Source organism: Arthrobacter sp. Cza30, from assembly GCF_059090765.1.
In genome coordinates this window covers 1-56,155 of sequence record NZ_JBNHGA010000009.1, presented here as the reverse complement: position 1 = coordinate 56,155, position 56,155 = coordinate 1, and the positions used below count along the sequence as shown (strand labels likewise).

56 protein-coding genes (1 of these 56 cut by a window edge) are annotated in these 56,155 nt (G+C 71.2%); 47 read left to right on the top strand and 9 right to left on the bottom strand.

What is annotated here, in order from left to right:
* From AC5RVZ_RS26810 to AC5RVZ_RS26800, 3 genes are all read right to left on the bottom strand, one after another.
* A protein-coding gene (locus tag AC5RVZ_RS26810) for an OsmC family peroxiredoxin (RefSeq protein ID WP_494068664.1) crosses the window boundary here: on the bottom strand, positions 1 to 331 show its 5' portion. The gene continues 95 nt to the left of window position 1, outside the view; the window shows 331 of its 426 coding nt (coding positions 1-331); it begins with the start codon at positions 329 to 331; the stop codon falls past the left edge of the window.
* A 97-nt stretch (positions 332 to 428) separates the two neighbouring features.
* Positions 429 to 1,034, bottom strand: coding sequence for a DUF4395 domain-containing protein (locus AC5RVZ_RS26805; protein WP_494068663.1), 606 nt, complete (start codon positions 1,032 to 1,034; stop codon positions 429 to 431).
* A complete protein-coding gene (locus AC5RVZ_RS26800; protein WP_494068662.1) occupies positions 1,027 to 1,464 on the bottom strand; it encodes a TlpA family protein disulfide reductase in 438 nt (145 codons plus the stop codon). The genes AC5RVZ_RS26805 and AC5RVZ_RS26800 overlap by 8 nt, the downstream gene beginning before the upstream one ends.
* Before the next feature lie 108 nt (positions 1,465 to 1,572).
* Between AC5RVZ_RS26800 and AC5RVZ_RS26795 the strand changes: the two genes are divergently transcribed.
* The 16 genes from AC5RVZ_RS26795 to dapF all read left to right on the top strand — a co-directional run bounded on the left by AC5RVZ_RS26795 (position 1,573) and on the right by dapF (position 17,105).
* On the top strand, positions 1,573 to 2,382 hold the full coding sequence (locus AC5RVZ_RS26795) for a thymidylate synthase (RefSeq protein WP_494068661.1): 810 nt from the start codon (positions 1,573 to 1,575) through the stop codon (positions 2,380 to 2,382).
* Entirely contained in the window at positions 2,379 to 2,888 is a 510-nt protein-coding gene (locus AC5RVZ_RS26790; protein WP_494068660.1) for a dihydrofolate reductase, read from the top strand. The genes AC5RVZ_RS26795 and AC5RVZ_RS26790 overlap by 4 nt, the downstream gene beginning before the upstream one ends.
* Positions 2,889 to 2,898: 10 nt before the next feature.
* Entirely contained in the window at positions 2,899 to 3,660 is a 762-nt protein-coding gene (locus AC5RVZ_RS26785) for an SDR family NAD(P)-dependent oxidoreductase (protein WP_494068659.1), read from the top strand.
* A gap of 87 nt (positions 3,661 to 3,747) precedes the next feature.
* Positions 3,748 to 4,725 (top strand): 4-hydroxy-tetrahydrodipicolinate synthase, encoded by a 978-nt coding sequence (gene dapA / locus AC5RVZ_RS26780; protein WP_494068658.1) that lies wholly within the window; start codon positions 3,748 to 3,750, stop codon positions 4,723 to 4,725.
* A 78-nt stretch (positions 4,726 to 4,803) separates the two neighbouring features.
* A complete protein-coding gene (locus AC5RVZ_RS26775; RefSeq protein ID WP_494068657.1) occupies positions 4,804 to 6,480 on the top strand; it encodes a ribonuclease J in 1,677 nt (558 codons plus the stop codon).
* 106 nt (positions 6,481 to 6,586) lie between these two features.
* Positions 6,587 to 9,289 carry an FtsK/SpoIIIE family DNA translocase gene (locus AC5RVZ_RS26770; protein WP_494068656.1) on the top strand — a complete coding sequence of 901 codons (2,703 nt, stop codon included), beginning with the start codon at positions 6,587 to 6,589 and terminating at the stop codon, positions 9,287 to 9,289.
* Between the two features lie 32 nt (positions 9,290 to 9,321).
* Positions 9,322 to 9,894 (top strand): CDP-diacylglycerol--glycerol-3-phosphate 3-phosphatidyltransferase, encoded by a 573-nt coding sequence (gene pgsA, locus AC5RVZ_RS26765; RefSeq protein ID WP_494068655.1) that lies wholly within the window; start codon positions 9,322 to 9,324, stop codon positions 9,892 to 9,894.
* The gene (locus AC5RVZ_RS26760; RefSeq protein ID WP_494068654.1) at positions 9,891 to 10,385 is read left to right on the top strand and encodes a CinA family protein; all 495 of its coding nucleotides are present in this window, start codon (positions 9,891 to 9,893) and stop codon (positions 10,383 to 10,385) included. Before pgsA ends, AC5RVZ_RS26760 begins: the two co-directional genes overlap by 4 nt.
* A 154-nt stretch (positions 10,386 to 10,539) precedes the next feature.
* Entirely contained in the window at positions 10,540 to 10,848 is a 309-nt protein-coding gene (locus AC5RVZ_RS26755) for a helix-turn-helix domain-containing protein (protein WP_109211855.1), read from the top strand.
* 35 nt (positions 10,849 to 10,883) lie between these two features.
* Entirely contained in the window at positions 10,884 to 11,108 is a 225-nt protein-coding gene (locus AC5RVZ_RS26750; RefSeq protein ID WP_494068653.1) for a DUF3046 domain-containing protein, read from the top strand.
* A 318-nt stretch (positions 11,109 to 11,426) separates the two neighbouring features.
* Positions 11,427 to 12,482: a recombinase RecA gene (recA, locus tag AC5RVZ_RS26745; protein WP_494068652.1), complete on the top strand. Its 1,056-nt coding sequence runs from the start codon at positions 11,427 to 11,429 to the stop codon at positions 12,480 to 12,482.
* 10 nt (positions 12,483 to 12,492) lie between these two features.
* Positions 12,493 to 13,212, top strand: a complete 720-nt coding sequence (locus AC5RVZ_RS26740) for a regulatory protein RecX (RefSeq protein ID WP_494068651.1) — start codon at positions 12,493 to 12,495, stop codon at positions 13,210 to 13,212.
* A 52-nt stretch (positions 13,213 to 13,264) separates the two neighbouring features.
* Positions 13,265 to 14,815 (top strand): tRNA (N6-isopentenyl adenosine(37)-C2)-methylthiotransferase MiaB, encoded by a 1,551-nt coding sequence (gene miaB / locus AC5RVZ_RS26735; protein ID WP_494068650.1) that lies wholly within the window; start codon positions 13,265 to 13,267, stop codon positions 14,813 to 14,815.
* The gene (gene miaA, locus AC5RVZ_RS26730; protein WP_494068649.1) at positions 14,812 to 15,756 is read left to right on the top strand and encodes a tRNA (adenosine(37)-N6)-dimethylallyltransferase MiaA; all 945 of its coding nucleotides are present in this window, start codon (positions 14,812 to 14,814) and stop codon (positions 15,754 to 15,756) included. Before miaB ends, miaA begins: the two co-directional genes overlap by 4 nt.
* A gap of 1 nt (position 15,757) precedes the next feature.
* Positions 15,758 to 16,177, top strand: coding sequence for a GNAT family acetyltransferase (locus tag AC5RVZ_RS26725; RefSeq protein WP_494068648.1), 420 nt, complete (start codon positions 15,758 to 15,760; stop codon positions 16,175 to 16,177).
* Between the two features lie 55 nt (positions 16,178 to 16,232).
* The gene (gene dapF / locus AC5RVZ_RS26720; RefSeq protein ID WP_494068647.1) at positions 16,233 to 17,105 is read left to right on the top strand and encodes a diaminopimelate epimerase; all 873 of its coding nucleotides are present in this window, start codon (positions 16,233 to 16,235) and stop codon (positions 17,103 to 17,105) included.
* A 19-nt stretch (positions 17,106 to 17,124) separates the two neighbouring features.
* Here dapF and AC5RVZ_RS26715 read toward each other — a convergent pair whose 3' ends face one another.
* On the bottom strand, positions 17,125 to 17,772 hold the full coding sequence (locus AC5RVZ_RS26715) for a class I SAM-dependent methyltransferase (protein ID WP_494068646.1): 648 nt from the start codon (positions 17,770 to 17,772) through the stop codon (positions 17,125 to 17,127).
* A 104-nt stretch (positions 17,773 to 17,876) separates the two neighbouring features.
* On the opposite strand from AC5RVZ_RS26715, the gene hflX reads away from it, so the two are divergent.
* Complete coding sequence (gene hflX / locus AC5RVZ_RS26710) at positions 17,877 to 19,394, top strand: GTPase HflX (protein ID WP_494068645.1); 1,518 nt, start codon at positions 17,877 to 17,879, stop codon at positions 19,392 to 19,394.
* A 58-nt stretch (positions 19,395 to 19,452) separates the two neighbouring features.
* Here hflX and AC5RVZ_RS26705 read toward each other — a convergent pair whose 3' ends face one another.
* Positions 19,453 to 21,384 (bottom strand): S9 family peptidase, encoded by a 1,932-nt coding sequence (locus tag AC5RVZ_RS26705; protein WP_494068644.1) that lies wholly within the window; start codon positions 21,382 to 21,384, stop codon positions 19,453 to 19,455.
* 213 nt (positions 21,385 to 21,597) lie between these two features.
* Between AC5RVZ_RS26705 and AC5RVZ_RS26700 the strand changes: the two genes are divergently transcribed.
* Positions 21,598 to 22,557, top strand: coding sequence for a methylenetetrahydrofolate reductase (locus AC5RVZ_RS26700; protein WP_494068643.1), 960 nt, complete (start codon positions 21,598 to 21,600; stop codon positions 22,555 to 22,557).
* Complete coding sequence (gene metE / locus AC5RVZ_RS26695) at positions 22,554 to 24,890, top strand: 5-methyltetrahydropteroyltriglutamate--homocysteine S-methyltransferase (RefSeq protein ID WP_494068642.1); 2,337 nt, start codon at positions 22,554 to 22,556, stop codon at positions 24,888 to 24,890. Before AC5RVZ_RS26700 ends, metE begins: the two co-directional genes overlap by 4 nt.
* 3 nt (positions 24,891 to 24,893) lie before the next feature.
* Here metE and lexA read toward each other — a convergent pair whose 3' ends face one another.
* Positions 24,894 to 25,574 carry a transcriptional repressor LexA gene (gene lexA / locus AC5RVZ_RS26690; protein WP_494068641.1) on the bottom strand — a complete coding sequence of 227 codons (681 nt, stop codon included), beginning with the start codon at positions 25,572 to 25,574 and terminating at the stop codon, positions 24,894 to 24,896.
* 259 nt (positions 25,575 to 25,833) lie between these two features.
* On the opposite strand from lexA, the gene AC5RVZ_RS26685 reads away from it, so the two are divergent.
* The 7 genes from AC5RVZ_RS26685 (at position 25,834) to AC5RVZ_RS26655 (ending at position 31,702) form a co-directional block, all read left to right on the top strand.
* The gene (locus tag AC5RVZ_RS26685) at positions 25,834 to 26,205 is read left to right on the top strand and encodes a LysM peptidoglycan-binding domain-containing protein (RefSeq protein WP_494068640.1); all 372 of its coding nucleotides are present in this window, start codon (positions 25,834 to 25,836) and stop codon (positions 26,203 to 26,205) included.
* Positions 26,206 to 26,253: 48 nt separating this feature from the next.
* Positions 26,254 to 27,348 carry a histidinol-phosphate transaminase gene (locus tag AC5RVZ_RS26680; RefSeq protein WP_494068882.1) on the top strand — a complete coding sequence of 365 codons (1,095 nt, stop codon included), beginning with the start codon at positions 26,254 to 26,256 and terminating at the stop codon, positions 27,346 to 27,348.
* Entirely contained in the window at positions 27,345 to 27,953 is a 609-nt protein-coding gene (hisB, locus tag AC5RVZ_RS26675; protein ID WP_494068639.1) for an imidazoleglycerol-phosphate dehydratase HisB, read from the top strand. The genes AC5RVZ_RS26680 and hisB overlap by 4 nt, the downstream gene beginning before the upstream one ends.
* Positions 27,950 to 28,615 (top strand): imidazole glycerol phosphate synthase subunit HisH, encoded by a 666-nt coding sequence (gene hisH, locus AC5RVZ_RS26670; protein ID WP_494068638.1) that lies wholly within the window; start codon positions 27,950 to 27,952, stop codon positions 28,613 to 28,615. Before hisB ends, hisH begins: the two co-directional genes overlap by 4 nt.
* 54 nt (positions 28,616 to 28,669) lie before the next feature.
* A complete protein-coding gene (gene priA / locus AC5RVZ_RS26665) occupies positions 28,670 to 29,416 on the top strand; it encodes a bifunctional 1-(5-phosphoribosyl)-5-((5-phosphoribosylamino)methylideneamino)imidazole-4-carboxamide isomerase/phosphoribosylanthranilate isomerase PriA (RefSeq protein ID WP_494068637.1) in 747 nt (248 codons plus the stop codon).
* Positions 29,400 to 30,185, top strand: a complete 786-nt coding sequence (locus AC5RVZ_RS26660; protein ID WP_494068636.1) for an SseB family protein — start codon at positions 29,400 to 29,402, stop codon at positions 30,183 to 30,185. Before priA ends, AC5RVZ_RS26660 begins: the two co-directional genes overlap by 17 nt.
* Positions 30,186 to 30,274: 89 nt before the next feature.
* A complete protein-coding gene (locus AC5RVZ_RS26655; protein WP_494068635.1) occupies positions 30,275 to 31,702 on the top strand; it encodes a pyridoxal phosphate-dependent decarboxylase family protein in 1,428 nt (475 codons plus the stop codon).
* Here the strand turns inward: AC5RVZ_RS26655 and AC5RVZ_RS26650 are convergent.
* Entirely contained in the window at positions 31,695 to 32,111 is a 417-nt protein-coding gene (locus AC5RVZ_RS26650) for a DUF1844 domain-containing protein (protein WP_494068634.1), read from the bottom strand. The two genes, AC5RVZ_RS26655 and AC5RVZ_RS26650, sit on opposite strands and share 8 nt — an antisense overlap.
* A gap of 226 nt (positions 32,112 to 32,337) precedes the next feature.
* Between AC5RVZ_RS26650 and infC the strand changes: the two genes are divergently transcribed.
* The 18 genes from infC (at position 32,338) to argH (ending at position 51,451) form a co-directional block, all read left to right on the top strand.
* Positions 32,338 to 33,006: a translation initiation factor IF-3 gene (gene infC, locus AC5RVZ_RS26645; protein WP_494068633.1), complete on the top strand. Its 669-nt coding sequence runs from the start codon at positions 32,338 to 32,340 to the stop codon at positions 33,004 to 33,006.
* A 71-nt stretch (positions 33,007 to 33,077) separates the two neighbouring features.
* The gene (gene rpmI, locus AC5RVZ_RS26640) at positions 33,078 to 33,272 is read left to right on the top strand and encodes a 50S ribosomal protein L35 (RefSeq protein WP_494068632.1); all 195 of its coding nucleotides are present in this window, start codon (positions 33,078 to 33,080) and stop codon (positions 33,270 to 33,272) included.
* Between the two features lie 32 nt (positions 33,273 to 33,304).
* Positions 33,305 to 33,688 carry a 50S ribosomal protein L20 gene (gene rplT, locus AC5RVZ_RS26635; protein WP_494068631.1) on the top strand — a complete coding sequence of 128 codons (384 nt, stop codon included), beginning with the start codon at positions 33,305 to 33,307 and terminating at the stop codon, positions 33,686 to 33,688.
* 109 nt (positions 33,689 to 33,797) lie between these two features.
* On the top strand, positions 33,798 to 34,601 hold the full coding sequence (locus AC5RVZ_RS26630) for a TrmH family RNA methyltransferase (RefSeq protein ID WP_494068630.1): 804 nt from the start codon (positions 33,798 to 33,800) through the stop codon (positions 34,599 to 34,601).
* A 157-nt stretch (positions 34,602 to 34,758) separates the two neighbouring features.
* Positions 34,759 to 35,478, top strand: coding sequence for an amino acid ABC transporter ATP-binding protein (locus tag AC5RVZ_RS26625; protein WP_494068881.1), 720 nt, complete (start codon positions 34,759 to 34,761; stop codon positions 35,476 to 35,478).
* A 64-nt stretch (positions 35,479 to 35,542) separates the two neighbouring features.
* Positions 35,543 to 36,454 (top strand): glutamate ABC transporter substrate-binding protein, encoded by a 912-nt coding sequence (locus AC5RVZ_RS26620; protein WP_494068629.1) that lies wholly within the window; start codon positions 35,543 to 35,545, stop codon positions 36,452 to 36,454.
* A 78-nt stretch (positions 36,455 to 36,532) separates the two neighbouring features.
* The gene (locus tag AC5RVZ_RS26615) at positions 36,533 to 37,189 is read left to right on the top strand and encodes an amino acid ABC transporter permease (protein WP_494068628.1); all 657 of its coding nucleotides are present in this window, start codon (positions 36,533 to 36,535) and stop codon (positions 37,187 to 37,189) included.
* Complete coding sequence (locus AC5RVZ_RS26610; RefSeq protein WP_494068627.1) at positions 37,186 to 38,103, top strand: amino acid ABC transporter permease; 918 nt, start codon at positions 37,186 to 37,188, stop codon at positions 38,101 to 38,103. Before AC5RVZ_RS26615 ends, AC5RVZ_RS26610 begins: the two co-directional genes overlap by 4 nt.
* Positions 38,104 to 38,145: 42 nt before the next feature.
* Positions 38,146 to 39,195 (top strand): phenylalanine--tRNA ligase subunit alpha, encoded by a 1,050-nt coding sequence (gene pheS / locus AC5RVZ_RS26605; RefSeq protein ID WP_494068626.1) that lies wholly within the window; start codon positions 38,146 to 38,148, stop codon positions 39,193 to 39,195.
* Positions 39,195 to 41,726, top strand: a complete 2,532-nt coding sequence (gene pheT / locus AC5RVZ_RS26600) for a phenylalanine--tRNA ligase subunit beta (RefSeq protein WP_494068625.1) — start codon at positions 39,195 to 39,197, stop codon at positions 41,724 to 41,726. The genes pheS and pheT overlap by 1 nt, the downstream gene beginning before the upstream one ends.
* Before the next feature lie 302 nt (positions 41,727 to 42,028).
* On the top strand, positions 42,029 to 43,009 hold the full coding sequence (locus AC5RVZ_RS26595; RefSeq protein WP_494068624.1) for an NAD-dependent epimerase/dehydratase family protein: 981 nt from the start codon (positions 42,029 to 42,031) through the stop codon (positions 43,007 to 43,009).
* Positions 43,010 to 43,589: 580 nt separating this feature from the next.
* Positions 43,590 to 44,636, top strand: a complete 1,047-nt coding sequence (gene argC, locus AC5RVZ_RS26590) for an N-acetyl-gamma-glutamyl-phosphate reductase (protein WP_494068623.1) — start codon at positions 43,590 to 43,592, stop codon at positions 44,634 to 44,636.
* On the top strand, positions 44,633 to 45,790 hold the full coding sequence (gene argJ, locus AC5RVZ_RS26585) for a bifunctional glutamate N-acetyltransferase/amino-acid acetyltransferase ArgJ (protein WP_494068622.1): 1,158 nt from the start codon (positions 44,633 to 44,635) through the stop codon (positions 45,788 to 45,790). The genes argC and argJ overlap by 4 nt, the downstream gene beginning before the upstream one ends.
* Complete coding sequence (argB, locus tag AC5RVZ_RS26580) at positions 45,787 to 46,686, top strand: acetylglutamate kinase (protein WP_494068621.1); 900 nt, start codon at positions 45,787 to 45,789, stop codon at positions 46,684 to 46,686. The genes argJ and argB overlap by 4 nt, the downstream gene beginning before the upstream one ends.
* A complete protein-coding gene (locus AC5RVZ_RS26575; protein WP_494068620.1) occupies positions 46,683 to 47,927 on the top strand; it encodes an acetylornithine transaminase in 1,245 nt (414 codons plus the stop codon). Before argB ends, AC5RVZ_RS26575 begins: the two co-directional genes overlap by 4 nt.
* A complete protein-coding gene (gene argF / locus AC5RVZ_RS26570; protein ID WP_494068619.1) occupies positions 47,924 to 48,847 on the top strand; it encodes an ornithine carbamoyltransferase in 924 nt (307 codons plus the stop codon). The genes AC5RVZ_RS26575 and argF overlap by 4 nt, the downstream gene beginning before the upstream one ends.
* Before the next feature lie 12 nt (positions 48,848 to 48,859).
* The gene (locus tag AC5RVZ_RS26565; RefSeq protein ID WP_494068618.1) at positions 48,860 to 50,011 is read left to right on the top strand and encodes a heparan-alpha-glucosaminide N-acetyltransferase domain-containing protein; all 1,152 of its coding nucleotides are present in this window, start codon (positions 48,860 to 48,862) and stop codon (positions 50,009 to 50,011) included.
* A 9-nt stretch (positions 50,012 to 50,020) separates the two neighbouring features.
* A complete protein-coding gene (gene argH, locus AC5RVZ_RS26560) occupies positions 50,021 to 51,451 on the top strand; it encodes an argininosuccinate lyase (RefSeq protein ID WP_494068617.1) in 1,431 nt (476 codons plus the stop codon).
* A 20-nt stretch (positions 51,452 to 51,471) separates the two neighbouring features.
* Here the strand turns inward: argH and AC5RVZ_RS26555 are convergent, their stop codons facing one another.
* Positions 51,472 to 52,062, bottom strand: coding sequence for a hypothetical protein (locus AC5RVZ_RS26555; protein ID WP_494068616.1), 591 nt, complete (start codon positions 52,060 to 52,062; stop codon positions 51,472 to 51,474).
* A gap of 58 nt (positions 52,063 to 52,120) precedes the next feature.
* Positions 52,121 to 52,729, bottom strand: a complete 609-nt coding sequence (locus tag AC5RVZ_RS26550) for a helix-turn-helix domain-containing protein (protein ID WP_494068615.1) — start codon at positions 52,727 to 52,729, stop codon at positions 52,121 to 52,123.
* 210 nt (positions 52,730 to 52,939) lie between these two features.
* On the opposite strand from AC5RVZ_RS26550, the gene tyrS reads away from it, so the two are divergent.
* The 3 genes from tyrS to AC5RVZ_RS26535 all read left to right on the top strand — a co-directional run bounded on the left by tyrS (position 52,940) and on the right by AC5RVZ_RS26535 (position 55,782).
* Positions 52,940 to 54,241: a tyrosine--tRNA ligase gene (gene tyrS, locus AC5RVZ_RS26545; protein WP_494068614.1), complete on the top strand. Its 1,302-nt coding sequence runs from the start codon at positions 52,940 to 52,942 to the stop codon at positions 54,239 to 54,241.
* A gap of 25 nt (positions 54,242 to 54,266) precedes the next feature.
* A complete protein-coding gene (locus AC5RVZ_RS26540) occupies positions 54,267 to 55,079 on the top strand; it encodes a DUF4184 family protein (RefSeq protein ID WP_494068613.1) in 813 nt (270 codons plus the stop codon).
* A gap of 76 nt (positions 55,080 to 55,155) precedes the next feature.
* A complete protein-coding gene (locus AC5RVZ_RS26535; protein ID WP_494068612.1) occupies positions 55,156 to 55,782 on the top strand; it encodes a UdgX family uracil-DNA binding protein in 627 nt (208 codons plus the stop codon).
* Positions 55,783 to 56,155 lie beyond the last annotated feature (373 nt).

Below are 56,155 nucleotides of genomic sequence, written 5' to 3'. Positions count from 1 at the left end.
CCTCGGCCCCGAGCCCCGGGACGACCGCGTTGACGTTGAGGTGGCTGCCGGTGATGCCGGTCCCCGGCTTGAACGTCACCGACGCGGTCGTCTCGACCGACTCCGGAGGCGTGCCGTTCTTGGCGAGCGCCCCCGAGAGCGCCATGTTGAAGCACGAGGAGTGGGCGGCGGCGATGAGCTCCTCCGGGGTCGTCAGCGACGTGGAGCCCTCGCTGCGGGCCTTCCAGTTCACGTCAAAGGTCCCCAGACCCGACGACACGAACGTCACCTGGCCGGAGCCGTCCGTGAGTCCGCCCTTCCAGACGTTGGTCGCTTCGCTCGTGACGGTCATCGGGACCTCCCTCGTGACGCGCCCGCCTGCCGGGCGTCTCGCGGTCAGCCTAACCGGCGGTGCCGGGGCACGACAGGGATTGACAGCGGATGCCGCCTCACGCCGCCGGTCGCGCGCGGCCGGCCACACCCGCCCGCTGCAGCAGGAGGTACAGCCGGCAACCGAGGCACAGACCGAAGACCGCGTTGAGGAAGGCCGCCATGAACGCCGCGGCCGCGGCGATCGTCAGCGCCCACGGGACGCCTGCCAGGTGCAGCAGGAGTCCGAGCCCCGTGACGACGAGGCCGACCCCCTGGGCGAAGCGCGGCGGGCGCGGGTCCTCGAGCTCGCGCGGCGGGGCGAGCCGCGGAGCGATCGCGCGGCGGTAGACCGCACCCCACGGCGCCGTGCGGGGCGACAGCACGCCCCAGAGGAAGAGCAGCGCGATCACCGACAGCAGAAGGAACGCCGGATCCAGGAAGCGCTGGAGGGGGGACGCGAAGGCGATCAGCCACGGCGTGCCTCCCGAGACGAACGCGAAGTCGATCGACTGTCCGCCCAGAAGCCCGAGAGACCCGGCCGCGTCGAACAGTCGCGCCGACGACAGCCCCGTGAGCCCGAGCAGGACCGCGACGAGCAGCAGCGCGGAGGTGATCCCCGCCGCGAAGCGCGGACCCCGCGGGTCGATGCCGCGCGGAGCCCCGGCGTCCCGGCCTTCAGACACGGGTCTCCTGCCCGATCAGCCGGTTCAGCTCGAGCTCGAGCACGTCGCGGCTGGGTGCGCCGCCGAAACGCGTGCGGATGGCCCCATCGCTGTCGAGCACGAACGTGGTCGGGGTCTGCAGGACATGGAAGTGCTTGGCGATGTCGGGGCGGTGGGTCACGTCGATGTCGAGGTGCCGCACGCCTTCGTGGCGGTCGGCGATCTCCGCCAGCGTGCGGTGGACACCCGGGCAACGCGCGCACAGCTCCGTGCTGAACTGCAGAAGCGTCGCGCGCTCGCCGAGGCTGTCGGCGCCCAGCCGGCGCGGTTCGATCACCTCGTTCTCGGACACCGGGCGGGCGCGGCCCTGCTGCCAGGTCAGGACGACGCCCAGCGCAGCCGTCGCGGCCAGCAGGCCGGACAGGGCGATGAGCGCGGCGACGAGGTCCACAGCGACTCAGGCTAACGGTTTTCCTGCGCAGCGGCTGGGGAAGCGGAAAAATGACGGCGACGGGCGTAACACGGCCGCCGGCGATGCCGCCCCGGTATCGTGGCAGCCGTGACGACGCCGATCCCCACGCCCTACGAGGACCTGCTGCGCGACGTGCTCGAGCACGGAACGCACAAGGACGACCGCACCGGTACGGGGACCACGAGCCTGTTCGGGCGCCAGATCCGTTTCGATCTGGCGCAGGGCTTCCCGCTCATCACCACCAAGCGGGTGCACTTCAAGTCGATCGCGTACGAGCTGCTGTGGTTCCTGCGGGGCGAGTCCAACGTCCGCTGGCTTCAGGAGCACGGCGTGACCATCTGGGACGAATGGGCCGACGCCGAGGGCGAGCTCGGCCCGGTGTACGGCGTCCAGTGGCGCTCGTGGCCGACGCCGGACGGTGCGCACATCGATCAGATCTCCGACGTGCTCGAGCAGATCCGCCGCAACCCGGACTCGCGTCGGCTGATCGTGTCGGCGTGGAACCCCGCCGACATCCCCGACATGGCCCTCGCGCCCTGCCACGCGCTGTTCCAGTTCTACGTCGCCGACGGTCGGCTGTCGTGCCAGCTGTACCAGCGCAGCGCCGACATGTTCCTCGGCGTGCCGTTCAACATCGCCTCCTACGCGCTGCTGACGCTGATGATGGCGCAGCAGGCCGGTCTCGAGCCGGGCGAGTTCGTGTGGACCGGCGGAGACTGCCACATCTACGACAACCATCTCGAGCAGGTGCGCGAGCAGCTCACGCGCGAGCCGTACCCGTACCCGACGCTGCGCCTCACCCGCCGGCCGGAGTCGATCTTCGACTACGCGTTCGAGGACTTCGTGCTCGAGGACTACCGGCACCATCCCGCCATCCGCGGCGCCGTCGCCGTATGAGCGCGCGCATCGGGCTGATCTGGGCCGAGGCCGCCCGCGGCATCATCGGCGCCGACGGCGGCATGCCGTGGCACGTGCCCGAAGACCTCGCGCGCTTCAAGGCCATCACGCTGGGTGCGCCGGTGGTGATGGGACGTCGCACGTGGGAGTCGTTCCCCGACCGGTTCCGGCCTCTCCCGGGACGACGCAACATCGTCGTCACCCGCAACGCCGGCTGGGCCGCGGACGGCGCCGAACGCGCCGCGTCGCTCGAGGACGCCCTGGCGGCGGCATCCCGGACGGATCCGGAGTGGATCTGGATCATCGGAGGCGGCGCGCTGTTCGGCGAGAGCATCGACCGCGCCGACCGCCTCGAGGTGACCGAGCTCGACCTCGACGTCGCCGGAGACACCGTCGCGCCCGACCGCGCGCGGTGGCGCCCGGTCGCGGTCGACCCCGCGACGGGATGGCACACCTCGCGCAGCGGCATCCGGTACCGCTATGTGACGCTCGAGCCTCCTGCGTAGGCTGGCGCCCATGACGAGAACGGCCCTCATCACCGGAGCCAGCTCGGGGCTGGGCGCCGAGTACGCCCGCCAGCTCGCGGCTCGAGGCGCGGACCTCGTGCTCGTCGCGCGCGACCGCGCCGCGCTCGAGGAGCTCGCGGAGGAGCTCCGGGCGACGGGCGTGGCCGTGGAGGTGATCGCGGCCGACCTCGTGGTGCCCGAACAGCTCGCCGCTGTGGAGGCGCGCGTGGCGGATGTCGACCGCCCGATCGAGATCCTCGTCAACAACGCCGGGTTCGGCCTGCCGCTGGCGTTCGAGGAGAACGACGTCGAGGACGAGGTGCGTCACCTGCGGCTGCACGTCGAGGTGCCTCTGCGCCTCTCGCACGCCGCGATCCGCGCGATGCTCGACCGCGGGCACGGCCGGATCCTCAACATCGCCTCGGTCGCCGGGTTCATCCCTCGCGCGACCTACGGCGCCTGCAAGGGCTGGCTCATCAGCTTCAGCCGGTGGGCCGACGACCGCTACGCGCCGCGCGGTGTCACCGTGACCGCCGTCTGCCCGGGCTACACGCACACCGACTTCCACCACCGCATGGGGCTGCAGCGGGGCGAGGAAGGGGTGCCCGGCCCGCTGTGGCTGGATGCGCGTGACGTCGTCGCGGCGTCGCTGCGGGATGCCGCCCGCGGCGTCGCGGTGTCCATCCCGTCGCTGCGGTACAAGGTCCTCGCCGCGCTGGCCCGTGTCGTGCCGCCGAGGCTCTCGGCCCGCGTGGGGGAGCGTGGTCGCTGAAGGAGCGGCGTCGCCGCAGCCGCCCGTCGAGGCGGCGATGGGCTCTTCCCGGCGACGGAGCCCGCGGCATCCCGATAATCTGAAGGCATGACGCATACGGGCAACCCCTTCGGACAGGTGCTCGTCGCGCTCGTCACCCCCATGACGGCCGACGGCGAAGTCGACTGGCCCGCCGTCGAGAAGCACATCGACGACGTCATCACCGCCGGCGCCGACGGCATCGTCGTGACAGGCACCACGGGTGAGACGTCGACCCTCACCGACGCGGAGAAGATCCGCCTCGTCGAGATCGGCAAGGACGTCGCGGCCGGCCGGGCGAAGATCATCACCGGCGGCGGCTCCAACGAGACCGCGCACGCGATCGAGCTCTACAAGGCCAGCGAGAAGGCCGGCGCCGACGGCATCATGATCGTCACGCCGTATTACAACAAGCCGACGCAGGCAGGCATCCTCACCCACTTCCGTCTCGTCGCGGATGCCACCGACCTTCCCGTGATCCTCTATGACATCCCGGGCCGCACCGGCGTTCCGATCCGCTACGAGACCATCCTGCGCCTGGCCAAGCACCCGAACATCCTCGCCATCAAGGACGCCAAGGGCGACTTCAGCGAGGTCAGCCGGGTGCTGAACCAGACCGATCTGCTGTACTTCTCCGGCGACGACGCGAACGTGCTCCCGCACCTCGCGATCGGCGCCACCGGGCTGATCGGGGTGACGGCGAACATCGCCGCCCAGCCGTACCGGGTGATCGTCGACGCCGTGAACCGAGGCGACCTCAAGGCGGCGACCGCCGCGCACATGCAGCTCGAGCCGCTGGTGAGAGCCGTCATGACGCACGTTCCCGGCACGGTCTCGACGAAGTACATCCTGCACGGACTGGGCCGCATCTCCAGCCCCCGCGTCCGGCTGCCCCTGGTGGGGCCCGAGGAGTGGGAGGCGGCGAAGATCGAGGACGAGCTGGCCCTCGTGAAGGACGTGCCGGGCGCCGACTTCTCCAACTTCCGGCCCGACCGCAACGCCGCCGCCGGCGGCGCGCTGCCCAAGGTGTCGGGCACCACCCGATGACAACGTCCGCGCCGGACCCGCCACGGGTCGCGGCGCGGGAAGAGCGAACGGATGCCGCGGCATCCGAAGGAGGCTGACATGCCCACGAGTCCGTACGATCCGCTCGAGCTGGAAGCGGGGACCCTGCGGGTGGTCCCGCTCGGCGGACTCGGCGAGGTCGGCCGCAACATGACGGTGTTCGAGTACGGCGGCAAGCTGCTCGTCGTCGACTGCGGCGTGCTCTTTCCCGAGGAGCACCAGCCCGGCGTCGACCTCATCCTGCCCGACTTCGAGCCGATCCGAGGGCGCCTGGACGACATCGTCGGCGTGGTGCTGACCCACGGACACGAGGATCACATCGGCGCGGTGCCGTACCTGCTCCGGCTCAAGTCCGACATCCCGCTCATCGGCTCCGGGCTCACACTCGCCCTCACCGAGGCGAAGCTCAAGGAGCACCGCATCAAGCCGTACAGCCTCACGGTGACCGAGGGGCAGCGCGAGAACCTCGGGCCGTTCGAGCTGGAGTTCATCGCGGTGAACCACTCGATCCCGGATGCGCTGGCCGTCGCGATCCGCACGCCTGCCGGCACGGTGCTGGCCACCGGCGACTTCAAGATGGATCAGCTGCCCCTCGACGGACGGCTGACCGACCTCCGCTCGTTCGCGCGGCTGGGCGAGGAGGGGGTCGACCTCTTCCTCGTCGACTCGACCAACGCCGACGTGCCGGGGTTCACGCCGCTCGAGCGCTCGATCGGCCCGGTGCTGGACCAGGTCATCGGCAAGGCGCCGCGCCGCGTGATCGTCGCGAGCTTCTCCAGTCACGTCCACCGGGTGCAGCAGGTGCTCGACGCGGCGGCCGCGCACGGCCGACGGGTCGCGCTGCTGGGTCGCAGCATGGTGCGCAACATGACCATCGCCGAGGAGCTGGGCTACCTGCACGTGCCCGAGGGCGTGCTGATCGACTACAAGCAGGCCCGCGATCTGCCCGAGGACCGCATCGTGTACATGTCGACGGGATCGCAGGGCGAGCCGATGGCCGTGCTCAGCCGCATGGCGAACCTCGACCACGCCATCGAGCCGGGACCCGGCGACACCGTGATCCTCGCGTCCAGCCTCATCCCGGGCAACGAGAACGCGGTCTATCGCGTCATCGACGGCTTGACCAAGCTCGGCGCGAACGTCGTCCACAAGGGCAACGCCCAGGTGCACGTCTCCGGCCACGCCGCCGCCGGCGAGCTGCTGTACTGCTACAACATCCTCAAGCCCCGCAACGTCCTGCCCGTGCACGGCGAGTACCGCCACCTCATGGCGAACGCCCGGCTGGCGCAGGACACCGGCATCGCGCCCGAGCGCACGATCATCGCCGAGAACGGCACCGTCATCGACCTGAAGGACGGTGACGCGCGCGTCGTCGGCCAGCTCGACCTCGGCTTCGTGTACGTCGACGGGTCGACCGTGGGGGAGATCACGGATGCCGACCTGAAGGACCGCCGCATCCTCGGCGAGGAGGGCTTCATCTCGGTGATCGTGGTCGTCGACGCCTCGACCGGGCACGTGATCTCCGGACCGGAGATCCACGCCCGCGGCTTCGCGGAGGACGACGCGGTTTTCGCCGATGTCAAGCCCAAGATCGCCGCGGCGCTCGCCGAGGCCGCGACATCCGGGGTGCGCGACTCGCACGCCCTCTCGCAGGTCGTGCGTCGCACGATCGGCCGCTGGGTCAACCAGTCGCTGCGTCGCCGCCCCATGATCGTGCCGCTCGTCATCGAGGCCTGAGGCTCGCCGGCGCCCGTCGTGGCCGTCCCGTCGGCGACGACCGGGATCGCGGGACGGCGCCGCGTGGTGACCGGCGAAACGGCAGGCGGCGGCCTACCGTGGAGGAATGGCCAGGAGCACCACCCCGACCAAGGGAAGCCGCGCGTCCTCGAACGCGTCCGGCTCGCGCGCCCGCAAGCCGGAGCCCGCCCCCAAGCGCTACGTCGGAGACGACGACAAGCCGGCGGTGGCCGTCAGGGCATGGATGGGTCTCGCGCACGCCACCGGCGCGCTGTTCCGCGCTTTCGGTCCGGAGACGCTCGAGAAGGACCAGCGCCGCGACGGCTTCCCGTTCTTCCTGGTGCTGCTGGCGATCGCCGGTGCGGTGAACGAGTGGTTCTTCATCGGCAGCGACGTCGCCAAGCTCATCAGCGCCTATTCGGTCGGGGGACTCCTCGGCCGCGAGGCCTTCATCCTCCCGGTGCTCCTGCTGCTGCTCGCGGGCTGGATGTTCCGGCATCCGTCATCGGTCAACGACAACGGCCGGGTCGGCATCGGGTTCGGCCTGCTCGTGGTCACCATCGCCGGCTTCTGCCACGTGGCCGGCGGCCGCCCGCAGCCCAACGAGGGTCTGCCGGCGCTCAGCGAGGCCGGCGGACTGTTCGGCTGGATGGTCGCCGAACCGCTCGCCCTCCTCCTGACCGACGTCGGCGCGTACATCCTGCTCGCGCTGCTGACCGTGCTGAGCGTCCTCATCATCACCAAGACGCCGCCGAACCGCATCGGGAGCCGGCTGGGCGACCTGTACGCGTGGATGTTCGACGCCGAGCCGCGTGCAGCGAGGTCCGCCGCGGATGCCGCGCCCGCGGTCGCCGACGAGGGGGAGGGCGATCCGTCGCTGCCGTGGTGGCGACGCAACAGGACCGGCCGGGAGCAGGATCCGGACGACGGCCTCGGATCGCACGATCTCACCGCCCTCCTGCCCGCGGGGTCCTCCGAGGGTGGATTCGAGCAGGCCATCACCCCGCCGGTGCCTCCGGCGCCGGCCCCCGCCGTCCCGGTCGCCGACGCGCTGACCGAGGTCATCGATCCCGCGGTGCTGTCCGCGGCGAAGGCGGCCACGTCGTCGCGCACGTCGCTGCGCGACGACTCCGACACCGGACCGGTCGACGACGGCGTGCTGCCGGGTCTGGACGGCATCGGCTCGACGGCGGCGGTCGACTCGCCCTCCGCCCCCTATCGCCTGCCCTCCGTGCACTCCCTGGCCGCCGGGACGCCGCACGTCGCCCGGTCGCAGGCCAACGACGACACCGTGCGCGCCATCACCAGCGTGCTCGAGCAGTTCAACGTCGACGCCCGCGTCACCGGATTCTCCCGCGGCCCTACCGTCACGCAGTACGAGATCGCGCTCGGCCCCGGCGTCAAGGTCGAGCGCATCACCGCGCTGACCAACAACATCGCCTACGCGGTCGCCTCCAACGAGGTCCGGATCCTGGCGCCCATTCCGGGCAAGAGCGCCATCGGCGTGGAGATCCCCAACACCGACCGCGAGATCGTGACACTCGGCGATGTGCTGCGCTCCCAGGCGGCGCAGCAATCCACCCACCCGATGACCATCGGCGTCGGCAAGGACGTCGGCGGCGGCTACGTCGTGGCGAACCTCGCGAAGATGCCCCACCTCCTCGTCGCCGGCTCCACCGGATCGGGGAAGTCCAGCTTCGTCAACTCGATGATCACGAGTCTGCTCATGCGGGCCAAGCCGGCCGACGTGCGCATGGTGCTGATCGACCCCAAGCGGGTGGAGCTGACCTCGTACGCGGGCGTGCCGCATCTGATCACGCCCATCATCACCAACCCGAAGAAGGCGGCCGAGGCGCTGCAGTGGGTGGTGAAGGAGATGGACATGAGGTACGACGACCTCGCGTCCTTCGGCTTCCGGCACATCGACGACTTCAACAAGGCCGTCGTCGCGGGCGAGATCACCCTGCCCGCGGGCAGTGAGCGTGTGCTCAAGCCGTACCCCTACCTGCTCGTGGTGGTCGACGAGCTCGCCGACCTCATGATGGTCGCTCCTCGCGACGTCGAGGATTCGATCGTGCGCATCACGCAGCTGGCGCGCGCGAGCGGCATCCACCTGGTCCTCGCGACGCAGCGTCCGTCGGTGGACGTCGTCACCGGTCTCATCAAGGCGAACGTGCCCTCACGTCTCGCCTTCGCGGTGACGAGCGTCACAGACTCGCGCGTCATCCTCGACCAGCCCGGAGCCGACCGTCTGATCGGCCAGGGCGACGGCCTGTTCCTGCCCATGGGCGCCTCCAAGGCGCTGCGGGTGCAGGGCGCCTGGGTGAGCGAGCAGGAGATCGAGACGGTCGTCAAGCACGTCACCGCGCAGGCGCGCCCCGAGTACCGCGCAGACGTGCAGGCGGTCGCCGAGAAGAAGGAGATCGACGCGGACATCGGCGACGACCTGGAGCTGCTCCTGGCCGCCGCGGAGCTCGTCGTCTCGACGCAGTTCGGCTCCACCTCGATGCTGCAGCGCAAGCTGCGTGTCGGCTTCGCCAAGGCCGGCCGCCTCATGGACCTGCTCGAGTCGCGCGAGATCGTCGGTCCGTCCGAGGGCTCCAAGGCGCGAGACGTGCTGGTCACCGTCGAGCAGCTTCCCTCGGTGCTCGCCCGCCTCCGCGGAGAGGATGTGCCCGAGGCCCCGGCCGCCGGGGCGGACGCGGACCCGTACGGGCCCGATGCCGTGGCCGCGCAGTACGACGGGTACCCGGTGGTCGACGGCGACGAGGGCTCGGAGGATGCCTGGAGTCTGACCGGACGGGACTGAGGGATGCCGCCGCGCGCCGATAGGCTCGGCGCATGGCGATCCCGCGGCAGCTCCCGAACGCGATCACGATCGTGCGCATCCTGTGCGCGCCGGTGTTCCTGTGGCTGCTCCTGACCGACGCCGGCGCGGATGAGGCGCTGCGGTGGTGGGCGGCGGGGCTGTTCATCCTGGCGATCGCCACCGACGGGATCGACGGGCACCTCGCCCGCAGGCATGACATCATCACCGATCTGGGGAAGCTCCTGGACCCCATCGCCGACAAGGTGCTCACCGGGCTCGCCTTCGTCGGGCTGTCGATCCTGGCCGAACTGCCCTGGTGGGTCACCATCGTGGTGCTCGTGCGCGAGATCGGCCTCACCGTCTATCGCCTGCTGGTGGTGAGCGACCACGTGCTCGCGGCGGCCTGGATGGGCAAGGTCAAGACGGTCGCGCAGGCCATCGCGCTGTCGCTGGCCCTGCTGCCGCTGTGGACGCTCGTGGGCGAATGGATCTGGTGGCTCAACGGCGTGACGATGACGGTCGCGGTCGTCCTCACCCTCGCCAGCGGCCTGGACTACGTCGTGACCGAGGTCCGCGGGGCACGCGCGCGGAGGCGGGCAGCGTGAGCGAGGACTCCGCCGCGCGGCATCCGCTCGCATCCGATGCCGCCGGGGTCCTGGCGACGCTGAAGCGGCGGGGCTGGTCGGTGGCCGCGGCGGAATCGCTCACGGGCGGACTGGTCGTGGCGACCCTCGTCGACGTCCCGGGCGCGTCGGCGAGCGTCCGCGGCGGAATCGTGGCGTACGCGACCGACGTGAAGGCGTCGATGCTCGCCGTGGATCCAGAGCTCCTCGCGCGATCGGGCGCCGTCGACCCCGATGTGGCCCGGCAGATGGCCCGCGGCGTGCGGCGGGTGCTCGGTGCCGACGTCGGCATCTCGACGACCGGCGTGGCGGGACCCGATCCGCAAGGCGGCAAGCCCGTCGGGACGGTGTTCGTCGCCGTCGCCACACCCGAACGGGAGGTGGTACGCCGCCTCGCCCTCGCCGGCACGCGAGCCGACATCCGGGCCGCGACCGTGCGGGAGGCGCTGCAGCTGGTGGCTGCCGAGCTGTGAGGTGCGCAGCGGCGGGAACAGATCCGGTTTCGTGTCGGTTACATTCGGTGATTCCCACCCATTCCCCAGTTCTCGGGGTTTAGATTGAGACATCCGGTTCGGTATCGTTGTCCGCCCGGAGAGGGCGGAATCAGAGGAAGTGAGGAGGGGGCCCATGATCCTGGTTCGTCAAGAGATCGGCGAAGTGCTTCGTGATTTCCGCCAGCAGAAAGGTCGCACCCTCCGTCAAGTGGCCAGCCGCGCCAGTGTCGCGCTCGGCTACCTGAGCGAAGTGGAGCGCGGCCAGAAGGAGGCCTCGAGCGAGATCCTCGCCTCGGTCGCCGAAGCGCTCGACGTTCCGATCTCCACCATCATGCGCGAGGTCGGCGACCGCATCTCGGTCCTCGAGGGTCTGCAGACCTTCCCGGACGTCGTGCCCGACGACCTGGTGGCCTCGGTCGACGCCGAGCTGTCGCTGCGCTGACCCGCGCGGTCCGGAAGCACCGAGACGGCTGACGCATGCGCCGCAGCGAGTTCGACCGCGCCGTCGCGGAGGAGTTCCGCGGCGGCGCGGGAGCCGTCGTGTCGGATCTGGTGCTGACCGGGATCGGTGGGCGCACCGCGGCCGAGGCGCTGGCGGCCGGCGTGCCGCCGCGCGCGGTGTGGCTGGCGCTGTGCGAGGAGATGGACGTCCCGGCCGAGCGCCGCTACGGCGTCGGACGCCTCGAACCCCGCCGTCGCTGACACGGTCGCCGGAGCTGTGCCCGCCCCGATTGCCGAGTGGGCGCTCTGCGCCCGTATCGTTCCTCGCGTACTCAGGAACAGGTGGCGCCGCTGCGCGGCGTGTCATCGAAGTTGTGTTCGAGAGCGGCGTAGGCTCCTCCACAGCAGGTATCGAGAGCGTGTCTTCCACGTCAGGGGAGGGCGAAGGTCGAATGTCGGAGCCCCCGCCTAACGTGATCCACGTCGAACGACACCTCACGCCTTGTCGCAGCATCCCGGCCACCCGGGTGGGAGCGCGACAGCCTACAGGCGACGGAACGCGAGCATAAGGAGCACGCCATGCCATCACCCGCCGACCGCGAGAAGGCCCTGGAATCGGCACTCGCACAGATCGACCGGCAGTTCGGAAAGGGCTCGGTGATGCGCCTCGGCGGCGACGAGCGCGCTCCGGTCGAAGTCATCCCCACCGGCTCGATCGCCCTCGACGTGGCGCTCGGCGTCGGCGGTCTCCCTCGCGGCCGCATCATCGAGATCTACGGACCGGAGTCGTCGGGTAAGACGACGCTGACGCTGCACGCCATCGCGAACGTGCAGCGCGCCGGGGGCATCGCGGCGTTCATCGACGCCGAGCACGCGCTCGACCCCGACTACGCGCAGAAGCTCGGGGTCGACATCGACCAGCTGCTCGTGTCGCAGCCCGACACCGGCGAGCAGGCGCTCGAGATCGCCGACATGCTGATCCGCTCCGGCGCGATCGACCTCGTCGTGATCGACTCCGTCGCCGCGCTCGTGCCGAAGGCCGAGATCGAGGGCGAGATGGGCGACTCCCACGTGGGTCTGCAGGCGCGCCTCATGTCGCAGGCGCTGCGCAAGCTCACCGGTGGCCTCAACCAGACCAAGACGACCGCCATCTTCATCAACCAGCTGCGCGAGAAGATCGGCGTGTTCTTCGGCTCGCCCGAGACGACCGCCGGTGGCAAGGCGCTCAAGTTCTACGCCTCGGTGCGCCTCGACATCCGCCGCATCGAGACGCTCAAGGACGGCTCCGAGGCGGTCGGCAACCGCACGCGCGTCAAGGTCGTCAAGAACAAGATGGCGCCGCCCTTCAAGCAGGCGGAGTTCGACATCCTCTACGGCGTCGGCATCTCCCGCGAAGGCAGCCTCATCGACTTCGGCGTCGAGCACGGCATCGTCAAGAAGTCGGGTGCGTGGTACACCTACGACGGCGAGCAGCTCGGCCAGGGCAAGGAGAACGCGCGCAACTTCCTCATCAAGAACGAGGATGTCGCCGCCGAGATCGAGTCCAAGATCAAGGTCAAGCTCGGCATCGGCGTGCCGCGCGGTGCGGCCGATGCCTCCGTCGAGGACGAGCTGGCAGCGCGTCGCCCGGCCTGACATGGGCGGTATGACGAGCGGGGGTGAGGACCGGCGGATCGGGAACACCGATTCCGAGGGCCTCGCCCCTGTCATCCCGCTGTTCGGCGGCGCCGGTCCCCGCGAGAGCGGTGCGACGTCCGCGGAGCCCATGTGGCGCTCGACGTGGGACGACGACGTGGCAGACGCGCGCGCGCCGCGGACGCGCTCCGACGATCGATCGAGCGGATCCGATCCCGACGACGACGGGCCCGGGCCGGCACGCGACGAGCGCGCGGCGTTCGACCGTGTCCTCAAGAAGCTGCGCACGCGCGGACTCTCCGTCGCCGAAGCGACCTCGTCGCTCCTCTCCGACGGCGTCGACCGAGCGGCCGCTGCGGCCTTCATCGCGGATCTGGAGCGCAAGCGGTGGCTGAGCGATGCCGACCTCGCCGAGCAGCTCATCCACAGTGCTGTCACCAGAAAGGGCGAAGGTCGCCGTGCGATCGCCCAGACGCTCGCCAAGCGGGGCATCCCCCGCGACGTCGCTGACGCGGCGCTGTCGTCGCTGCCCGACGACGACGCCGACCGGGCGCTCGAGTTCGCCCGCACGAAGGCGCGCGGGATGGCGGCGCTCGACCGCGACACCGCGGTCCGACGGCTCGTGGGCCAGCTGGCACGACGCGGGTACCCGGGCTCGGTGGCCATGACCGCCGCGCGCGCGGCCTTGGATGAGCTCGGCTCCGGAGCGTCGGGCGTCCGCTTCCGCTGACCGCTGCGCTCGGGCCACCGGACGCAGGCGCGGCTCGTAGAATGACGGAATCATGACTTCCCCTTCCGCCTCACCGACGCTCATCGCGCCGTCGCCGGCCGCGCTGGGCGCGGACGGCCGCACGCGCACATACGAGGTGCGCACCTTCGGCTGTCAGATGAACGTCCACGACTCCGAGCGCCTGTCAGGCTCGCTCGAGAGCGCCGGCTACGTCCGTGCCGAAGCGGGTGAGGAGGCCGACGTCGTCGTCATCAACACGTGCGCCGTGCGCGACAACGCCGCGGGCAAGCTGTACGGGACCCTCGGGCACCTGAAGTCCCGCAAGGACAAGCACGCCGGCATGCAGATCGCCGTCGGCGGGTGCCTCGCGCAGATGGACAAGCAGGCCGTCCTCGACAAGGCGCCATGGGTCGACGTCGTCTTCGGCACCCACAACATGGGGTCGCTTCCGAGCCTGCTCGAGCGGGCACGGCACAACGGCGAGGCCGAGCTGGAGATCCTCGAATCGCTCGAGGTGTTCCCCTCGACGCTTCCCACCAAGCGCGACAGCGTCTACAGCGGCTGGGTGTCGATCTCGGTCGGCTGCAACAACACGTGCACGTTCTGCATCGTCCCGAGTCTGCGGGGCAAGGAGAAGGACCGTCGCCCCGGCGACATCCTGAACGAGATCCGCCTGCTCGTGGAGGACGGCGCCATCGAGGTCACCCTCCTCGGTCAGAACGTCAACTCCTACGGCGTCGAGTTCGGCGACCGGCAGGCGTTCGGCAAGCTGCTGCGGGCGGCCGGCGAGATCGACAGCCTCGAGCGCATCCGCTTCACCAGCCCGCACCCGGCCGCCTTCACCGATGACGTCATCGACGCGATGGCGGAGACGCCTGCGGTCATGCCGCAGCTGCACATGCCGCTGCAGTCGGGCAGCGACCGCATCCTGCGGGCGATGCGCCGGTCGTACCGCAGCGAGCGCTTCCTCGGCATCCTCGACCGCGTCCGGGCCAGGATCCCGCACGCCGCGATCTCGACCGACATCATCGTGGGCTTCCCCGGAGAGACCGACGAGGACTTCGAGGACACGCTGCGCGTCGTGGAGCAGGCCCGGTTCGCGAGTGCCTTCACCTTCCAGTACTCCATCCGCGAAGGGACGCCGGCCGCGACGATGCCCGACCAGGTGCCCAAGGATGTCGTGCAGGAGCGCTACGAGCGGCTCGTCGCACTGCAGGAGCGCATCTCGCTCGAGGAGAACCAGAAGCAGCTGGGCCGTGAGCTGCAGGTGCTGGTATCGACCGGCGAGGGCAAGAAGGATGCCTCGACCCATCGTCTCACCGGCCGCGCCGAGGACAACCGGCTCGTTCATTTCGAGGTGCCCGAAGGCTCGGAGACGCCCAGGCCGGGCGATGTCGTGTCGGTGGTGGTGACGCACGCCGCGCCATTCCACCTCCTCGCCGATGCGCCGGACGGTGCGCCGCTGCGGATCCGGCGCACCCGCTCCGGAGACGCGTGGGACCGATCGCTCGCCGAGTCGTGCGCGGTGCCGTCGCCCGCGACCGCTTCCGGCGCCCCGCGTCCGGTCTCGCTCGGCCTGCCGACCCTCCGCATCGGCGTGTGACCTCGGCGCGGGGCCCACACACGCCCGGCGCGGCGCCGCGCCTGTGGGCCGTCGTCGGCGCCACCGGCACGGGCAAGACCGCGCTCTCGCTCGACCTCGCCGAACAGCTCGCGGCGCGGGGCCGTGCCGCCGAGATCGTCAACGCCGACGCCATGCAGCTGTACCGCGGCATGGACATCGGCACGGCGAAGCTGCCCGAGGACGCCCGTCGTGGCATCCCTCATCACCTGTTCGACGCGCTGGAGGTGACCGAGGACGCGGCCGTCGCCTGGTATCAGGACGCCGCAAGGCGCGTCATCGCGCAGATCCACCGCCGCGGGGCCGACGCCATCCTCGTCGGCGGCTCGGGACTGTACGTCTCGGCCGTGCTGTTCGACTTCCGCTTCCCCCCACGCGACGAAGAACGGCGCAAGCGGCTGGAAGCGCAGCTGGAGCAGGAGGGACCGGGTGTCCTCTTCGCGCGCCTCCGGGAGCTCGATCCCGCGACGGCGTCCCGGATCGACCCGCGGAACGGGCGTCGGGTCGTGCGGGCCCTGGAGGTGCTGGAGCAGGGCCGGCCAACGCACGGTGCGGCGCTTCCCGACGCGCCCGTGCTGTGGCATGAGGCCACCACCGTCATCGGGGTCACGGTGCCGCGCGCGGAGCTCGTCGCGCGGCTCGACGCCCGCGTCCTCGGGATGTGGCGCAGCGGACTCCTCGACGAGGTGCGGGCGCTGCGCGAGAAGGGCCTGGAGCAGGGCGTCACCGCCCGTCGCGCCATCGGGTATGCGCAGGCGCTCGCGCAGCTGTCCGGCGACATCGGGGAGGAGGAGGCGATCGTGCAGACGCAGGCCCTCACCCGGAGGTACGCGCGGCGTCAGGTCTCGTGGTTCAAACGGTACGAGGACGTCCGCTGGGTCGGTCCGCAGCAGCCGGCCGCCGCACTGATCGAGGAGGAGTGACATGATCGGCATTCGCCCATTCGAGGAGAAGGACACCGAGATGGTGGTCTCCCTCTGGCAGAGCGCCGGGCTGACCCGGCCGTGGAACGACCCCTATCGCGATATCGCCCGCAAGCTCACCGTGCAGCGTGAGCTGTTCCTCGTCGCCGAGGACGACGGGATGGTCGTGGGCACCGTCATGGCGGGCTACGACGGCCACCGCGGATGGCTGTACTACCTGGCAAGCGACCCGGCACGGCGCGGCGAGGGCATCGGGAGCGCGCTGGTGGATGCCGCGGAGGAGCGCCTCCTCGACATGGGATGCCCGAAGGTGCAGCTGATGGTGCGCCCGGACAACCCCATCGCCCAGGGCTTCTACGATCGGCTCGGCTACCAGTCCTTCGACATCTGGGCCACCGGCAAGCGGCTCATCGAGGACTGATCCCGCGGCGTCGCTTCACGCCGGGCGCGCCGCGCGCGGCCCGTAAGCTGGAGGCATGCCGCGCACCGTCTCGTTCACAAAAGGTCACGGTACGGGCAACGACTTCGTGATCGTCCCCGATCCCGACGGTTCCCTGGACCTCACCGACGACCAGGTCGCCGTCCTGTGCGACCGTCGCTTCGGGATCGGCGGCGACGGCATCCTGCGCGTGGTGCGCTCACGCGCGATCGACGAGGGCGCTCAGGCGGCGGCCGCAGGAGCCGAGTGGTTCATGGACTACCGCAACGCCGACGGGTCAAAGGCGGAGATGTGCGGCAACGGCGTCCGCGTCTTCGTGCGCTACCTCGCCGAGATGGGCTGGGCCACGCTGGATGACGGACCGCTGCCGGTGGGAACACGCGCGGGGATCAAGACGGTCACGCGCAGCGACCTCGGCCTCGAAGTCGACCTCGGGCCGTGGATCGTGGACGAGTCCGATGTGCTCGTGCGCGCACGCGGCATCGGCGCGCCGCGCCCGGGCCTGGGGATCGACGTGGGAAACCCTCACGTCGTCGTGGCGCTGCCTGACATCGCCGAACTCGAGGGACTCGACCTGACCGCGGTTCCCCAAATCCACCCGGAGCCGCCGCACGGGGCCAACGTCGAGTTCGTGGTGCCCGCCGACCCGCTCGTGCGCGACGGCGTCGGCTCGATCCGCATGCGAGTGTTCGAACGGGGCGTCGGAGAGACCCTCAGCTGCGGGACCGGCGTCGCTGCGGCGGCCCTCGCGGTGCGTCACTGGGCGGGTCCGGCAGCTCCCGACCAGTGGTCGGTGGAGGTCCCCGGCGGCACGCTGGGCGTCCGCATGCCGCAGATCGACGGGGAGCGCCACGTCCTCCTGTCGGGTCCGGCCACGCTGGTGTACTCGGGCGAGGTCACGCTCGCCTGAGCCGACGCGACGCGGCCGGTCAGAGCTCGGGAAGGGCGATCGGCTCGCTCGGCGGCGAACCGTGCCGGCGGATCTTCAGCACGCGGAAGCCGCGGCCCGTGGCCGCACGGTACACGCTGTAGCCGTGCTCGAACGTCGCCGCCAGCCAGCGCTGCAGCGAATCCGAGCCGAGGTTGCGCTGCACCACCAGCCACGCGTCCGAGCGCTCGTCCAGCCGCGGAATCCAGCGCTCGAGGAGTCCATGCAGCTCGTTCTTCCCCACGCGGATCGGGGGGTTGGAACGGATGGTGCGGAATCGGATGCCGGCGGGAACATCGTCGGGCAGCGCGGCGTTGACATTGTCGAGGCCGAGCGCCTCAGCGTTGCGACGCACCAGGTCCAGGGCGCGCTCGTTGACGTCCACCGCCCACACCGTGGCGCGGGGCGCGTCGAGGGCGAGGCTCAGGGCGATCGGACCCCATCCGCATCCCAGGTCGAGCAGGTGCCCTCCCGGCGGGGGAGGGGGAGTGTTCGACAGCAGCACGCCGGTTCCCGAGTCGACGTGGTCGGGACTGAACACGCCGCCTGCGGTCGTCACCTCGACGGAGCGACCGGCCAGAGTGACCCGGATGCGCCGGAGATTCTCGGGACTGGCGGGCGAAGCACTGAAGTAGTGGTCGCTGCCCATGGCGAACGAGCCTAGCGGAGAGCCTTCCGGCGAGGGAGGCTAGACTCCACGGATGCCTCGAACCGGCCGCTGACGACACCGGCAGGCATCCTCGAAAGGAACACATGACGGATACGACAACACCCTCGAGCACCGACGAGACGCCGGTCGACCCGGTGGATCGCGTGCTCGCGCGAGCGGAGGCACGCTCGGGTGTGCGGGTGTTCGGGGCGGCCCAGGCACTGCAGGACGAATCCACCATCGAACGGGTCGAGACCGACGGCGAGCAGTGGGACCGTGAGGAGCGGGCGGCGCTGCGACGCGTGCCGGGCCTGTCCACGGAGCTTCAGGACGTCACCGAGGTCGAGTACCGCCAGCTGCGGCTGGAGAACGTGGTGCTCGTCGGCGTGCATGCCCAGGGCGAGACCGAGGATGCCGAGAACTCGCTGCGCGAGCTCGCGGCCCTCGCCGAGACCGCCGGCGCGGTGGTCCTCGACGGCGTGCTGCAGCGCCGGCCTCACCCGGATCCGGCGACGTACGTCGGACGCGGCAAGGCCGAGGAGCTCCGTGACATCGTGGCAGCGGTCGGCGCCGACACCGTCATCGCCGACACCGAGCTGGCGGCCAGCCAGCGCCGCGCCCTCGAGGACGTCGTGAAGGTCAAGGTCATCGACCGCACCACGGTGATCCTCGACATCTTCAGCCAGCACGCCAAGAGCCGTGAAGGCAAGGCGCAGGTGGAGCTGGCGCAGCTGGAGTACCTGCTGCCGAGGCTCCGCGGCTGGGGTGAGTCGATGAGCCGCCAGGCCGGTGGCCAGGTCGGCGCGGGCGGGGCGGGTATGGGCTCGCGCGGTCCCGGTGAGACGAAGATCGAGCTGGACCGCCGTCGCATCCGCACCCGCATGGCGCAGCTGCGCCGTCAGATCCGCGACTTCGCACCCGCGCGCGACGCCAAGCGCGCGGAGCGCAAGCGCCACACCGTGCCGTCGGTGGCGATCGCGGGGTACACCAACGCCGGCAAGTCGAGTCTGCTCAACCGGCTCACGAGCGCCGGCGTCCTCGTCGAGAACGCGCTGTTCGCGACGCTGGATGCCACGGTGCGCCGTTCCGAGACCAGCGACGGCCGGGTCTACACCCTCACCGACACCGTCGGGTTCGTGCGGAACCTGCCCCACCAGCTCGTCGAGGCCTTCCGGTCCACGCTCGAGGAGGTCGGCGAAGCCGACGTCATCATGCATGTCGTCGACGCCTCGCACCCCGACCCGGCCGCCCAGCTCGCGACCGTTCGCGACGTGATCGGCGACGTCGGAGCCCGTGACATCCCCGAGCTCGTCGTCTTCAACAAGGCCGACCTCATCGGCGAGGATGAGCGGTTGGTGCTGCGCGGCCTCGAGCCGAAGGCGATCTTCGTGTCGTCGCGCACCGGCGAGGGGATCGACGAGCTCCGGGTCGCGGTCGAGGCGGCGCTGCCGCTTCCGGCCGTCGAGGTGCATGCGCTCGTCCCTTACGACCGCGGCGACCTCGTATCGGCGGTGCACGAGCAGGGGATCATCCTGTCGCAGGAGCACCAGGAGGGCGGCACCGCGATCCACGCGAGGGTCAGCGAGCATCTCGCATCGCGCCTCGCCGAGTTCGCGCACTGACGGCTTCGTCTCGCTCAGGGAGCAGCGCGGGGCGGAGAAGTGACGCCCCGCGCCGCTCCTAGTCGAGCTCGAGCGGAGGCACACCCGGGGTGTCGAAGGCGAAGATCCGGCCGAGGAAGGCCAGCTCGGCCTCGAGGGTCCGCACGATGGTCTCGGCCCGCCGGAACCCGTGCCCCTCACCCTCGAACACCAGGTAGGCGTGCGGGACGCCATTGTGCGCGAGGGCGTCCCTCACGGCCTCGGATTGGGACGGTGGCACGACGAGATCCTCCAGCCCCTGTTCGATCAGCAGCGGGGTCCGAAGACGCTCGAGATGCGACAGCGGTGACCGTTCGATGTACAGCTCCTCCGCCTCCGGCAGCGGACCGACCATGCCGTCGAGGTAGCGCGCCTCGAAATCGTGCGTGTCGGCGGCCAGCATCCGCAGATCGGCGACGCCGTAGCGGCTGATGCCGGCGCCGAAGACGTCCGACCGCGTGAGCGCGCAGAGCACCGTCCAGCCGCCCGCGGATCCTCCGGCGATGGCCAGCCGCCGCGGGTCGGCGACCCCCGCCTCGGCGAGCCCGCGTGCCGCCGCGACGACGTCGTCGACGTCGACCACGCCCCACTGCCCGAGCAGGCGCTCGCGGTAGGCCCTGCCGTACCCCGTGGAACCGCCGTAGTTGACGTCCAGCACGCCGATGCCGCGGCTGGTGAAGTACGCGATCTTCCCGGATGCCGCACCCCCGACGTGGTCGGTGGGCCCGCCGTGCACGAAGACGATGTACGGCGGCCGTTCGCCGGCGGGGCCGGTCACGGCCGGATTCGTCGGCGGGTAGTCGAACGCATGCACGGGGCCGTGCGGTCCCGCCGTCGTCACGGGACGCGCGCGCGGCATCCATTCCGCTCCCCACGGCAGGCCGGCACCGGCGACGGAAGTGGTGGCATCCGGGCGATCGAGATCGAGCTGCCACAGGCCGGCGCCGGCGGCGCCCGCCCCCGACACCAGCGCTCGCGTGCCGCGGACCTCCTCCACCGTGATGCCGCTCACCGCATCGATCGGCACGGGACGGACCGCACCGTCCGGCTGCACCAGCACGAGCGCGTCCGACCCGTTCGTGCGCGCCGCGAGGATGCGGCCGTCCGGAAGCGCTCCGTACCAGCGCGATCCGAGGCCCCAGAGGGCTCCGCCGGTGTCGGCGTCCGCGGGCGCCACGAGCTCGCTCACCTCGCCGCCCAGCCGGGCGCGCCACAGGTTCCACCGTCCGGTGGGGTCGTCGGCGTAGAGCAGGGTGTCGGCATCCGTCCAGACCGGCTGCAGGGGCGAGCTGTCGCCTCCGGCGACGGTCATCGCAGCCACGACGCCGCCGTCCTCGATACGCCCGACACGCAGCTCGGCCCGATCCCACGGCATGTGCGGGTGGTTCCAGGCGATCCACGCCAGGTGCGTTCCGTCGGGCGAGAGCGCGGGCTGCGCGACGAAGTCGCTTCCGCCGGCGAGCGACACGATGCCCGCGGCGTCCTGCGCGGCCGAGCCGTCGACGGGGATCTCGACGATGTCGCGCACCGGCGTCCTGGCGTCCCGGTGCGCCTCGCGCACCGCCAGGAGCCGGCCGTGCTCCCACGTGAGACCGCCGAAGCGCAAATCCCCGCCCTGCGGCGTCAGGGCGCGGGGCGCGGTGCCCGGCTCCACCAGCCACACGCGCTGATCGGTCTTCTCGACGAAGAGCAGGAGGCCCTGGTCGGTGGCCGTCCACGACCCGCCGCCGTACTCGTGCACGCGGGAGCGGGCGTTCCAGGGCGCCGCGATCAGGTCCTCGACGAGCCCCGCACCCGTGCGCCGCCGCACGGTCGTGCGCCCGCCCTCCGCGGGCACCGACTCGCCCCACCACACCTCGTCCCCGACGAACCGCGCGCCGTCGAGCCGCGGCGACGCGCTCGAGACGGCGGACGCCGAGATGGGAGAGGGCCACGAGCCGAACGGGACGGTGCGCACGGGGGAGGTCGTCACGCTCCCACGCTACGTCGAAACAGAAGGTCACACGCCCGACGCCGCGCGGGCGCTGCGCTAGCGTGGTGCCATCGTCGCCCGGCTCTCGCGCCGGGCACGGAGCGACAGCCGAGCCCGGCACCCGCCCGCGATGCCACCGCCCGCCGTATGACGGCGCTCCCGCGGTGCCGCGGCCGCCCCGGCCTCCGTCCGTCCCCGACCCGAGAAGCGCACATGCCGATCGACCTGAGCACACCACCGGTGCCGATCTCGTTCGAGGTGTACCCGCCGCGATCCGAAGCGGGGTTCCCCGCCCTGCACGAGACGATCCGCCGGCTGGCCGAAGTGGATCCGCGGTTCATCTCCGTGACGTACGGCGCGGGCGGCTCGACCGGCGGGCGCTCGCTGCAGCTGCTGACCCATATCCTGCACGAGACGCACGTCGAGCCGCTGGCTCATCTGACCTGCGTCGGCAACACGTACCCGGGCGCGACGGCCCTGATCCGCGAGTTCCTGGATGCCGGCATCACGAGCTTCCTCGCCCTGCGGGGGGACCCGCCGACGGGCAGCTCGGAGGACGACCGGTTCCTCGGCGACCTGGAGAGCGCCGCCCAGCTCGTCCAGCTCATCGACCGCGTGCAGGCGGAGCGGTCACCGTACACCGAGGCGCCGATCCCAGGCGTGCCGGGCGCGGTGCGGGTCGAGCGGCGACGGCGTGTGGACATCGCCGTCGCGGCCTTCCCCAACGGGCATCCGCGCTCGCGCCGTGCCGGCGATGACGTCGAAGCGCTCCTGGCCAAGCAGGCCGCCGGTGCGACGATGGCCATCACGCAGCTGTTCTTCCACGCCGACGACTACCTCTCGTTCGTGCAGCGCGCACGCGGGGCCGGGGTCACCATGCCGATCATCCCGGGCATCATGCCCATCACCTCGCCCGCGCGGCTGCGCCGGGTCCTCGAGCTGACGGGCGAGCCGCTGCCCTCCGAGCTCTCGATCGCGCTCGAGATCGAGCCGGCGGCCGAGGGCCAGCGCGAGGTCGGCGTCGCCCACGCGTCGCGCCTGGTGCGCGAGGTGCTCGCCGGAGGAGCACCCGGTATCCACCTGTACGCCTTCAACAACCACGACACGGTGCTCGCGGTGCTCCGCGAAGCCGGCCTGCTCGACCGACCTCTGCACAAGGAGCTCCCGCGATGACCGTCACCTCTCCCGCCTTCCCCTCGGGCACGATCCTCGGCTACCCGCGTATCGGGCGTCGCCGTGAGCTCAAGCGCGCGCTCGAAGCGCACTGGGCCGGTGACGCCGACGAGGCCCGGCTCGCCGCCACCGCCTCCCAGCTGCGGCGGGTGACGCGCGAGCGTCTGGCGGCGCTCGGGCTGGGACGGTCGGACTCCGCCATCCCGGAATCGTTCTCGCTCTACGACCAGGTGCTCGACGCGGCGACCTCGGTGGGCGCCCTCCCGGAGCGGTTCCAGGACCTGCGCGAGGCCGACGGGAGCGTGGGGCTGCGCGCGTACTTCGCGGCCGCGCGCGGCACCGCCGATCACGCGCCGCTGGAGATGACGAAGTGGTTCGACACCAACTACCACTACCTCGTCCCCGAGATCGGCCCCGAGACGGCCTTCTCGCTCTCCAGCGACCGCCTCGCCCGCGCTGTCGCGGAGGCGACGGCCGACGGCTTCACGGTCCGGCCTGTGCTCGTAGGGCCCGTCACGCTCCTCGCCCTCGCCAAGCCGACGGATGCCGCGCCTGCGGGATTCGATCCGCTGAGCAGGCTCGATGACGTCCTCCCGGTGTACGCCGGGCTGCTCGCGGCGCTCACCGACGCGGGAGCCCAGTGGGTGCAGCTGGACGAACCCGCGCTCGTGAGCGAGACCCTGCGGAACACCCCGGCCGAGCTCGCCGACGCCGCCTCACGCGCCTACCACGCGCTCGGCTCGGCGCCCGGCCGCCCGTCGGTGCTCGTCGCAGCGGGCTATGCGCAGCTGTCCGCGGAGTCATGGAGCACACTCGCGGCGGCGCCCATCGAGGCCGTCGCGATCGACCTCGCACGCGGTTCGGTCCCCGCGTCGGTGCCGGGACTGGAGAGCAAGACGGTCGTCGGGGGAGTGATCGACGGGCGGAACGTGTGGCGTGGCGACCTGGAGGCGGCGTGGCGGCGCCTGGCTGCGCTGCAGTCGCTCGGCGCACACCGGATCGCGGCGGGCACCTCGACCTCCCTGCAGCACGTCCCTCACGATGTCGACGACGAGCCGGCGCTCGAGGGCCGCCTGCGGTCCTGGCTTGCTTTCGCCGACCAGAAGGTCGGTCAGATCGCCACTCTCGCCGTCGGACTGCGGCGCGGCCGGGACGTCATCGAGGCGGAGGTGGCCGCGGCGTCGGCTGCGCTCTCGGACCGCCGCTCCGCGCCCGGGGTCGCGGACGGAGCCGTCCGCCGCCGCGCCGCGGGTCTTGACGCGTCGGACTTCGACCGTGGCCCATACGGGGTCCGCGCGGCCGCGCAGGAGGAGGCGCTGCCGCTCCCGGTGCTTCCCACCACGACCATCGGCTCCTTCCCGCAGACCGGCGACATCCGGCGCGCGCGCGCACGCCACGCCCGCGGAGAGCTCACCACCGAGCAGTACGAGGGCTTCCTGCGCGACGAGATCGCGCGCGTCGTGGCGCTGCAGGAGGAACTGGGGCTCGATGTCCTGGTGCACGGTGAGCCCGAGCGCAACGACATGGTGCAGTACTTCGCCGAGCACCTCGACGGGTTCGCGGTCACCCGCAACGGCTGGGTGCAGTCGTACGGCTCGCGTGCCACCCGGCCGTCGATCCTGTGGGGGGACGTGTCGCGTGCGGCGCCGATCACCGTGGCGTGGTCCGCGTACGCCCAGTCGCTCACCGACAAGCCGATGAAGGGCATGCTGACCGGGCCTGTGACCATCCTCGCGTGGTCGTTCGTCCGTGACGACCAGCCGCTCGCGGAGACGGCGAACCAGGTGGCGCTCGCGCTGCGCGACGAGATCGCCGACCTCGAGCAGGCCGGGATCCGCGTCATCCAGGTCGACGAGCCCGCGCTGCGCGAGCTGCTGCCGCTCAAGGCGGCGGATCAGCCCGACTACCTCGCATGGTCGGTCGGCTCGTTCCGCCTGGCGACGGCCGGTGCCCGCCCGGGCACGCAGGTGCACACGCACCTGTGCTACTCCGAGTTCGACGTCGTCATCGACGCCGTCGCGGGACTGGATGCCGACGTCACCTCGATCGAGGCCGCGCGCAGTCGCGGTGAGGTGATCGGCGACATCGCCGCGGCGGGTTTCTCCCACGGCATCGGGCCCGGTGTCTACGACATCCACTCGCCGCGGGTGCCGTCGGTGAACGAGATCTCCGAGCTGCTCGGTCGCGCCGTCGACGACCTCGACCTGCGCCAGGTGTGGGTCAATCCCGACTGCGGGCTGAAGACGCGGGGCTACGACGAGACGGTGTCATCGCTGCGGCACATGGTCCAGGCCGCGAGCGGCATCCGCGAGCGGGTGGCGGCCGCCGTCTGAGCCTCAGACGGCGCGCAGCACCGCCACGACCTTGCCGAGGACGACGGCGTCGTCGCCCAGGATCGGCTCGAACGCCGAGTTGCGCGGCAGCAGCCACGTGTGCCCGTCACGCTGGCGCAGCGTCTTGACGGTGGCCTCGCCGTCGAGCATCGCGGCGACGATGTCGCCGTTCTCGGCGGTCGCCTGCGATCGGACGACGACCCAGTCGCCGTCGCAGATCGCCGCGTCGATCATGGAATCGCCTGCCACCTTGAGCATGAACAGATCGCCCTTGCCCACGAGCTGCCGCGGCAGCGGGAAGATCTCCTCGATCTGCTGATCGGCGGTGATCGGCACGCCGGCGGCGATGCGGCCCACCAGCGGCACCAGGGCCGCGTCGCCGACAGCAGGAGCGGTGTCGGCGGGGTTCTCGGCCGCGGTGCCGGGCAGGTCGATGAGCACCTCCATCGCGCGCGTCTTGCCGGCGTCGCGCCGGAGGTAGCCGCTGAGCTCGAGCTGATTGAGCTGGTGGGTGACGCTGGAGAGCGACTTGAGCCCGACCGCGTCGCCGATCTCGCGCATGCTCGGCGGGTAGCCGTGCCGGGCGATCGAGCGCTGGATGACCTCGAGGATCGCGAGCTGCTTGTCGCTCAGGCTCCTGCGTCGCCGCGTCTGGGGCTTGTCACGCGCGGTCGCGTCGGTCATATCCGGCTCCCGTCCCGCGCTCTCGGTGAGCGCTGTTTCTTCGAATGTCGGAGGCCCGTGGTGGGGTTCTCGTATCGAAACCGTATCCGCATCCAGCGTCGGAGGGAATGACCTCGGCCGCGTGTCGTGTTCGATACAACACCGCCCCGGCGGTTCCTTGACACATCAGACGATCGAAGATAACTTCGGAACACAGGTTCGCATTCCCGGCTCCCGGCCGAGCCGGGAATGCGGATCTCTTCCGGAACTGGAGGCTGACATGACCGCGATCGGCATCTCGACGCCCGTCCTGCCGGCGACCCGCACGGTCACCCGGCTGCGCCTGACCACCCGCGGACGCCGCGTGCTGGCGGCGCTCGCGGCGCTGCCCGCCGCCGTCGCCCTCAGCGCCGCCGTGATCAGCGGCGGCGCGGCCCTGGCGACGCGTGACGACGGGGCGCCGGCCGGTTCGTTCGAGATCATCACCGTCGCCCCGGGTGACACGCTGTGGTCGATCGCGGAAGAGATCGCCCCTGCCAGCGACCCGCGCGACGTGGTCGACGCGGTCGTGCGCCTGAACGCGCTCGACGGCGTCACCCTCGTCGCCGGCGAGAGCCTCGCGATCCCGGCAGAATACGCGCGCGGGCGGTGAGCATCGCCGGTCGCCGACGCGGCGATGGTGAGCGTGAGCGCATCTACGATGGGAGGGGTGAGTGCACGCCTCGATGACCTTCCCCTCCGCGCGGACCTGCGTGGCCAGCAGCCGTATGGCGCCCCGCAGGCGCCGCTGCCGGTCGCTCTGAACGTCAACGAGAACACCCACCCCGTTCCGCAGGAGGTCGCGGACGACATCCTGGACTCCATCGCGCTCGCCCTGCGCGACGTCAACCGCTACCCCGACCGCGAGTTCACCGCCCTGCGAGAGGGCTTCGCGACCTACCTCGGACACGGTCTGACAGGCGATCAGATCTGGGCGGCCAACGGGTCGAACGAGGTGCTCCAGCACCTGCTCCAGGCGTTCGCGGGTCCCGGGCGGACCGCGTTCGGCTTCGGCCCGACGTATTCGATGTATCCGCTCCTCACCCGCGGGACCGGCGCCGAGTGGGTGGTCGGCACGCGGGGTGCCGACTACGCGATCGACGCCGAGGATGCCGCCTCGCAGGTCGCCGACGCGGCGCCGGACGTGGTGTTCCTGTGCTCGCCGAACAATCCCACCGGCACCCCGGTGGGACTGGACGTCATCGAGGCGGTGTACGAAGCGAGCCGCGGCATCGTGATCGTCGACGAGGCGTACTTCGAGTTCGCGCCCCGCGAGGAGCGGTCCGCGCTGACGCTCCTGCCCGGTCGCGAGCGGCTGGTGGTGTCGCGCACCATGAGCAAGGCGTTCGCGTTCGCCGGCGCACGCGTGGGCTACCTCGCCGCGGACCCGGCCGTCATCGACGCCCTGCGCCTGGTGCGGCTGCCGTATCACCTGAGCGCGCTGACGCAGGCTGCCGCGTCGGCAGCCCTTCGGCACGCGCCCGTCATGCTGCGGATGGTGGAGGAGATCGTCGCCCAGCGCGACCGCATCTCAGCCACGGTCGAAGCGCTCGGCTACACCGCCCACGAGTCGTGGACGAACTTCGTGCTGTTCGGCGGAGTCGACCAGCCGGCGGCCACCTGGCGCGCTCTCTACGACAGGGGCGTGCTCATCCGCGACGTCGGCATCCCGCACCACCTCCGCGTGACGGCCGGCACGGAGGAGGAGACCACGGCGTTCCTCGACGCCCTCGCCTCGGTAGGATCGGCCGCATGAACGCCGCCTCCCGAACCGCCTCCCTGCGGCGTGCGACCAGCGAGTCGACCGTCGAACTCGAGCTCGATCTGGACGGCACCGGCCGCAGTCGCATCGACACGACGGTGCCGTTCTTCGACCACATGCTGACGGCCTTCGCCAAGCACTCCCTGACCGACCTCACCGTCCGCGCGTCGGGCGACACCGACATCGACGCGCACCACACCGTCGAGGACATCTCGATCGTCCTCGGGCAGGCCATCCGGGAGGCGCTCGGCGACAAGTCCGGCATCTCCCGCTACGGCGATGCGCTCGTCCCCCTGGACGAGGCGCTCGCTCAGGCCGTCGTCGACATCAGCGGGCGCCCGTACCTCGTGCACACCGGTGAGCCGGTCGGTTTCGAGCAGCACCTCATCGGCGGCCACTTCACCGGTTCGCTCGTGCGGCACACCTTCGAGGCGATCTCGTTCAATGCGGCGCTGACCGTCCACGTCCGCGTGCTGTCCGGCCGCGACCCGCACCACATCGCCGAAGCGGAGTACAAGGCCTTCGCACGCGCCTTCCGTCAGGCCAAGGCCCTCGATCCGCTCGTCGAGGGCATCCCGAGCACGAAGGGGGCGCTGTGACGCCCGAGTCGGCCGGCTCCAAGCCCGTCGTCGCCGTCCTGGACTACGGGTCCGGCAACGTCCACTCCGCCGTCAAGGCACTGGCAGCGGCGGGGGCGGATGCCCGACTGACATCGGACCGCGGACTCGTGCTCGAGGCGGACGGCCTCGTCGTCCCCGGCGTCGGCGCCTTCCAGGCCGTCGCGGACGCCCTGCGCGAGAGCAGGGGCGACGAGCTCATCGAGCGGCGCCTCGCGGGAGGTCGACCGGTCCTGGGCATCTGCGTCGGCATGCAGGTGTTCTTCGAGCGGGGTGTCGAGCGCGGCGTGGACACCGAAGGGCTCGGCGAGTGGCCCGGCACCGTCACCGAGCTCGATGCGCCGGTGCTCCCGCACATGGGCTGGAACACCGTCGATGCCGGCGAGGGGTCGCGGCTCTTCCGCGGCCTCGAGGGGGAGCGGTTCTACTTCGTTCACTCGTTCGGCGTCCAGCAGTGGCAGCTCGACGTGCAGCCGCCCTTCCCGAAGCCCGTCCTCACGTGGTGCACCTACGGCACGCCGTTCCTCGCCGCGGTCGAGAACGGCCCGCTGTCGGCGACGCAGTTCCACCCCGAGAAATCCGGGGATGCCGGCATCCGGCTGCTGTCCAATTGGATCGGCGGGCTCGCCAGGGCTACTCTCTGAGATCGTGCCAACGGCGGGAGCATTCGTTCCCGTGACCTTCCCGCACGAGGAGCCATGAACGATTTCGCGTCCACGCCCAAGCTCGTCCTGCTGCCTGCCGTCGATGTCGCCGACGGCAAGGCGGTGCGCCTGACGCAGGGGGAGGCGGGGACCGAGACCAACTACGGCGACCCCGTCGACGCCGCGCAGGACTTCGCCCGTCAGGGCGCCGAGTGGATCCACCTGGTCGACCTCGACGCCGCCTTCGGGCGCGGCAGCAACGCGGGAGTGCTGCGGCGTGTCATCCGGCAGGTCAAGGGCGTGCAGGTCGAGCTCTCCGGCGGCATCCGCGACGATCGCACGCTCGAAGCCGCGCTGGAGAGCGGCGCCGCCCGCATCAACCTCGGCACGGCGGCGCTGGAGAATCCGGAGTGGGCGGCGGACGTCATCGGGCGGTACGGCGACGTGATCGCCGTCGGGCTCGACGTGCGCGGCACCACGCTCGCCGCGCGCGGGTGGACCCGCGAGGGCGGGGATCTCTGGACCGTCCTGGAGCGTCTGGAAGCGGCCGGCTGCAGCCGGTACGTCGTGACCGACGTCACGAAGGACGGCACGCTGAAGGGACCGAACCTGGAGCTCCTGCGCGAGCTCACCGCCCGCACGCCCAAGCCCGTCGTCGCGTCGGGCGGGGTCTCGAGTCTCGATGACATCGCGGCGCTGCGGGACCTGGTGCCGCTCGGCGTCGAGGGCGCCATCGTCGGCAAGGCGCTGTACGCCGGCGCCTTCACGCTCGCCGAGGCACTGGATGTCGCCGGAGGCTGACGACCCGCACGGGCACGACGCGGGGGGAGACTCCGCGGGCGTCCCCTGGGCGGGCCGCAGCTTCCACGAGAACCCCCACGCCGCCGATGACGGCTCGGCCGATCCGGCCCTGCTGGCCGCGCTGCTGGACTTCCGCGCCGGAACGGGCAGCCAGCGCGCCGTGGTGGACGCGTACCGCCGGGCCCGCCTGCTGATCCCGCTCGTCGCCGAGAAGGGCGACCATGGCATCGGCGCGCACGGTCTCGAGGTCGACAAGACGCAGGAGCTGTCGATCGTCACCGTGGCGGCGCCGGACGGTCGACGAGTGCTCCCGGTGTTCACATCGGTGGACACGATGCGCGCGTGGGATGCCTCGGCGCGGCCGGTTCCGGCGCCCGGTGTGCGCACCGCTCTGGCGGCCGCGGCGGACGACACCGACCTCATCGTGATCGATCCCGGGTCGCCGACCGAGTTCGTGCTGCGGCGCCCCGCCGTCTGGGCGATCGGGCAGGGGCAGCCGTGGGAGCCCAGCTTCCTCTCGCCGGAGGTCGTGGCAGGGCTGCACGAGAGCATCGGCGGGGAGCTGTCGGTCATCGACCTGACTGTCGAGGCCGGAGACCCCGACGCGCGACTGCGCGGCCCCGAGCTCGTGGTGCGTCTGCACCTCATGCAGGGGCTCGAACAGGACGCCCTCGACGCGGTGCTCGCCCGACTGGCCAAACGCTGGGCCGCCGACGATCGCATCGCGGTCCTCGTCGACTCCCTCACGGTCAAGCTCGTCCGCGCCTGAGCCCTCCTCGGACGTCCTCGCCGGCAGCGAGGCGGAGGGCTTGCGGCGACGCGATCCGCGGCGGATGATCGGCTCCGCGGAGGTGTGCCATGGGAGACGGCACGGGGATCGGCGCGACGGCGTCCGCGACGGCGGTCGAAGGGCAGTACCGCCGCGCGCTCGAGGCGGCGCACCGGCACGCGGTGGCGTGGCTGGACGAGGTGCGGGACCGCCCGGTGCGCCCCGACGCGGATGCGGATGGGATCGTGCAGCGGCTGCCGGAGCAGCTGCCCGACGAGGGCCTGGACCCGGAGGCGGTCGTGGACGAGCTGGCGGAGGCGGCACGGCCCGGACTGATGGCGATGGGGTCCCCGCGGTTCTACGGCTTCGTGATCGGCGGGACGTATCCGGCGGCCCTCGCCGCGGACTGGCTCGTATCGGCATGGGATCAGAACACGGGCTCCCGGCAGCCGACGCCGGCGACCGCCGCCGTCGAGGAGGTCGCCGCGCGCTGGCTGCTGGACCTTCTCGGGCTGCCGTCCGACAGCGGCGTCGGCTTCGCCACCGGTGCGACCAGTGCGAACCTGTCGTGCCTCGTCGTCGCACGCGACGCGGTGCTGCGCCAGCACCGCCACGATGCCCGCACCGGCGTCCAGGGCGGTCCGCGCATCCGGTTCCTGGCAGGAGAGTCCGTGCACACGTCGGTGGTGCTCTCCGGGCGGGTCAGCGGGCTGGGCATCCCCATCAAGGTCAGGGCGAACCGGCAAGGGAACATCGACGTCCGCGCCCTCGACGAGGCGCTCGCCGACGACGACGGACCGACGATCGTCGCGCTGCAGGCCGGCGACGTGCACTCGGGGACCTTCGACGACTTCCGCGCCGCCGTCGAGATCGCCCACGATGCCGACGCGTGGGTCCACGTCGACGGCGCCTTCGGGCTGTGGGCGGCCGCGAGTCCGCGGCTGCGCCACCTGGTGGAGGGCGTCGAAGGGGCCGACTCGTGGGCGACCGATGCGCACAAGACGCTCAACGTGCCCTACGACTGCGGCGTGGCGATCGTCCGCGACGAGGCGGCGATGTCGGCCTCACTGGGCGCGCACGCCGAGTATCTCCCGGAGGTGGCGAACGTCGCCGACCCGTACGACCACGTGCTGGAGCTCTCGCGACGGGCGCGCGGTGTGCCGGTGTGGGCGGCGCTACGGGCCCTCGGTCGAGGCGGGGTCATCGCTCTGGTCGACGGCCTCGCCGAGGCGGCCGGCGCGCTGGCCGACGGGTTCCGGTCGATCCCGGGACTCGAGGTGCTCAACGACGTCGTCTTCACGCAGGTGTGCCTCGCCGCCGGCGACGACGCCGCGACGGCGGCGCTGGGGGAGTGGCTGCGCGCCGAGGGCACCGTGTGGGCGTCCTCGTCGACGTGGCGCGGGCGCACCGTGGTCCGCTTCGCCGTCAGCAACTACGGCACCGACGCCGAGGCGGTGCAGCGCACCGTCGACGCCGTGGCGCGCGGCGCGGCCGAGGTCGGCATCCGGGTCAGGTGACCGGGCCGGTCCACTTCTCGCCGGGGCCCTGCCCGATGGGGTCGGGGATGACCGATGCCTCGCGGAACGCCAGCTGCACTGAACGCAGGCCGTCGCGCAGCGACCGCGCGTGCATGTCGCTGATCTCCGGCGCACCGGCGGTGATGAGACCGGCGAGGGCGTTGATGAGCTTGCGGGCCTCATCCAGGTCCGTCTGGGTGGCCGGATCGTCGGCCAGCCCGACCTTGACCGCTGCGGCGCTGAGCAGGTGCACGGCCGTGGTGGTGATCACCTCGACGGCGGGGACATCGGCGATGTCGCGGGATGCCGACGCCGCGGCCTCCTCCTGAGCCTCCCAGCGGGCGTGGCGCTCGGCGTCCTCGTTCGTCGGGCCGCTCGTGCCGCCCTCGTCGTCTCGAATCGTGTCCACGCCGTTCTCTCTGCTAGACTTGTGCGGTCTCCGGTGCGTCCTGCGCCCCGGAGCGGAAAGAGGATCGAATCCCACCCGCGCTTGCCGCTCCAGGCTACCGGGTCACGCACTCCGCCCCGACCGTTCCACGGCCGGGGTCGCCGCGGAAGCGGAAAAGGGTGCCCGAAGCCGGCGTCTCCAGCGTCGTGCGGGTGGATCGAGTCTCTCTCCGCCCGCGACGCACCCCGTGTCGCGGTGTCACCAGCCGCAACCCAAGGAGCTCCGCATCAGCGATCCCCGCACCAACGACCGCATCCGCGTGCCCGAGGTCCGCCTCGTCGGCCCGAACGGAGAGCAGGTCGGCGTCGTCCGCATCGAGGTGGCGCTGCGCCTGGCGCAGGAGGCCGACCTCGATCTCGTCGAGGTGGCCCCCAACTCGAAGCCTCCCGTGGTCAAGATCATGGACTACGGCAAGTTCAAGTACGAGGCCGCGCAGAAGGCCAAGGAAGCGCGTCGCAATCAGGCGAACACCGTCCTCAAGGAGGTGCGGTTCCGCCTGAAGATCGAGGCCCACGACTACACGACGAAGCTCAAGCGCGCCGAGGGCTTCCTCAAGGCCGGCGACAAGGTCAAGGCCATGATCCTGTTCCGCGGCCGCGAGCAGTCGCGTCCCGAGCAGGGCGTGCGGCTGCTGCGCAAGTTCGCCGAGGATGTGGCCGAGTTCGGAACCGTCGAGTCGAACCCGACGATCGACGGCCGCAACATGACCATGGTGATCGCACCGCACAAGAACAAGTCCGAGGTGAAGACCGAGCAGAACGCTCAGCGCGCCGCGAACAAGGAAGCCGCCCGCTCCGCACGCAACGGCGGACCGGGCGCAGCCGAGGCGGATGCCGAGGCGGCTCCCGCCGAGTAAGGCCCCCAGAACTCCCGCGTCAGCGGGTTGAGACTCCCGCCTGTGCGGGAAGTGAAACGAAGGAAGAGAAGATGCCGAAGCAGAAGACCCATTCGGGCGCCAAGAAGCGCTTCAAGGTCACCGGCAGCGGGAAGCTCATGAAGCAGCAGGCCAACCTGCGTCACAACTTCGAGGGCAAGCCCACGCGCCGCACCCGCCGCCTGTCGCAGGACCAAATCCTCGCCCCGGGCGACGCCAAGGTCGCGAAGAAGCTCCTCGGCCGCTGACGCGCGCCGACCGCAGTTAGGAACGAAACGAAATGGCAAGAGTCAAGCGGGCCGTCAACGCCCACAAGAAGCGTCGCGTCATCCTCGAACGCGCCTCGGGTTACCGCGGCCAGCGTTCGCGTCTGTACCGCAAGGCGAAGGAGCAGGTCACCCACTCGCTCGTCTACGCGTACCGCGACCGCCGCAAGCGCAAGGGCGATTTCCGCCGTCTGTGGATCCAGCGCATCAACGCCGCTGCCCGCCAGAACGGCATCACGTACAACCGCTTCATCCAGGGCCTGGGCCTGGCAGGCGTGCAGGTCGACCGCCGCATGCTCGCCGAGCTCGCCGTGAACGAGCCGGCCGTGTTCGCCTCGCTGGTGCAGACCGCCAAGGGCGCGCTGCCCGAGAACGTCAACGCTCCCAAGAGCGCCTGACAGAGCCTCTCCGCCGAAAGGGGCGTCCTCCGCACGGAGGGCGCCCCTTTCGCCGTCCTCGGAACCGTGCCGCGCAGGGCCGGAGGAGGGGCCAGCCTAGACTGAATCCGTGCTCGAGAACCCTCGCTCTCCGCGCGTCCGCGCCGTCGCGAAGCTCACCAAACGCAGCGCCCGCCAGGAGACGGGATTGTTCCTGCTCGAAGGGCCGCAGGCCGCTCGCGAGGCGCTCGCCTACAAGCCGGAGACGCTGGTGGAGGTGTTCGCCACTCCCACGGCTCTCGACAAGCACACCGACGTGCGCGACGCGGCCCGCGATGCCGGGGTCGAGGTGGTCTTCACGACCGAGGACGTCCTCCACGCCATGGCCGACACGGTCACACCGCAGGGCATCGTCGCCGTCGCCCGGCAGTCGCCCACGTCGGTCCGCGACGTGTTCGCCGCTTCGCCGCGCCTGGTGGCGATCTGCGAGGAGGTGCGCGACCCCGGCAACCTCGGCACGATCATCCGGGCCGCCGATGCCGCGGGAGCGGATGCCGTCGTCCTGACCGGGCGGACCGTGGACCCGTACAACCCGAAGGTGGTTCGAGCCACGACCGGATCGCTGTTCCACCTTCCCGTCGCGGTCGGCGTCGACCTCGCCACCGCGGTGGAGCGAGCGCACGCGGTCGGAGTCCGGGTCATCGCCGCGGACGTCGGCGGGGACGACTTCGTCGCGTCCCGCGACGTGCTCGCGGAGCCGACGGCGTGGCTGTTCGGCAACGAGGCGCGCGGGCTCGACGACGACGCCCTCGCCCTCGCCGATCTGGCGCTCCGCCTGCCCATCTACGGCGCCGCCGAATCGCTCAACCTGGCCACTGCGGCGAGCGTCTGCCTCTACGAGACGGCGTTCGCCCAGCGCGCCGCGACGGCGTGACCTGCCGCGGCCTGTTACAGATCGGTAAAGCCGCACGGCGGCGGCGGGTGGAGGGATCCCCGCGTCGGTAGGGTAGACCTCTATGACGACGCCTGATGCCGGTTCCGCGCCGAAGACGTCCAACATCGATGTGCGACGCGGAGAGCCGCTGGTCGTGATGGAGGACGTGCAGAAGCACTACGGCGACTTCCAAGCCCTGAAGGACATCAACCTCACCGTCAACCGCGGCGAGGTGGTCGTCGTGATCGGTCCCTCCGGATCGGGCAAGTCGACGCTGTGCCGCACCATCAACCGCCTCGAGACGATCACGAGCGGTCGCATCAGCATCGACGGCCGCGAGCTGCCCAAAGAGGGCAAGGCCCTCGCGGCGCTGCGCGCGGATGTCGGCATGGTCTTCCAGTCGTTCAACCTGTTCGCCCACCTGTCGATCCTCGACAACGTCACCCTGGGGCCGATCAAGGTCAAGGGCATGAAGAAGGCCGACGCCGAGCGGGAGGCCAGGACGCTGCTCGAGCGCGTCGGAGTGGCACAGCAGGCGGCGAAGCTGCCCGCACAGCTGTCCGGCGGTCAGCAGCAGCGCGTCGCGATCGCGCGCGCCCTGGCGATGCAGCCCAAAGTCATGCTCTTCGACGAGCCCACGAGCGCGCTGGACCCCGAGATGATCAACGAGGTGCTCGACGTCATGGTCGGGCTTGCGCAGAGCGGCATGACGATGATCGTCGTGACCCACGAGATGGGGTTCGCCCGCAAGGCCGCCGACCGGGTGGTCTTCATGGCCGACGGCCAGATCGTCGAAGAGGCCACCCCCGAGGAGTTCTTCACCGACCCCAAGAGCGATCGCGCCAAGGACTTCCTCTCGAAGCTCCTGACGCACTGAGACCTCCGCGCCTTGCACCGGGCGCGGCGGAGAACAAGACGCATACGAAACCCAGGAGGATCACATGCGCAGAACACGCATCGCCGGCGCCATGGCCGGCATCGCGCTCGCCGCGCTGGCGCTCACGGCGTGCAACAGCGGCTCCCCGACGAGCCCCGGCACCGGCGGAGACGGCGGCGGAGAGACCGGCGGCGACGAGGCGCTGTGGGAGGTCGCGACCGACGTCTCGCTCGAGGGCAGCCCCACCTTCGACACGATGACCGAGCGCGGCTCGGTCATCGTCGGCGTCAAGAACGACCAGCCCGGTCTCGGCTTCGAGGACGCGACGACGGGCGAGCGCACCGGCTTCGACGTCGACATCGCGCGCTGGATCGCGGCGTCGCTCGGCTTCGACGAGGACCAGATCGAGTACCAGACGATCCCGTCCGCGAACCGCGAGCAGGCGATCGTGAACGGCGATATCGACTACTACGTCGGCACGTATTCGATCACCGACGCGCGCAAGGAGCAGATCGACTTCGCGGGCCCCTACTTCATCACCGGTCAGGGCCTGCTGGTCGCCGCCGACAACGAGGACATCAACGGCCCCGACGACCTCGCGGGCAAGATCGTCTGCTCGGTCACCGGCTCCACGCCGCTGCAGCGCATCCGTGACGAGTACAGCCCCGGCGACACCGTCGAGTACGACACGTACTCGCAGTGCGTCGAGCAGCTGAAGGCCGGGGCCGTCGACGCCATCACGACCGACGAGGCGATCCTCGCCGGCTACGTGGCGCTCGAGCCCGACGCGCTCAAGATCGCGGGCGAGCCGTTCAGCGAGGAGCGCTACGGCGTGGGCCTGGCCAAGGGTGACACGGCCCTGAAGGACCACATCAACGGCCTGTTCACCGACGGCAACGACGTGTGGAGCGCCCTGTTCGAGCAGCACCTCGCTCCGGCGGGGATCGAGGGCGAACAGCCCGAGGTCGACCAGTAAGCGGATCGGGGGCGGCGCGCCTGCCGCGCCGCCCCCGGCATCCGATCACCTGCACTTGAACCGCGCGGAAGGAGACGCATGGGCGTCATCACCGACAACATCGACCTGTGGTGGGAGACCCTTGTCGGCACGCTCGTGCTGTTCTTCGCCGGCGGTCTGCTGGCACTGATCCTGGGCACGATCGTCGGCGCCATGCGCGTCTCGCCCATCCCCATCGCCCGCGCCGTCGGCTCGGTGTACGTCAACACCGTGCGCAACACTCCGCTGACACTCGTCTTCTTCGCCTTCGCCTTCGCCCTGCCGCCGCTGCTGGGGCTGCGCCTGACCGCGCCGGTGTCGCTGACCCTCGCGATCTGCGCGCTGGGCATCTACACCGCCACCTACGTCGCCGAGACGATCCGCTCGGGAATCAACACCGTCCCGGTGGGGCAGGCCGAGGCGGCCCGCGCGCTCGGGCTGACCTTCGGACAGGTGATGAGCCTGGTCGTACTGCCGCAGGCCTTTCGATCCGTCATCCCCCCGATGATGAGCGTGTTCATCGCCCTGCTGAAGAACACCACCGTGGCCGCCGGCTTCTCGGTGGTGAACCTCGGATCGATCCGCAACTACCTGAGCGAGCGGGGTGAGAACCAGTTCGTGGTCATCCTGTGGGTCATGGCCATCTTCGTCGCGATGGTCCTTCTGCTGTCCTGGGCCCAGCGATCGCTCGAGAACCGCTGGAAGGTGGCCCGATGAGCAGCGTCCTCTACGACGTCCCCGGACCTCGTGCCGTCATCCGCAACCGCATCCTCGGCGCGATCACCATCGTCGTCGTCCTCGCGGTCGTCGGCTTCTTCGTGTGGCGGCTGGCCGCGACCGGACAGTTCACGGCCCAGAAGTGGTCGGCGTTCACGTACACCAACGTGTGGCTCCAAGTCGGGCAGGCACTGCTGCGCACGCTCGGCGCCTTCGCGGTGGCGGCCGTGGGTGCGCTCGTCCTCGGCTTCGTCCTGGCGATCGGGCGGCTGTCCGACCACGCGTGGATCCGCATCCCGGTCGGCGCGGTCGTCGAGGTGCTGCGAGCGGTGCCGGTCCTGATCTTCATGTTCCTCCTCTACTACGGCCTGCCCGTGCTGGGGATCCGCATGGAGCCCTACTGGGCCGTGGTCATCGCACTGATCGCGTACAACGGGTCGGTCCTCGCCGAGGTCATCCGCGCGGGCGTGGAGTCGCTGCCGCGCGGCCAGAGGGAAGCCGGGTATGCGCTCGGACTGCGCAAGGCCGGCGTCATGCGGCTCATCCTGCTGCCGCAGGCCATCCGCGCCATGATGCCGGTCATCATCGCGCAGCTCGTGGTGACGCTGAAGGACACGGCGCTCGGCTTCATCATCACGTACCCCGAGCTGCTGTTCTACGCCCGGTTCATCGGGTCGCAGGCGACCCTCGGCTCGCCGATCGTCCCCGCGACGATCCTCATGGGCGCGATCTACATCGCGCTGTGTCTGCTCCTGTCGATGGTGGCGACCGTGGTGGAGCGGCGTCTGCGCCGCTCCGCGAAGACCGCCCGGGTCGCCGAGGCCAACCAGCCCACGCAGGAAGTGACCGACACCGAGCTCATCGTGGCGCAGCGGGGCGCGGGCAGGCACGACGCCGGAGGCGGCACCCTCTGACGCGGCGGGGAGCGGCATCGGCCGTCGGTAGACTCGTCTCTCGTGTCCGACGCACCCGAAACCCTTGAGATCACGCCCGAGGCGGTGGATGCCGCGGTCCAGGCCGCCCTTGCCGCCATCGCCGAGGCGGGCGACACCGCCGCGCTGAAGGCCGCCCGGTCCGCGCACGGCGCCGAGGGCTCGCCGCTGGCGAAGCTCAACGCGCAGCTGCGCAACGTTCCGGCCGAGAAGAAGGCGGAGTTCGGCAAGCTCGTGGGGCAGGCTCGCGGGCGCGTGAACCAGGCGTTCGCGGCGCGCGAGGAAGAGCTCGCGGCAGCCGAGACCGCCGCCCGGCTCGAGGCCGAGCGGGTCGACGTGACGGCCCTTGCCAGCCGCGCGCGCGTGGGTGCGCGGCATCCGATCTCGCTGCTGCAGGAGCAGATCGCCGACATCTTCGTCGGCATGGGATGGGAGATCGCCGAAGGGCCCGAGCTCGAGCACGAGTGGTTCAACTTCGACGCCCTCAACTTCGACGTCGACCACCCGGCGCGGCAGATGCAGGACACCTTCTTCGTCGACCCCGTCGAGCGGCACCTCGTGATGCGCACGCACACCAGCCCCGTGCAGGTGCGGTCCATGCTCGAGCGCGAGCTGCCGCTGTACGTCCTGTGTCCCGGCCGGGTCTACCGCACGGACGAGTTCGACGCCACGCACCTTCCCGTCTTCACGCAGTTCGAGGGGATCGTCGTCGACAAGGGCATCACCATGGCGCACCTGAAGGGCACGCTCGACCACGCCGCGCGTGTGCTCTTCGGTCCCGAAGCCAAGACGCGCTTCCGCGCCAACTACTTCCCCTTCACCGAGCCGTCGGCGGAGCTCGACCTGTGGCATCCCACGTTCAAGGGCGGGGCGCGGTGGATCGAGTGGGGCGGCTGCGGGATGATCAACCCGAACGTGCTGCGCGCGGCGGGGATCGACCCGGAGGAGTACTCGGGCTTCGCGTTCGGCATGGGCATCGAGCGGACGCTCATGTTCCGCAGTGACGTCCAGGACATGCGCGACATGGCCGAAGGCGATGTCCGCTTCAGCGAGCAGTTCGGAATGGTGGTCTGATGCGCGTCCCGCTTTCGTGGTTGCGTGAGTACGTCGGCGTCCCGGCGGATGCCACGCCCGAGGACGTCCTCGCGGCGCTGGTGCGCGTCGGCTTCGAGGAGGAGGACGTCCACCGCTTCGAGCTGGAGGGTCCGATCGTCGTCGGCGAGGTGCTCGAGTTCGTCGAGGAGCCGCAGTCCAACGGCAAGACGATCCGCTGGTGCCAGGTGGACGTGGGCGCCGAGCACGGCGGCGTCCGCGGCATCGTCTGCGGCGCCCGCAACTTCTTCGCCGGTGACAAGGTCGTCGTGACCCTTCCGGGCGCTGTCCTTCCCGGCCCGTTCCCGATCGCGGCGCGCAAGACGTACGGCCACGTATCCGACGGCATGATCGCGTCCGCCCGCGAACTGGGTCTGGGTGAGGAGCACAGCGGCATCCTGCGCCTGGTCGAACTCGGCATCGACGCCCCCGCGGGCACCGACGCCATCTCGCTGCTGGGCCTGGACGACACCGCCGTCGAGATCAACGTCACGCCCGACCGCGGCTACGCCCTGTCGATCCGCGGCGTCGCGCGCGAGTACTCGCACTCCACCGGGGCGCCTTTCCGCGACCCGGCCGACCGCCCGTGGGACGAGGTCGCGCCCGGCTCCGGATTCGCGATCGCCGTCGACGACCAGTCGCCGATCCGCGGTCGCGTCGGCGCATCCGAGTTCGTCGTGCGCGTCGTGCGCGATGTCGATCCGACCAAGCCGACGCCGGCATGGATGGTCGCGCGTCTGACCCTCGCCGGCATCCGGTCGCTCGGCATCCTCATCGACATCACGAATTACGTCATGCTCGAGCTCGGCCAGCCGATCCACGGCTACGACCTCGACAAGCTGCAGGGCGGGATCACCGTGCGCCGCGCGACGCCGGGGGAGAAGCTCGAGACCCTCGACGGCAAGGTCCGCACGCTCGACCCTGAGGACCTGCTCATCACGGATGAATCCGGCCCCATCGGCCTCGCCGGCGTGATGGGAGGCGGCACGACCGAGATGAGCGACGCCACCCGGAACGTGCTGATCGAGGCGGCCACCTTCGACACCGTGTCGATCGCGCGCACCGCGCGACGCCACAAGCTGCCCAGTGAGGCATCCCGGCGCTTCGAGCGCGGCGTCGACCCGCTGGTGCCGTTCGTGGCGGCACGCCGCGTCGCCGACCTGATGGTGCAGTACGCCGGAGGGACGAGCGACGACGGCCTGGGCGGCGCCCTGTTCGCCGAGGTGGAGCTCGCCGGCATCGCCCTGCCGCCGACGTTCGTGCAGCGTCTCATCGGCGTGGACTACACGCCGGACCAGATCGAGGGCGCGCTGCGCCTGATCGGCTGCGAGGTGATCGCTGCGGAGGACGCCGAGGGGTGGCAGGTCATCCCGCCGTCGTGGCGGCCCGACCTCACCGACAAGTGGACGCTTGCCGAAGAGGTCGCCCGCATCGAGGGATACGACCGCATCCCGTCGGAGCTGCCGCTGCCGCCGTCTGGTCGCGGGCTGACCGCGGCTCAGCAGGGCCGCCGGCGCGTCGCCAACGCCCTGGCCGCCGCCGGGTTCGTCGAGACGATGTCCTTCGGGTTCACCACCGAGGAGCAGAACGACCTGCACGGCTCGGCGTCGGGGGAGCACCTGCCGAGCGTCAAGCTCGCCAACCCGCTCGACGGGCAGGCGCCGTTCCTGCGCCGGTCGCTCGTGCCGGGCCTGCTGCAGATGGCCCACCGCAACGTCTCGCGCGGCTTCACCGACCTGGCGCTCTTCGAGACCGGCTCGGTCTTCCTCCCCGAGCCGGGCAGGCAGTACGGCACGCCGTTCGTGCCGCCGCTGGCGGTGCGCCCGGATGCCGCCACGCTGGCCGAGCTCGACGCGTCGATCCCGCCGCAGCACCGGCACGTCGCGGTGCTGCTGTCGGGCAACATCGTGCCGAAGCAGCCGGGCGTCGCGCCGGTGGTCGCGGAGCTGTCCGACGCCGTCGACGCCGTTCGCACGGTCGCGGCTGCGGCAGGCGTGTCGATCGACCTCGTCCAGGGGCAGCGCGCGGCGCTGCACCCCGGCCGCACCGGCGTGCTGTGGGTCACGGTCCCGCGCACGGGTGAGCGCGTCGAGGTGGGCTACGTCGGCGAGCTGCTGCCCGCCGTGGCCGAGGCGGCCGATCTGCCCGGTCGCGTCCTCGTCGCCGAGATGGACCTCGACCTGCTGCTGTCGCTGGCGGGCGAGCGGGTGGCCGCCGCGTCGCTGTCCGGCTTCCCTCCGGCCACGCAGGACGTCTCGCTCGTCGTGCCCGCGGGCGTGCCCGCCGCCGAGGTGCGGGCGGCCGTCGTCGAGGGCGCCGGGGAGCTGCTCGAATCGCTGCGCCTGGTCGACGACTACCGCGGGCAGGGCGTGCCGGAGGGCAGCAAGAGCCTGACCTTCGCGCTGCGCTTCCGCGCCCCCGATCGCACGCTCACCGCCGCCGAGGCGACGGACGCCAAGCTCGCCGGTGTGGCGGTGGCCGCCGAGCGGTTCGGCGCGACCCTGCGCGAGTAGCGTTCGCCGCCCCCGCCCCCGCCCCGCCCCGCCCCGCCCCGCCCCGGCCCGCCCCGCCCCGCCCCGGGGCCGGGGCGGGGTCGCCCATCGGCCGCCCATCGGTCGCCCGTCGGCCACCCCGCGGGACCGTCGAGACCGCATCATCTCGCCGAGACCGCATGTCGTGGACGCCAGCGACGTGCTGTCTCGGCGAGACCGTACGTTCTCGACATGCCCCGGGGCGAGGGGATCGGATGCCGGACGCCACGCCGCCGAGGGCGGATCGGGATGCCGCCGACCGGCGACTCTGCTTGAGTGGGGCCATGACCGATGTCCTGGTGCTGGGAGGAACGGGCTGGCTGAGCGGCCGCATCGCGAGCCGCTGGCTCGAGCGCGGCGCGGCGGTGACGTGCGTGGCCCGGGGCGGCCGCTCGGCGCCCGTCGGCGCCGAGCTGGTGGTCGCCGACCGCGATCAGCGCGGCGCCGACGAGCGGGTGGCCGAGCGCCGGTGGGACGAGGTGGTCGATATCTCGTCGCACCGCGGCCACGTGGCGGCCGCGCTCGAGGCGCTCGCACGGCAGACGGCGCACTGGACGTACGTGTCCAGCCTTTCGGTGTACGCCCGCGCCGACGTCGTGGGCCAGGACGAATCGGCCGACACGCTCCCGCCCACGCGCCCGGGGGACGAGTCCGACTACGGGCGCGACAAGGCCGCGGCCGAGGCATCCGTCCGCGCCGCCATGGGCGAGCGTGCCGCCGTCCTGCGGCCGGGGCTGATCGTGGGCCCCGGCGACCCGACCGACCGCTTCGGCTACTGGGTGTCGCGCTTCGCACTGGCGGGGGACGGACCGGTCCTCGTGCCCGACGCGGGCGACCGCCGCGCGGAGGTGATCGACGTCGACGACCTCGCCGACTTCGCCGTCGACCGCGCCGCCGACGGATGGGGCGGAACGGTGAACGCGATCGGCGACGTGCATGCGCTCGCCGACGTGCTCGGGCTGGCGCGCGAGGTCTCGGGGCACACCGGTGTCGTGGTCGAGGCCTCCGACGATGCCCTAGAGTCCCACGGCGTCGGGCACTGGTCCGGCCCCCGTTCGCTGCCGCTCTGGCTCCCCGCGGACATGCCCGGGTTCATGGCGCATCGCAATGATCTCTACCGTTCCGTGGGCGGCCGCCTTCGCCCGCTGCGCGAGACGCTGGAGCGCACGCTGATCGACGAGCGCGAGCGCGGACTCGAGCGCGACCGGCGTGCCGGCCTCTCCCGCGCCGACGAGCTCGACATCCTCGCCGCGCTCGCCGGCTGACGCCCGCACGCGCCCGCACGCGTCCGTACGCCTCCGTCGAGAACGTACGGTGTCGCCGAGCCACCACGTCCTCGACGCGGACGGCATGCGGTCTCGTGAGAACGTACGGTCTCGCCGAGCGACCCCGTCCCCGCCACCCCCGTCGGCTGACGCCCGCACGCGCCCGCACGCGTCCGTCGAGAACGTACGGTCTCGCCGAGCGACCACGTCCTCGACGCGGACGGCATGCGGTCTCGTTGAGAACGTGCGGTCTCGCCGCGCCGCACGGTCTCGGCGAGGACGTGCGGTCTCGACGCGTCCGTGCGCGTCCGGCGGCGACGTACGCCTCGACGCGGGAGGAGCGGCGATTTGCGGATGCCGCAGCGCGGCGACTATCGTCGGCGCATGCCTTCGGCCGCACCCGGACCGCTCGCGCTCGCTCCGAGCGCCGCTCCCGCGCGCCGACGCCACCTCCCTCTGTCCCGTCGCGGCCGCCGACTCTAGGCGACCCCGCCATCGGTCCGTCCTGGGCCCTGCGGGCGTCGCCGCTCCGGCCAGGCCCCGTCCGAGGGCCGCAGACGCAGACTCTAAGGTGGAATCCATGACATATTCGGTCGCCGTCTCCGGCGCATCCGGCTATGCGGGCGGCGAGATCCTGCGGATCCTCGCCGCGCATCCCGACGTCGAGATCCGCACCGTGACCGCGCACTCCAACGCGGGACAGCCGCTCACCGCCCACCAGCCGCACCTGCGCTCGCTCGCGCATCTGACCCTGGCCGACACCACGCCCGACGTGCTCGCCGGTCACGACATCGTCTTCCTGGCGCTGCCGCACGGGCAGTCCGGTCAGTTCACCGACGCGCTCGGCGACGTCCCGCTGGTGATCGACGCCGGCGCCGATCACCGCCTGGAATCGGTCGCCGACTGGGACGCGTTCTACGGCGGCGACTTCCACGAGCCGTGGGTCTACGGGGTCCCCGAGCTTCCGGTCGCGGGCTCCAAGCAGCGGACCCGGCTCGCCGGGGCGTCCCGCATCGCCGCTCCCGGATGCAACGCGTCCACGGTGAGCCTCAGCCTCGCTCCCGGCGTCGCCGCCGGTGTGATCGACCCGTCCGACATCGTCTCGGTACTCGCCGTGGGGCCGTCCGGCGCGGGCAGGAGCCTCAAGACGAACCTCCTCGCCAGCGAGATCCTCGGCACCGCCAATCCGTATGCCGTCGGCGGCAGCCATCGGCACATCCCCGAGATCGCGCAGGCGCTGCGCGGTGCGGGTGCGCAGGGCGCCATCAGGATCTCCTTCACCCCGGTTCTGGTGCCGATGGCGCGCGGGATCCTGGCGACTTCCACAGCGCCCATCGCCGGCGACGTCACCGACACCCAGATCCGCGACGCCTGGGAGGCCGCCTACGGCGACGAGACGTTCGTGCAGCTTCTTCCGAGCGGCCAGTTCCCGCGCACGGCGGACGTCCTCGGCGCCAACACCGCGCTCATGGGGCTCGCCATCGACCGGAACGCACGGCGCGTCGTGGTCGTGACCGCCGTCGACAACCTCGTCAAAGGCACGGCGGGCGCCGCCGTGCAGTCGATGAACATCGCACTGGGCCTGCCCGAAGGCACCGGGCTGACCGTGAACGGAGTCGCGCCGTGAGCGTCACCGCACCGCAGGGTTTCGTCGCGGCGGGCGTCGCGGCGGGACTGAAGTCCACCGGCAAGCCGGATGTCGCCGTCGTCGTCAACCGCGGACCGGTCAAGGTCGGCGCCGCCGTGCTCACCAGCAACCGCGCGAAGGCCAATCCGATCCTGTGGTCCGAGCAGGCCATCCGCGACGGCGTGGTCGAAGCCGTCGTGCTGAACTCCGGCGGCGCGAACTGCTTCACCGGATCGTTCGGCTTCCAGACCACGCACCAGACGGCGGAGAAGGCGGCAGAGCTTCTCGGGGTGAGTGCCGGCGACGTCCTCGTGTGCTCGACCGGGCTCATCGGCACCGGCGACGAGATCTTCCGCGCCAAGGTGCTCGCCGGCACTGAGCAGGCCGTCGCCGAGCTGTCGCCCGACGGCGGGGAGGCAGCGTCCCTCGCCATCATGACCACCGACTCCCGCCCGAAGCGGGCGGTGCGGTCGCAGGACGGCTGGACCATCGGCGCCATGGCGAAGGGCGCCGGGATGCTGGCGCCCGGGCTGGCGACGATGCTCGTGGTCATCACCACCGACGCCGTGCTCACCGCTGAGGAGGCCGACCGGCACCTGCGGTCCGCGACGCGGGTGAGCTTCGACCGTCTCGACTCGGACGGCTGCATGTCGACGAACGACCAGGTCACGCTCATGGTCAGCGGCGCGTCGGGCGTCTCCCCGGATCCCGCGGCCTTCCGCGAAGCGCTCACGGGGGTGTGCCTCGATCTCGCGGCCCAGCTCCAGGGCGACGCCGAGGGCGCCAGCCACGACATCACGATCGAGGTCGTCGGCGCAGCCTCCGAGGAGGATGCCGTGACGGTGGGCCGCTCGGTCGCCCGCAACAACCTCTTCAAGGCCGCCATCTTCGGCAACGATCCCAACTGGGGCCGGGTGCTCGCGGCGATCGGCACCACCGACGCGGCCTTCGACCCCTACGACGTGGACGTGTGGATGAACGGTGTCCGCGTCTGCACCGCCGGGGGCCCGGACCGACCGCGTGAGGACGTGGACCTCACGCCGCGCGCGACGCAGCTGCTGATCGACCTGAAGGTCGGCTCCGCGACGGCGACGATCCTCACCAACGACCTCACACACGACTACGTCCACGAGAACAGCGCGTACTCCTCATGACCGACATCCAGGACACCGACCCGAGCGAAGCCAGCTCCAAGGCCGAGACGCTGATCGAGTCGCTGCCATGGCTGCGGCGCTTCCGCGATCAGGTCGTCGTGGTCAAGTACGGCGGCAACGCCATGGTGAGCGAGGATCTGCAGGATGCCTTCGCCGCCGATATGGCCTATCTCCGGTATGTCGGCGTCAAGCCGGTCGTCGTGCACGGCGGCGGGCCCCAGATCTCGTCCATGCTCGACCGGCTCGCGATCCCCAGCGAGTTCAAGGGCGGCTACCGGGTGACCTCGACGGAGGCGATCTCGGTCGTGCGCATGGTGCTCACCGGGCAGATCAACCCGCAGCTGGTGAACAAGATCAACGCGCACGGGCCCGTGGCGACCGGCCTCAGCGGCGAGGACGCGGGCCTGTTCGGCGGACGCCGGCGCGGCGTCGAGATCGACGGCGTCGAGCACGACCTCGGACGCGTGGGCGACGTGGTCCAGGTCGACCCGCAGCCGGTGCTGGATCAACTGGCAGCCGGCCGCATCCCGGTGGTCTCGAGCATCGCGCCCGACCTCGACAATCCCGGGCACTCGCTGAACGTGAACGCCGATGCGGCGGCATCCGCGCTCGCCGTCGCCTTGAAGGCGGCGAAGTTCGTCGTGCTCACCGATGTCGCCGGACTGTACGCCGACTGGCCCAACCGCGACTCCCTCGTGTCGCACCTGACCTCGACCGAGCTGCGCGCGATGCTGCCGCGGCTCGAGTCCGGAATGATTCCGAAGATGGCGGCGTGCCTGGAGGCCGTCGAAGGCGGCGTCGAGACGGCCGCGATCATCGACGGACGAGTGCCGCATTCGGTGCTCGTGGAGCTGTTCACCAGCAAGGGGATCGGAACAGAGGTGGTGCTGGGATGACGTGGCAGGAAGACGCCGGACGCGATCTCGTCCGCAGTGCGGGCGATCGGCTGGCGCTGTTGGCCCGCGGCGAAGGCTCGTACGTATGGGATGCCGAGGACAAGCGCTACCTCGACTTCCTCGCGGGCATCGCGGTGAACTCGCTCGGGCACGCCCACCCCGTCTTCGTCGAGGCGGTCTCGAGGCAGGCCGCGACGCTCGCGCATGTGTCGAACTACTTCGCGACCGAGCCGCAGCTCGCACTCGCTGCGACCCTCAAGCGGCTGGCCGGCACCGGCGACGCCGGTCGGGTGTACTTCGGCAACTCCGGCGCGGAGGCCAACGAGGCGGCGTTCAAGCTGGCACGGCTGCACGGCGGTGCCGCGCGCCCGCGCATCCTGGCTCTCAAGGACGCGTTCCACGGCCGCACCATGGGCACCTTGGCGCTCACCGGCAAGCCGTACATGCAGGAGCCGTTCCTGCCGATGACCCCGGGCGTGGAGTTCGTCGATTCCACCGTGGCGGCTCTCGAGGAGGCCATGGACGACCGTGTGGCGGCGCTGTTCGTCGAACCGGTCAAGGGCGAGGCGGGCGTCATCGAGCTGCCCGAGGGGTACCTCCGTGCCGCCCGCGAGATCACCGCGCGTCATGGCGCGCTCCTGATCATCGACGAGATCCAGACCGGCGCCGGCCGCACGGGCGCCTGGTTCGCCTTCCAGCACGAGGGCATCACTCCCGACGCCATCACGGTCGCCAAAGGCATCGGCGGCGGGTTCCCGATCGGTGCGCTCATCACCTACGGCGCCGCCAGCGAGCTGTTCTATCCGGGCACGCACGGCTCGACGTTCGGCGGCAATCCGCTGGGCAGCGCCGTCGCGAGCGCCGTCCTCGGCGAGATCGAGCGAGGGGACCTGGTCGCCAACGCCGCGCAGCGGGGAGAGCAGCTGCGCCGCGCCGTGCAGGGCATCGACTCCGCGCTGATCGCCGGATGTCGCGGTCGCGGCCTGCTCCTGGGCATCGCCCTGACGCATCCCGTCGCGAAGGCGGTCGTGGCGGCCGCTCAGGAGCACGGGCTCATCGTCAACGCCCCCAACGACGAGACGATCCGTCTCGTTCCGGCGCTCACCATCGGCGATATGGAGGTCGACGAGTTCGTCGAGCTGTTCACCGCTGCCGTGCGCACCGTGGAGGACGCGTTGCTGCTGGAGGCTCCCGGGCAGGATGCCGCCTCGCTCGGCGAGCCGGAAGGAGCCCGGGCATGACCCGCCACCTCCTGCGCGACGACGACCTGACGCAGTCCGAGCAGAACGAGATCCTGGACCTCGCGCTGGCCCTGAAGAAGGATCGCTGGAAGCTCAAACCCCTCGAAGGACCGCAGACGGTCGCGGTGATCTTCGACAAGTCCTCCACCCGCACGCGCGTGTCCTTCGCCGTCGGCATCGCCGACCTCGGCGGGTCGCCGCTGATCATCTCCACGGCCAACAGCCAGCTGGGCGGCAAGGAGACTCCGTCCGACACCGCACGGGTGCTGGAGCGTCAGGTCGCGGCGATCGTGTGGCGCACCTACGCGCAGGCGGGGTTGGAGGAGATGGCCGCGGGCACCCGCGTGCCGGTCGTCAACGCCCTGAGCGATGACTTCCACCCGTGCCAGCTGCTGGCGGACCTCCTGACGATCCGGGAGCACAAGGGCGACCTGGCCGGACTGACCCTCGCGTTCTTCGGGGACGGCCGATCGAACATGGCCCACTCGTATGTCCTCGCCGGCGTGACCGCCGGCATGCACGTGCGTGTGGCATCACCCGAGGACTACGCGCCGCGGGAGGATGTCGTCGCCGACGCCGACCGGAGGGCTGCGGAGACCGGAGGATCGGTGACGCTGTACACCGACCCGAACGAGGCCGCCGCCGGCGCCGACGTGGTCGTCACGGACACGTGGGTGTCCATGGGCAAGGAAGAGGAGAAGCTGGCACGCCTGCGCGACCTCGGCGGCTACAAGGTCACGCAGGAGCTGATGTCGCTCGCTCAGGACGACGCCATCTTCATCCACTGCCTGCCGGCCGACCGAGGCTACGAGGTGGATTCCGACGTGATCGACGGTCCGCAGAGCGTCGTCTGGGACGAGGCCGAGAACCGGCTGCATGCCCAGAAGGCGCTCCTGGTCTGGCTGCTGCGTCAGGACTGAGGGACGCCGCCGGTGAGTCCCCGCAGCGACACCGAGCGCGGCTATCTGGCCACACGCTGGCACCGGCTGAACGGCCCCCAGCGCATCGGCGGTGTCGACCTGGCGCGAGGGCTCGCCGTGCTCGGCATGTTCGCCGCGCACCTTCTCGTCCTGCCCGACATGGTGGACGTCGGTGAGCCCGACACGTGGCTCGCGATCGTCAACGGGCGCTCCTCGATCCTGTTCGCGACGCTGGCGGGCGTCTCCATCGGCCTGGTCACCGGTGGTTCCGCCCCGCTGACCGGCTCTGCGCGCACCACGACGAGTCTGCGCCTGGGGGTGCGCGCGTTCGCGCTGTGGGTCCTCGGCATCCTGCTCATCTACACCGGCGTGCCGGTGTACGTGATCCTTCCCGCCTACGCGGTGCTGTTCCTCCTGGCGATCCCGCTGAGCCTGCTCGGCGCCCGCGCCCTGCTGCTGCTGGCGGCGGGACTGGCCCTGACGATGCCGTTCGTCCAGGTCGTCCTGGACGCCGCGCCGCTGTGGAGCACCGTCGCCGGCAACGATCTCGCCCTCGCGGTGGGGTGGCATTATCCGTTCACGACCTGGGTCTGCTTCGTCCTTGCGGGGCTCGGCGTCGCCCGCCTCGGGATCACGCGGCTCGGCGTCCAGTGGGCGCTGGTGGGCGTGGGTGCGGGCCTCGCCACGGCGGCATACGGGCTGGATGCCGCGGTCCGAGCCGACGGGCCTGGGGGACCGGGAACGTACTGGAGCGAGCTGTGGACGGCGGAGCCGCATTCGACCGGACTGCTCGAGGTGGTCGGCTCCGGCGGATTCGCCCTCGCCGCGCTGGGTCTCGCCCTGCTGGCGTGCCGCACGCCGCTGAGACACGTGCTCCTTCCGCTGCGAGCCGTCGGCGCCATGCCGCTGACGGCGTACACGCTGCAGCTGGCGGTATGGGCGGTGGTGGCGGCGGCGGTGCTCGGAGGCACCGGCGACCTCTCCGGATTCCGTGAACTCGACCCCTTCTGGCCGCTCACGCTCGCGACCGTCGGCCTGTGCACGCTGTGGGCGCTGCTGCTCGGACGCGGTCCCCTCGAGGAGCTGCTGGACCGCATCGCCCGCGCGCTGGTGCGCGATCCGGGACCGATGTCGGCGGCTCACGAAGGCGGACCTCGTCGCTAGGCTGGTCCGGTGAGCGGATCGAAGGGCGACGGGACCAACGAGGGCGCGCTGTGGGGCGCCCGCTTCGCGACGGGGCCGTCGCCGGAGCTCGCCGAGCTCAGTCGATCGACCCACTTCGACTGGGAGCTGGCGCCGTATGACATCGCCGGGTCCCACGCGCACGCGAGGGCGCTGGGAGCTGCGGGCTACCTCACCTCCGACGAGGAGAGCCGCATGCACGCCGCACTCGATCAGCTCGCCGAGGCGGTGGCCGAGGGCTCGCTGCTGCCGCGGGCGTCCGACGAGGACGTCCACGGCGCGCTCGAGCAGGCGCTGATCGAACGAGCCGGCCCTGACCTGGGTGGCAAGCTGCGGGCGGGCCGCAGCCGCAACGATCAGATCGCCACCCTCGTGCGCATGTACCTGCTCGACCATTCACGGACCATCGCCCGCGAAGTGCTCCGCCTCGTCGACGGGCTGGTGGCGCAGGCCGAGGCGCACCCGAACGCGGTCATGCCCGGTCGGACCCATCTGCAGCATGCCCAGCCCGTCCTGCTGGCGCATCATCTGCAGGCCCACGCCTGGCCTCTCGTGCGCGACCTGGAACGGCTCCGCGACTGGTCGGTGCGCGCCGGCGTGTCGCCGTACGGCGGCGGCGCGCTCGCGGGGTCGACGCTGGGGCTGGACCCGCAGCTCGTGGCCCGCGAGCTGGGCCTGGACCGGCCGGCGGAGAATTCGCTCGACGGCACCTCCGCGCGCGATGTGGTCGCCGAGTTCGCCTTCATCGCCGCCATGATCGGCATCGATCTGTCGCGTTTCGCCGAGGAGATCATCCTCTGGAACACGCGGGAGTTCGGCTTCGTGACCCTCGACGACGGCTACTCGACGGGCTCGAGCATCATGCCGCAGAAGAAGAACCCCGATATCGCCGAGCTCGCGCGCGGCAAGGCGGGCCGGCTCATCGGAAACCTCACCGGGCTGCTGGCCACGCTCAAGGCGCTGCCGCTGGCGTACAACCGGGATCTGCAGGAGGACAAGGAGCCCGTCTTCGACTCCGTGCGCACGCTCGAGACGGTGCTGCCGGCGTTCGCGGGCATGGTCTCCACGCTGCGGTTCGACACCGCGCGGATGGCCGCGCTCGCGCCGCAGGGCTTCTCCCTCGCGACCGACGTCGCCGAGTGGCTCGTCAAGCGAGGTGTGCCCTTCCGTGACGCGCACGAGATCTCCGGTCGCCTGGTGCGCCTGTGCGAGGAGCATGGCATCGAGCTGCACGAGGTCACCGACGACCAGCTCGCCGCGGCGTCGCCGCTGCTGGAGCCCGCCGTGCGCGAGGTCCTCAGCGTCGAGGGGTCGGTGGCCAGCCGCACCGGCGTGGGCGGCACGGCGCCGGCGCGGGTCGAGGAGCAGCGCACCGAGCTGATCGAGCGGGTCCAGGCCGTCGTCCACGCCCTCGGACTCTGACGGGGGCGCCGTCGCCGTCCTCACCAGATGGCGAGACGGACCAGCGCCGCGACAGCGCACGCCCACACCAGACTCGCGAGCGTCCCGATGATGAACCTCTCCCGGGCTTCCGCGGCGGCGAGCTCGGAGAATCGGCCGATGCCCTTGAGCGCGACGAGCACGGCGATGGCCTCGGGGAAGCCCGCGATGATGCCGAGTGCGACGGCCACGCGCTCCAGGTAGCCGATCGTGGTGCCGCCTCGGAGCACTTCTCTCACGGGCTGCTCCGGACCGCCGATGACCGAGGGCGCACGCAGGAGGATGCCGCCGTTGTCGCCCTCGGCGACGGCGCCGTGCGTCGCCACGTCGAGCACGCGTCGCGTCACCGGGTCTCCGCCGAGCACAGCGAGCGCCGTACCGAGAAGCGCGATGCCCAGTCCGACCAGCAGCGGCACGTTGACCGGCGACACCGTGACCACGAGCAGGCACAGCACCACGAGGATGCCCGCCGCGACGAGAGGGCCGTTCCTGGGTCCGCGCAGACTGACCACGACCAGGACGAGCGCGCCGCACAGGGCGAGGAAGAGGAAGAGGGAGAGCGCCGCGGCGACGAGCACGTCGGGGGAGAGCATGGCGTCAGTCTCGCACGCCGGTCCGACGAGCCCGGAAGCGGCATCCGTGGCGACGGATTCAGGCCGCCTCGGATGCCGACTCACCGCCGGACAGGCGCGCCAGCGCCCGCTCGAGGGCCGGGACCGCCGCTTCCTCCGCGCGCAGCGCCGCTGCCTTCACCCGCAGGCTCACAGCGCTCTCGGTGATCCCCAGCCGAGCCGCCGCATCCCGTTGTGTCAGCCCCGACGAAAGCAGATCGTAGATCTCCCATCCTTCGGGGCTGCGTCGGTCGCGCAGTTCGATGAGCAGCCGGATCAGCGCTTCGGCATCCCGCGCTTCCTCGTCACCCGTGATCGCGAGACGGGTGACGGCGCGCTTGGCTCGCTCCACGGCATCCCGGGCCCTCACGAACGCTTCACCGCGCCCCGCTCGCACGCTGTCGGGCAGCGGGCGCTCGATGTCGCCGACGCCGACGCCGACACTCCAGCGCCCGGTCCGTGTGAGCGTCAGGACGACCTCGAGCACTGCCGCGGGGTCTTCCGTGGCGAGCTGGACCTCGTCGCCCGCGGTGCGCTCGGGCGCGAGCGCCAGCCGGGGGCCGACCGCGGCCGTCACGGCGTCGACGGCATCGGGAACGAGGTCGCGAGTGGTGCGGCTGTCCCGCTGATCCGTCGTCACCACGAACATCTGTGATCCTTTTGCCTCAGTCATCAAGTCTGCCCAAGTTTAGCGCAGAGGCTTATGCGACTCAAGTCTAGGGACTTGATCAGCGCGGGATCAGGGATGCAGGCTCAAGCCGTCGCTCGCGCCGGCGGGGCATCCGCCGCGCCGCCGTCGTCCGCCCCGGATGCCCCACCGCCGCCGGGCCGCGTGGCCGTCGCTGATAGCCTGAAGCGCGTGTCTGAAACCGTCGTGAGCGCGACCGCGCCCGCCAACGACCCCACGTTCGAGAACGTGTGGGACGAGCTGGTGTGGCGAGGCCTCGTGCATGTGTCCACCGACCAGGATGCGCTGCGCGCGCTTCTCGCCGGAGGACCGATCACGTATTACTGCGGCTTCGATCCGACCGCCCCGAGCCTGCATCTGGGACATCTGGTCCAGCTGCTCACGATGCGCCGACTGCAGCTCGCCGGGCACCGTCCGCTGGGGCTCGTCGGCGGATCGACCGGCCTGATCGGCGACCCGCGTCCGACCGCCGAGCGCACGCTCAACACCAAGGAGACGGTCGCGGAGTGGGTGGATCGTCTGCGCTCCCAGGTCGAGCGCTACCTCAGCTTCGAGGGCGACAATGCCGCGCGCATGGTCAACAACCTCGACTGGACCGCCCCCCTGTCGGCGATCGACTTCCTGCGCGAGATCGGCAAGCACTACCGCGTCGGCACGATGCTGAAGAAGGACGCCGTCAGCGCCCGGCTGAACTCCGAGGCCGGCATCAGCTACACCGAGTTCAGCTACCAGATCCTCCAGGGCCTGGACTTCCTCGAGCTGTACCGGCAGTACGACTGCGTGCTCCAGACCGGAGGCAGCGACCAGTGGGGCAACCTCACCAGCGGCACGGATCTCATCCACCGCGTCGAGGGCGTCTCGGTCCACGCGATCGGAACGCCGCTGATCACCAACAGCGACGGCACCAAGTTCGGCAAGAGCGAGGGCAACGCCATCTGGATCGACGCCGAGATGACGAGCCCGTACGCGTTCTACCAGTTCTGGCTCAACACCGACGACGCCGATGTGATCGAGCGACTCAAGGTCTTCACGTTCCTCACTCGCGCGGAGATCGAGGAGTACGCCGGCCTCGTGGAGAGCGAACCGTTCCGCCGGGCGGCGCAGAAGCGCCTCGCGCTCGAGGTCTCGACCATCGTGCACGGACCGGATGCCACGGCCGCCGTCATCGCGGCATCCGAGGCGCTCTTCGGGCAGGGCGACCTGGCCTCGCTCGACGCGGCCACCCTGCGCCACGCGCTCGACGAGCTCCCGAACGCCACGGTGCCGGCAGGCACCACGGTGGTGCAGGCACTCGTCGACACCGGACTGGTCTCCAGCCTGTCGGAGGGTCGGCGCGCGATCGCGCAGGGCGGCGTCGTGCTCGACGGCGAGAAGGTCGCCGACGACACGGCCGTCGTCCGAGGAGCGCTGCCCGGAGGCGTGTCGGTGCTGCGGCGGGGGAAGAAGACGCTCGCGGGCGTCTTCATCGGCTGAGCCGGCGGCGCCACCCGGAGCGCGGATGCCTATCACGCCGAGTCACGCTGTCGTCGCGCTGCCGTTCATCCGCACGCCGCTCGTCCCGGCCGCCATCGCGATCGGAGCCATGACGCCGGACCTGCCGCTGTTCGTGCGGGGACTGCCGCTGCACTACGGGCGCACCCATGACCTCGCCTGGCTTCCCGCCACGGCGCTTCTCGCTCTCGTGCTGCTGCTGGTGTGGCGCTGCGCCCTGCGGCCCGCGGCCCGCGAACTGTCGCCGGCGTGGCTCGCGGCACGGCTCCCGTCGTCGTGGGATGCCGGCGCCCGGGCGGCGGCGTGCGAGACGCTGGGGCTGCGCGCGTTGGGGGCGGGCGGACCGCCCGTTCGCTGGGGCGGAGTGGTGCTGCTGCTCGCGTCGGTGGTGCTCGGGGTGGTGTCGCACATCGTGTGGGACCTGTTCACGCACGAGGGGCGATGGGGCGTGGTCGTCATCCCCGCCCTGGCCGCGGAATGGGGACCCTTCCCGGGATACCGATGGCTGCAGCACGGATCGAGCATCGCGGGCCTGTCGGTGATCGCCGTGTGGATGCTGGTCTGGCTGATGCGCCGGCACGACCTGACGCCGGTGACGCGCGTCCTTCCCGGATGGGCCCGCGCGGCGTGGTGGCTGTCTCTGCCGGCGATCCTCACCCTCACGTGGCTGCTGGGACTCGCCCAGCTCGGGCCGCTCGGTCCTGATTTCACCGTGGCGCATCTGGCGTACCGGGTGCTCCCGCCGGCGTGCGCGGTCTGGGGAGCGCTCACGCTGGTGGTGTGCATCGCCGTCCAGGCGCTCGCTCGACGTCGCCGCTGAGCGACGGACGATACCCGGCGCCCGCACCGGCGGCCAGTCCTTGCTGCTGCGGTGGCGGTCTCGTAGCGTGCCGCCCATGGTTGAGAGCAGGCCCGGGGCGCAGGAGTGGGTGCCGGATGGAGCGGGCATCGCCGCACTCCGGGATGCCGTCGGCAGCTGCCGCGGCTGCGAGCTGTGGCGGAACGCGACGCAGGCGGTCTTCGGCGACGGGAAGGCGAACGCACGGATCCTGCTCGTGGGCGAGCAGCCGGGTGACCGCGAGGATCGCGAGGGCGAGCCGTTCGTGGGGCCGGCGGGACGGGTCCTCGACGAAGCCCTCGACGCGGCGGGCATCGATCGCGACGACGTCTACGTGACCAACGCGGTCAAGCACTTCCGGTTCGAGGAGCGTGGCAAGCGGCGCATCCATCGTCGCCCGGACGTCGGTCATGTCGTCGCGTGCGCTCCATGGCTCGAGGCGGAGACCGCCGCCGTCGACCCCGACTGCATCGTCTGTCTCGGTGCCACGGCGGCGCGAGCGGTGCTCGGACGACCGGTCACCGTCGGCCAGGAGCGCGGCCGGCCCCTCTCGACGGGGGAGAGGACCGTCGTGGTGACGATCCACCCTTCGGCGGTCCTGCGGATGCGCGAGCGCGCCGCACGCGAGGACGCGCTCGCCGGACTGGTCGCCGACCTCGTCGTCGCAGCGCGGGTGCGACGCTGAGGGAACCCCGTCTTTCCGCGGCGGGAACTCGCGACACGCCCGGGATGCCGCGCGGATTCGACGAGCTGCCCGTTCCCACGTAGAGTATTTCTTGTTCGCCCCAAAGGGAGAGCGGAGAGGCCACCGGCCCCGCCCCCTCAAGCGGAGAACCACCCCCATCACCGACTCGTTTGAGTCATCGGGCTTTCGGGTCTAAGATGGAGGTTCCCACATCGGAAGACCTCGGTCGAGACGTGTGTGTGACTGCTCGCAGCGGTCACAGCCGGATTCGACAGACGGGTTGGTGTGGGGTAAGATTGTGAAGTTGCCCTGCTGGGCTGGCTGCCGTGTGGTGGTTGGTTGGTGGGAGCGTCCGATCCTTGAGAACTCAACA

Coding starts and splice junctions, on each gene's coding strand:
- AC5RVZ_RS26790 (WP_494068660.1), top strand. CDS start 2,379: ATGAGCGCGCGCATCGGGCTGATCTGGGCCGAGGCCGCCCGCGGCATC.
- AC5RVZ_RS26785 (WP_494068659.1), top strand. CDS start 2,899: ATGACGAGAACGGCCCTCATCACCGGAGCCAGCTCGGGGCTGGGCGCC.
- dapA (WP_494068658.1), top strand. CDS start 3,748: ATGACGCATACGGGCAACCCCTTCGGACAGGTGCTCGTCGCGCTCGTC.
- AC5RVZ_RS26775 (WP_494068657.1), top strand. CDS start 4,804: ATGCCCACGAGTCCGTACGATCCGCTCGAGCTGGAAGCGGGGACCCTG.
- AC5RVZ_RS26770 (WP_494068656.1), top strand. CDS start 6,587: ATGGCCAGGAGCACCACCCCGACCAAGGGAAGCCGCGCGTCCTCGAAC.
- pgsA (WP_494068655.1), top strand. CDS start 9,322: ATGGCGATCCCGCGGCAGCTCCCGAACGCGATCACGATCGTGCGCATC.
- AC5RVZ_RS26755 (WP_109211855.1), top strand. CDS start 10,540: ATGATCCTGGTTCGTCAAGAGATCGGCGAAGTGCTTCGTGATTTCCGC.
- AC5RVZ_RS26750 (WP_494068653.1), top strand. CDS start 10,884: ATGCGCCGCAGCGAGTTCGACCGCGCCGTCGCGGAGGAGTTCCGCGGC.
- recA (WP_494068652.1), top strand. CDS start 11,427: ATGCCATCACCCGCCGACCGCGAGAAGGCCCTGGAATCGGCACTCGCA.
- AC5RVZ_RS26740 (WP_494068651.1), top strand. CDS start 12,493: ATGACGAGCGGGGGTGAGGACCGGCGGATCGGGAACACCGATTCCGAG.
- miaB (WP_494068650.1), top strand. CDS start 13,265: ATGACTTCCCCTTCCGCCTCACCGACGCTCATCGCGCCGTCGCCGGCC.
- AC5RVZ_RS26725 (WP_494068648.1), top strand. CDS start 15,758: ATGATCGGCATTCGCCCATTCGAGGAGAAGGACACCGAGATGGTGGTC.
- dapF (WP_494068647.1), top strand. CDS start 16,233: ATGCCGCGCACCGTCTCGTTCACAAAAGGTCACGGTACGGGCAACGAC.
- AC5RVZ_RS26715 (WP_494068646.1), bottom strand. CDS start 17,772: ATGGGCAGCGACCACTACTTCAGTGCTTCGCCCGCCAGTCCCGAGAAT.
- hflX (WP_494068645.1), top strand. CDS start 17,877: ATGACGGATACGACAACACCCTCGAGCACCGACGAGACGCCGGTCGAC.
- AC5RVZ_RS26700 (WP_494068643.1), top strand. CDS start 21,598: ATGCCGATCGACCTGAGCACACCACCGGTGCCGATCTCGTTCGAGGTG.
- metE (WP_494068642.1), top strand. CDS start 22,554: ATGACCGTCACCTCTCCCGCCTTCCCCTCGGGCACGATCCTCGGCTAC.
- lexA (WP_494068641.1), bottom strand. CDS start 25,574: ATGACCGACGCGACCGCGCGTGACAAGCCCCAGACGCGGCGACGCAGG.
- AC5RVZ_RS26685 (WP_494068640.1), top strand. CDS start 25,834: ATGACCGCGATCGGCATCTCGACGCCCGTCCTGCCGGCGACCCGCACG.
- AC5RVZ_RS26680 (WP_494068882.1), top strand. CDS start 26,254: ATGGGAGGGGTGAGTGCACGCCTCGATGACCTTCCCCTCCGCGCGGAC.
- hisB (WP_494068639.1), top strand. CDS start 27,345: ATGAACGCCGCCTCCCGAACCGCCTCCCTGCGGCGTGCGACCAGCGAG.
- priA (WP_494068637.1), top strand. CDS start 28,670: ATGAACGATTTCGCGTCCACGCCCAAGCTCGTCCTGCTGCCTGCCGTC.
- AC5RVZ_RS26660 (WP_494068636.1), top strand. CDS start 29,400: ATGTCGCCGGAGGCTGACGACCCGCACGGGCACGACGCGGGGGGAGAC.
- AC5RVZ_RS26655 (WP_494068635.1), top strand. CDS start 30,275: ATGGGAGACGGCACGGGGATCGGCGCGACGGCGTCCGCGACGGCGGTC.
- rpmI (WP_494068632.1), top strand. CDS start 33,078: ATGCCGAAGCAGAAGACCCATTCGGGCGCCAAGAAGCGCTTCAAGGTC.
- rplT (WP_494068631.1), top strand. CDS start 33,305: ATGGCAAGAGTCAAGCGGGCCGTCAACGCCCACAAGAAGCGTCGCGTC.
- AC5RVZ_RS26625 (WP_494068881.1), top strand. CDS start 34,759: ATGGAGGACGTGCAGAAGCACTACGGCGACTTCCAAGCCCTGAAGGAC.
- AC5RVZ_RS26620 (WP_494068629.1), top strand. CDS start 35,543: ATGCGCAGAACACGCATCGCCGGCGCCATGGCCGGCATCGCGCTCGCC.
- AC5RVZ_RS26615 (WP_494068628.1), top strand. CDS start 36,533: ATGGGCGTCATCACCGACAACATCGACCTGTGGTGGGAGACCCTTGTC.
- AC5RVZ_RS26610 (WP_494068627.1), top strand. CDS start 37,186: ATGAGCAGCGTCCTCTACGACGTCCCCGGACCTCGTGCCGTCATCCGC.
- pheT (WP_494068625.1), top strand. CDS start 39,195: ATGCGCGTCCCGCTTTCGTGGTTGCGTGAGTACGTCGGCGTCCCGGCG.
- AC5RVZ_RS26595 (WP_494068624.1), top strand. CDS start 42,029: ATGACCGATGTCCTGGTGCTGGGAGGAACGGGCTGGCTGAGCGGCCGC.
- argC (WP_494068623.1), top strand. CDS start 43,590: ATGACATATTCGGTCGCCGTCTCCGGCGCATCCGGCTATGCGGGCGGC.
- argB (WP_494068621.1), top strand. CDS start 45,787: ATGACCGACATCCAGGACACCGACCCGAGCGAAGCCAGCTCCAAGGCC.
- AC5RVZ_RS26575 (WP_494068620.1), top strand. CDS start 46,683: ATGACGTGGCAGGAAGACGCCGGACGCGATCTCGTCCGCAGTGCGGGC.
- argF (WP_494068619.1), top strand. CDS start 47,924: ATGACCCGCCACCTCCTGCGCGACGACGACCTGACGCAGTCCGAGCAG.
- AC5RVZ_RS26555 (WP_494068616.1), bottom strand. CDS start 52,062: ATGCTCTCCCCCGACGTGCTCGTCGCCGCGGCGCTCTCCCTCTTCCTC.
- AC5RVZ_RS26550 (WP_494068615.1), bottom strand. CDS start 52,729: ATGTTCGTGGTGACGACGGATCAGCGGGACAGCCGCACCACTCGCGAC.
- AC5RVZ_RS26540 (WP_494068613.1), top strand. CDS start 54,267: ATGCCTATCACGCCGAGTCACGCTGTCGTCGCGCTGCCGTTCATCCGC.
- AC5RVZ_RS26535 (WP_494068612.1), top strand. CDS start 55,156: ATGGTTGAGAGCAGGCCCGGGGCGCAGGAGTGGGTGCCGGATGGAGCG.